The sequence below is a fragment of the Streptomyces sp. NPDC058620 genome (assembly GCF_042717135.1).
GTDB lineage: Bacteria > Actinomycetota > Actinomycetes > Streptomycetales > Streptomycetaceae > Streptomyces.
Map to the genome: position 1 here is coordinate 62436 of NZ_JBHXQO010000010.1, position 53158 is coordinate 115593.

At 70.4% G+C, this 53158-nt stretch carries 70 protein-coding genes and 1 pseudogene (2 of these 71 only partly in view); 18 read left to right on the forward strand and 53 right to left on the reverse strand.

What is annotated here, in order from left to right:
* The 32 genes from ACFWSK_RS13100 to ACFWSK_RS13255 form a co-directional block, all read right to left on the reverse strand.
* A protein-coding gene (locus ACFWSK_RS13100) for a hypothetical protein (RefSeq protein WP_383784209.1) crosses the window boundary here: on the reverse strand, positions 1-223 show its 5' portion. It extends 146 nt beyond the left edge of the window; 223 of the gene's 369 nt are visible here — the first part of the coding sequence; its start codon is at positions 221-223; its stop codon lies off the left edge, out of view.
* On the reverse strand, positions 224-670 hold the full coding sequence (locus ACFWSK_RS13105) for a hypothetical protein (protein ID WP_383784212.1): 447 nt from the start codon (positions 668-670) through the stop codon (positions 224-226).
* A 9-nt stretch (positions 671-679) separates the two neighbouring features.
* Positions 680-4048 carry a hypothetical protein gene (locus ACFWSK_RS13110; protein WP_383784215.1) on the reverse strand — a complete coding sequence of 1123 codons (3369 nt, stop codon included), beginning with the start codon at positions 4046-4048 and terminating at the stop codon, positions 680-682.
* Positions 4045-6987 carry a phage tail tape measure protein gene (locus ACFWSK_RS13115; protein WP_383784218.1) on the reverse strand — a complete coding sequence of 981 codons (2943 nt, stop codon included), beginning with the start codon at positions 6985-6987 and terminating at the stop codon, positions 4045-4047. The genes ACFWSK_RS13110 and ACFWSK_RS13115 overlap by 4 nt, the downstream gene beginning before the upstream one ends.
* Before the next feature lie 153 nt (positions 6988-7140).
* Positions 7141-7551 carry a hypothetical protein gene (locus ACFWSK_RS13120; protein ID WP_383784221.1) on the reverse strand — a complete coding sequence of 137 codons (411 nt, stop codon included), beginning with the start codon at positions 7549-7551 and terminating at the stop codon, positions 7141-7143.
* Entirely contained in the window at positions 7551-8069 is a 519-nt protein-coding gene (locus tag ACFWSK_RS13125; RefSeq protein ID WP_383784223.1) for a hypothetical protein, read from the reverse strand. Before ACFWSK_RS13125 ends, ACFWSK_RS13120 begins: the two co-directional genes overlap by 1 nt.
* The gene (locus ACFWSK_RS13130) at positions 8069-8479 is read right to left on the reverse strand and encodes a hypothetical protein (RefSeq protein WP_383784226.1); all 411 of its coding nucleotides are present in this window, start codon (positions 8477-8479) and stop codon (positions 8069-8071) included. The genes ACFWSK_RS13125 and ACFWSK_RS13130 overlap by 1 nt, the downstream gene beginning before the upstream one ends.
* A gap of 6 nt (positions 8480-8485) precedes the next feature.
* On the reverse strand, positions 8486-9223 hold the full coding sequence (locus ACFWSK_RS13135; RefSeq protein WP_383784228.1) for a hypothetical protein: 738 nt from the start codon (positions 9221-9223) through the stop codon (positions 8486-8488).
* Between the two features lie 2 nt (positions 9224-9225).
* On the reverse strand, positions 9226-9666 hold the full coding sequence (locus ACFWSK_RS13140; protein ID WP_383784231.1) for a hypothetical protein: 441 nt from the start codon (positions 9664-9666) through the stop codon (positions 9226-9228).
* 11 nt (positions 9667-9677) lie between these two features.
* Positions 9678-10274 (reverse strand): phage gp6-like head-tail connector protein, encoded by a 597-nt coding sequence (locus ACFWSK_RS13145; RefSeq protein WP_383784234.1) that lies wholly within the window; start codon positions 10272-10274, stop codon positions 9678-9680.
* A 4-nt stretch (positions 10275-10278) separates the two neighbouring features.
* Positions 10279-10563: a hypothetical protein gene (locus tag ACFWSK_RS13150; protein WP_383784236.1), complete on the reverse strand. Its 285-nt coding sequence runs from the start codon at positions 10561-10563 to the stop codon at positions 10279-10281.
* 11 nt (positions 10564-10574) lie between these two features.
* A complete protein-coding gene (locus tag ACFWSK_RS13155; RefSeq protein ID WP_383784239.1) occupies positions 10575-10961 on the reverse strand; it encodes a hypothetical protein in 387 nt (128 codons plus the stop codon).
* Positions 10962-11046: 85 nt separating this feature from the next.
* On the reverse strand, positions 11047-12468 hold the full coding sequence (locus ACFWSK_RS13160; protein ID WP_383784241.1) for a phage major capsid protein: 1422 nt from the start codon (positions 12466-12468) through the stop codon (positions 11047-11049).
* A gap of 142 nt (positions 12469-12610) precedes the next feature.
* Entirely contained in the window at positions 12611-13423 is an 813-nt protein-coding gene (locus ACFWSK_RS13165; protein ID WP_383784244.1) for an HK97 family phage prohead protease, read from the reverse strand.
* Positions 13420-14595 carry a phage portal protein gene (locus ACFWSK_RS13170; RefSeq protein WP_383784247.1) on the reverse strand — a complete coding sequence of 392 codons (1176 nt, stop codon included), beginning with the start codon at positions 14593-14595 and terminating at the stop codon, positions 13420-13422. Before ACFWSK_RS13170 ends, ACFWSK_RS13165 begins: the two co-directional genes overlap by 4 nt.
* On the reverse strand, positions 14592-14780 hold the full coding sequence (locus tag ACFWSK_RS13175) for a hypothetical protein (protein ID WP_383784250.1): 189 nt from the start codon (positions 14778-14780) through the stop codon (positions 14592-14594). The genes ACFWSK_RS13170 and ACFWSK_RS13175 overlap by 4 nt, the downstream gene beginning before the upstream one ends.
* A 24-nt stretch (positions 14781-14804) precedes the next feature.
* Positions 14805-16382, reverse strand: coding sequence for a terminase (locus tag ACFWSK_RS13180; RefSeq protein ID WP_383784251.1), 1578 nt, complete (start codon positions 16380-16382; stop codon positions 14805-14807).
* Entirely contained in the window at positions 16339-16917 is a 579-nt protein-coding gene (locus tag ACFWSK_RS13185) for a helix-turn-helix domain-containing protein (protein WP_383784253.1), read from the reverse strand. Before ACFWSK_RS13185 ends, ACFWSK_RS13180 begins: the two co-directional genes overlap by 44 nt.
* 149 nt (positions 16918-17066) lie before the next feature.
* Complete coding sequence (locus ACFWSK_RS13190) at positions 17067-17531, reverse strand: hypothetical protein (protein ID WP_383784256.1); 465 nt, start codon at positions 17529-17531, stop codon at positions 17067-17069.
* A gap of 15 nt (positions 17532-17546) precedes the next feature.
* A complete protein-coding gene (locus ACFWSK_RS13195; RefSeq protein WP_383784259.1) occupies positions 17547-17960 on the reverse strand; it encodes a DUF6221 family protein in 414 nt (137 codons plus the stop codon).
* Between the two features lie 18 nt (positions 17961-17978).
* A complete protein-coding gene (locus tag ACFWSK_RS13200) occupies positions 17979-18263 on the reverse strand; it encodes an HNH endonuclease (RefSeq protein ID WP_383784261.1) in 285 nt (94 codons plus the stop codon).
* 2 nt (positions 18264-18265) lie between these two features.
* Positions 18266-18565, reverse strand: coding sequence for a hypothetical protein (locus ACFWSK_RS13205; RefSeq protein WP_383784263.1), 300 nt, complete (start codon positions 18563-18565; stop codon positions 18266-18268).
* Positions 18566-18631: 66 nt separating this feature from the next.
* Entirely contained in the window at positions 18632-19051 is a 420-nt protein-coding gene (locus ACFWSK_RS13210; RefSeq protein ID WP_383784266.1) for a hypothetical protein, read from the reverse strand.
* 66 nt (positions 19052-19117) lie between these two features.
* Positions 19118-19999: a hypothetical protein gene (locus tag ACFWSK_RS13215; protein ID WP_383784269.1), complete on the reverse strand. Its 882-nt coding sequence runs from the start codon at positions 19997-19999 to the stop codon at positions 19118-19120.
* A 27-nt stretch (positions 20000-20026) separates the two neighbouring features.
* Positions 20027-20293, reverse strand: a complete 267-nt coding sequence (locus ACFWSK_RS13220; protein WP_383784270.1) for a MerR family transcriptional regulator — start codon at positions 20291-20293, stop codon at positions 20027-20029.
* A 217-nt stretch (positions 20294-20510) separates the two neighbouring features.
* The gene (locus ACFWSK_RS13225; RefSeq protein ID WP_383784273.1) at positions 20511-20876 is read right to left on the reverse strand and encodes a DUF6221 family protein; all 366 of its coding nucleotides are present in this window, start codon (positions 20874-20876) and stop codon (positions 20511-20513) included.
* A 119-nt stretch (positions 20877-20995) separates the two neighbouring features.
* Positions 20996-21763, reverse strand: coding sequence for a hypothetical protein (locus ACFWSK_RS13230; RefSeq protein ID WP_383784275.1), 768 nt, complete (start codon positions 21761-21763; stop codon positions 20996-20998).
* Between the two features lie 2 nt (positions 21764-21765).
* Positions 21766-22215: a hypothetical protein gene (locus ACFWSK_RS13235; protein ID WP_383784278.1), complete on the reverse strand. Its 450-nt coding sequence runs from the start codon at positions 22213-22215 to the stop codon at positions 21766-21768.
* 12 nt (positions 22216-22227) lie between these two features.
* Complete coding sequence (locus ACFWSK_RS13240; RefSeq protein ID WP_383784281.1) at positions 22228-22884, reverse strand: hypothetical protein; 657 nt, start codon at positions 22882-22884, stop codon at positions 22228-22230.
* Positions 22881-23933 carry a protein transporter Sec31 gene (locus ACFWSK_RS13245; protein ID WP_383784284.1) on the reverse strand — a complete coding sequence of 351 codons (1053 nt, stop codon included), beginning with the start codon at positions 23931-23933 and terminating at the stop codon, positions 22881-22883. The genes ACFWSK_RS13240 and ACFWSK_RS13245 overlap by 4 nt, the downstream gene beginning before the upstream one ends.
* 61 nt (positions 23934-23994) lie before the next feature.
* Complete coding sequence (locus ACFWSK_RS13250) at positions 23995-24477, reverse strand: hypothetical protein (RefSeq protein ID WP_383784287.1); 483 nt, start codon at positions 24475-24477, stop codon at positions 23995-23997.
* A complete protein-coding gene (locus tag ACFWSK_RS13255) occupies positions 24477-24836 on the reverse strand; it encodes a hypothetical protein (RefSeq protein WP_383784290.1) in 360 nt (119 codons plus the stop codon). Before ACFWSK_RS13255 ends, ACFWSK_RS13250 begins: the two co-directional genes overlap by 1 nt.
* A 143-nt stretch (positions 24837-24979) precedes the next feature.
* On the opposite strand from ACFWSK_RS13255, the gene ACFWSK_RS13260 reads away from it, so the two are divergent.
* Positions 24980-25237, forward strand: coding sequence for a hypothetical protein (locus ACFWSK_RS13260; RefSeq protein ID WP_383784292.1), 258 nt, complete (start codon positions 24980-24982; stop codon positions 25235-25237).
* 49 nt (positions 25238-25286) lie between these two features.
* On the opposite strand, the gene ACFWSK_RS13265 is transcribed toward ACFWSK_RS13260, so the two are convergent.
* The 19 genes from ACFWSK_RS13265 to ACFWSK_RS13355 form a co-directional block, all read right to left on the reverse strand.
* A complete protein-coding gene (locus ACFWSK_RS13265) occupies positions 25287-25433 on the reverse strand; it encodes a hypothetical protein (RefSeq protein ID WP_383784295.1) in 147 nt (48 codons plus the stop codon).
* 33 nt (positions 25434-25466) lie between these two features.
* On the reverse strand, positions 25467-26207 hold the full coding sequence (locus ACFWSK_RS13270; protein ID WP_383784296.1) for a hypothetical protein: 741 nt from the start codon (positions 26205-26207) through the stop codon (positions 25467-25469).
* 23 nt (positions 26208-26230) lie between these two features.
* Complete coding sequence (locus ACFWSK_RS13275; RefSeq protein ID WP_383784299.1) at positions 26231-26371, reverse strand: hypothetical protein; 141 nt, start codon at positions 26369-26371, stop codon at positions 26231-26233.
* A gap of 173 nt (positions 26372-26544) precedes the next feature.
* Positions 26545-26886, reverse strand: a complete 342-nt coding sequence (locus tag ACFWSK_RS13280; protein ID WP_383784301.1) for a hypothetical protein — start codon at positions 26884-26886, stop codon at positions 26545-26547.
* Positions 26883-27014 carry a hypothetical protein gene (locus ACFWSK_RS13285; RefSeq protein ID WP_383784304.1) on the reverse strand — a complete coding sequence of 44 codons (132 nt, stop codon included), beginning with the start codon at positions 27012-27014 and terminating at the stop codon, positions 26883-26885. Before ACFWSK_RS13285 ends, ACFWSK_RS13280 begins: the two co-directional genes overlap by 4 nt.
* Positions 27011-27331 (reverse strand): hypothetical protein, encoded by a 321-nt coding sequence (locus tag ACFWSK_RS13290; protein ID WP_383784307.1) that lies wholly within the window; start codon positions 27329-27331, stop codon positions 27011-27013. Before ACFWSK_RS13290 ends, ACFWSK_RS13285 begins: the two co-directional genes overlap by 4 nt.
* Positions 27328-27855, reverse strand: a complete 528-nt coding sequence (locus ACFWSK_RS13295; protein WP_383784310.1) for a histone-like nucleoid-structuring protein Lsr2 — start codon at positions 27853-27855, stop codon at positions 27328-27330. Before ACFWSK_RS13295 ends, ACFWSK_RS13290 begins: the two co-directional genes overlap by 4 nt.
* The gene (locus ACFWSK_RS13300; RefSeq protein ID WP_383784313.1) at positions 27852-28043 is read right to left on the reverse strand and encodes a hypothetical protein; all 192 of its coding nucleotides are present in this window, start codon (positions 28041-28043) and stop codon (positions 27852-27854) included. The genes ACFWSK_RS13295 and ACFWSK_RS13300 overlap by 4 nt, the downstream gene beginning before the upstream one ends.
* Positions 28040-28363: a hypothetical protein gene (locus ACFWSK_RS13305; RefSeq protein ID WP_383784315.1), complete on the reverse strand. Its 324-nt coding sequence runs from the start codon at positions 28361-28363 to the stop codon at positions 28040-28042. Before ACFWSK_RS13305 ends, ACFWSK_RS13300 begins: the two co-directional genes overlap by 4 nt.
* Entirely contained in the window at positions 28360-29904 is a 1545-nt protein-coding gene (locus ACFWSK_RS13310) for a hypothetical protein (protein WP_383784317.1), read from the reverse strand. Before ACFWSK_RS13310 ends, ACFWSK_RS13305 begins: the two co-directional genes overlap by 4 nt.
* 18 nt (positions 29905-29922) lie before the next feature.
* A complete protein-coding gene (locus ACFWSK_RS13315; protein WP_383784320.1) occupies positions 29923-30651 on the reverse strand; it encodes a hypothetical protein in 729 nt (242 codons plus the stop codon).
* Complete coding sequence (locus tag ACFWSK_RS13320) at positions 30644-31102, reverse strand: hypothetical protein (RefSeq protein ID WP_383784322.1); 459 nt, start codon at positions 31100-31102, stop codon at positions 30644-30646. Before ACFWSK_RS13320 ends, ACFWSK_RS13315 begins: the two co-directional genes overlap by 8 nt.
* The gene (locus ACFWSK_RS13325; RefSeq protein ID WP_383784325.1) at positions 31099-31278 is read right to left on the reverse strand and encodes a hypothetical protein; all 180 of its coding nucleotides are present in this window, start codon (positions 31276-31278) and stop codon (positions 31099-31101) included. Before ACFWSK_RS13325 ends, ACFWSK_RS13320 begins: the two co-directional genes overlap by 4 nt.
* 26 nt (positions 31279-31304) lie before the next feature.
* The gene (locus ACFWSK_RS13330) at positions 31305-31658 is read right to left on the reverse strand and encodes a hypothetical protein (protein WP_383784327.1); all 354 of its coding nucleotides are present in this window, start codon (positions 31656-31658) and stop codon (positions 31305-31307) included.
* The gene (locus ACFWSK_RS13335) at positions 31655-32269 is read right to left on the reverse strand and encodes a hypothetical protein (protein WP_383784330.1); all 615 of its coding nucleotides are present in this window, start codon (positions 32267-32269) and stop codon (positions 31655-31657) included. The genes ACFWSK_RS13330 and ACFWSK_RS13335 overlap by 4 nt, the downstream gene beginning before the upstream one ends.
* Positions 32266-32625 carry a phiSA1p31-related protein gene (locus tag ACFWSK_RS13340; RefSeq protein WP_383784333.1) on the reverse strand — a complete coding sequence of 120 codons (360 nt, stop codon included), beginning with the start codon at positions 32623-32625 and terminating at the stop codon, positions 32266-32268. The genes ACFWSK_RS13335 and ACFWSK_RS13340 overlap by 4 nt, the downstream gene beginning before the upstream one ends.
* Positions 32622-33155 carry a hypothetical protein gene (locus tag ACFWSK_RS13345; RefSeq protein WP_383784336.1) on the reverse strand — a complete coding sequence of 178 codons (534 nt, stop codon included), beginning with the start codon at positions 33153-33155 and terminating at the stop codon, positions 32622-32624. Before ACFWSK_RS13345 ends, ACFWSK_RS13340 begins: the two co-directional genes overlap by 4 nt.
* Before the next feature lie 93 nt (positions 33156-33248).
* A complete protein-coding gene (locus ACFWSK_RS13350; RefSeq protein ID WP_383784339.1) occupies positions 33249-33434 on the reverse strand; it encodes a hypothetical protein in 186 nt (61 codons plus the stop codon).
* On the reverse strand, positions 33431-33724 hold the full coding sequence (locus tag ACFWSK_RS13355; RefSeq protein WP_383784342.1) for a helix-turn-helix domain-containing protein: 294 nt from the start codon (positions 33722-33724) through the stop codon (positions 33431-33433). The genes ACFWSK_RS13350 and ACFWSK_RS13355 overlap by 4 nt, the downstream gene beginning before the upstream one ends.
* A gap of 265 nt (positions 33725-33989) precedes the next feature.
* Here ACFWSK_RS13355 and ACFWSK_RS13360 point away from each other — a divergent pair, with 265 nt between their 5' ends.
* Both ACFWSK_RS13360 and ACFWSK_RS13365 read left to right on the forward strand, forming a co-directional pair.
* Positions 33990-34391, forward strand: coding sequence for an XRE family transcriptional regulator (locus ACFWSK_RS13360; protein ID WP_383784344.1), 402 nt, complete (start codon positions 33990-33992; stop codon positions 34389-34391).
* Between the two features lie 503 nt (positions 34392-34894).
* Positions 34895-35026, forward strand: coding sequence for a hypothetical protein (locus tag ACFWSK_RS13365; RefSeq protein ID WP_383784347.1), 132 nt, complete (start codon positions 34895-34897; stop codon positions 35024-35026).
* On the opposite strand, the gene ACFWSK_RS13370 is transcribed toward ACFWSK_RS13365, so the two are convergent.
* Entirely contained in the window at positions 35023-36522 is a 1500-nt protein-coding gene (locus tag ACFWSK_RS13370) for a recombinase family protein (RefSeq protein ID WP_383784350.1), read from the reverse strand. The two genes, ACFWSK_RS13365 and ACFWSK_RS13370, sit on opposite strands and share 4 nt — an antisense overlap.
* Positions 36523-36549: 27 nt before the next feature.
* Here ACFWSK_RS13370 and ACFWSK_RS13375 point away from each other — a divergent pair.
* The 6 genes and pseudogenes from ACFWSK_RS13375 to ACFWSK_RS13400 form a co-directional block, all read left to right on the forward strand.
* Positions 36550-36891 (forward strand): annotated as a pseudogene (locus ACFWSK_RS13375) (ATPase, T2SS/T4P/T4SS family); the annotation flags it as partial.
* Between the two features lie 23 nt (positions 36892-36914).
* Positions 36915-37751 carry a type II secretion system F family protein gene (locus ACFWSK_RS13380; protein WP_383784530.1) on the forward strand — a complete coding sequence of 279 codons (837 nt, stop codon included), beginning with the start codon at positions 36915-36917 and terminating at the stop codon, positions 37749-37751.
* Entirely contained in the window at positions 37748-38539 is a 792-nt protein-coding gene (locus ACFWSK_RS13385; protein ID WP_383784352.1) for a type II secretion system F family protein, read from the forward strand. Before ACFWSK_RS13380 ends, ACFWSK_RS13385 begins: the two co-directional genes overlap by 4 nt.
* A gap of 76 nt (positions 38540-38615) precedes the next feature.
* A complete protein-coding gene (locus ACFWSK_RS13390; protein WP_383784355.1) occupies positions 38616-38852 on the forward strand; it encodes a DUF4244 domain-containing protein in 237 nt (78 codons plus the stop codon).
* Entirely contained in the window at positions 38839-39240 is a 402-nt protein-coding gene (locus ACFWSK_RS13395; RefSeq protein ID WP_383784358.1) for a TadE family type IV pilus minor pilin, read from the forward strand. Before ACFWSK_RS13390 ends, ACFWSK_RS13395 begins: the two co-directional genes overlap by 14 nt.
* The gene (locus ACFWSK_RS13400; protein ID WP_383784361.1) at positions 39237-39674 is read left to right on the forward strand and encodes an Rv3654c family TadE-like protein; all 438 of its coding nucleotides are present in this window, start codon (positions 39237-39239) and stop codon (positions 39672-39674) included. The genes ACFWSK_RS13395 and ACFWSK_RS13400 overlap by 4 nt, the downstream gene beginning before the upstream one ends.
* Positions 39675-39723: 49 nt before the next feature.
* On the opposite strand, the gene ACFWSK_RS13405 is transcribed toward ACFWSK_RS13400, so the two are convergent.
* Positions 39724-42198, reverse strand: a complete 2475-nt coding sequence (locus ACFWSK_RS13405; RefSeq protein ID WP_383784363.1) for a DEAD/DEAH box helicase — start codon at positions 42196-42198, stop codon at positions 39724-39726.
* Between the two features lie 78 nt (positions 42199-42276).
* Here ACFWSK_RS13405 and ACFWSK_RS13410 point away from each other — a divergent pair, with 78 nt between their 5' ends.
* From ACFWSK_RS13410 to topA, 9 genes are all read left to right on the forward strand, one after another.
* Positions 42277-42630 carry an STAS domain-containing protein gene (locus ACFWSK_RS13410; RefSeq protein WP_003967428.1) on the forward strand — a complete coding sequence of 118 codons (354 nt, stop codon included), beginning with the start codon at positions 42277-42279 and terminating at the stop codon, positions 42628-42630.
* Between the two features lie 204 nt (positions 42631-42834).
* Positions 42835-43302 carry an ATP-binding protein gene (locus ACFWSK_RS13415; RefSeq protein ID WP_383784365.1) on the forward strand — a complete coding sequence of 156 codons (468 nt, stop codon included), beginning with the start codon at positions 42835-42837 and terminating at the stop codon, positions 43300-43302.
* A 406-nt stretch (positions 43303-43708) separates the two neighbouring features.
* Positions 43709-46159 (forward strand): sodium-translocating pyrophosphatase, encoded by a 2451-nt coding sequence (locus ACFWSK_RS13420; RefSeq protein ID WP_383784368.1) that lies wholly within the window; start codon positions 43709-43711, stop codon positions 46157-46159.
* 294 nt (positions 46160-46453) lie between these two features.
* Positions 46454-47062, forward strand: a complete 609-nt coding sequence (locus tag ACFWSK_RS13425) for a small secreted protein (RefSeq protein ID WP_383784370.1) — start codon at positions 46454-46456, stop codon at positions 47060-47062.
* Between the two features lie 171 nt (positions 47063-47233).
* A complete protein-coding gene (locus ACFWSK_RS13430) occupies positions 47234-48739 on the forward strand; it encodes a methyltransferase (protein ID WP_383784373.1) in 1506 nt (501 codons plus the stop codon).
* Positions 48736-48918, forward strand: a complete 183-nt coding sequence (locus ACFWSK_RS13435; RefSeq protein WP_383784376.1) for an ATP-binding cassette domain-containing protein — start codon at positions 48736-48738, stop codon at positions 48916-48918. Before ACFWSK_RS13430 ends, ACFWSK_RS13435 begins: the two co-directional genes overlap by 4 nt.
* Positions 48919-49126: 208 nt before the next feature.
* Positions 49127-49849, forward strand: coding sequence for a hypothetical protein (locus tag ACFWSK_RS13440; protein ID WP_383784379.1), 723 nt, complete (start codon positions 49127-49129; stop codon positions 49847-49849).
* A 522-nt stretch (positions 49850-50371) separates the two neighbouring features.
* Complete coding sequence (locus tag ACFWSK_RS13445) at positions 50372-50569, forward strand: hypothetical protein (protein WP_383784382.1); 198 nt, start codon at positions 50372-50374, stop codon at positions 50567-50569.
* 292 nt (positions 50570-50861) lie between these two features.
* A protein-coding gene (gene topA, locus ACFWSK_RS13450) for a type I DNA topoisomerase (RefSeq protein WP_383784384.1) crosses the window boundary here: on the forward strand, positions 50862-53158 show its 5' portion. The gene runs 568 nt beyond the window's last position; only the first 2297 of its 2865 coding nucleotides appear in the window; the start codon lies at positions 50862-50864; its stop codon lies beyond the right edge, outside the window.

The window sequence follows — 53158 nt, forward strand, 5'->3', positions numbered from 1 at the left end:
GGGCCGCGTACCACTCGTCGGGCGTCACCTGCAGTGAGCTCACGCGCACCGCACCGACGGCGTGCGTGAGCTCCAGGTGGTCGGCGCGCTGGATCACCCCGGACACTCCAGACGGGGAGTGTGCCGCGTCGAAGATGACGCCCCAGCCGGAGCCGGGGTTGCGGACGGCGCAGGAGATCACCGCGAGTTGCGCGCCGTCGGCCGTCGTGAGGATGTGAGTCATTCAGACCACCTCATAGATCGTCACGGTGACCGAGCTGTAGATGTTGACCTGCTGGCCAACGGACGGCGATGCGACCAGCTTGATCGTGTGCGACCCGGCCGCCGGGAGGGTGCCCCGGTAGGTGTGCCCGACGCTGCTCCCGGTGCCGGCCGCGCTGCCCGCGTGGGAGTCGCGGAATACCGCGTACTCCGCTTCGAGCGTTCCGTCGACGTGGATGTTTCCCGAGCCGAGGGCGGTGCCTGATGTCCCGGTGACGCGGAAGTCGAACCAGGCGTCGACGACATACGTGGCGTTCGCGGCCTCGGTGGAAAACGTGACGGTGGCGCCAGGCACGTCCGCATTGGTCACGGACCCGGCCAGGATGCCCGTTGCGGGGGCCCGGTACGTGCGCGGCTGAATACGGCCAAGCTGCCCGGCCGTCACAATCCCGCCTGCGGGAATGGGCATACGTACCTCCTAGTGCGCGGCGCGCATCGGGTGAGTGAGAGACAGGGACGCACCAGCCGAATGGGCTTTGGAGATCCCGTTGACGGAGCGGACCACCGTGAATGTCTGCGGGTTCACCACGACGAAATCGGCGACGGCCGCGGTCGGGTTGGCCGACGTAAGGCCGGCGCCACCGAAGCAAAGAATCCCGACATCGCCGCTGGCGTTAGGCGTGGCGGCGGCCACCTGGTCCACGTCCCAGCTATCCGGCTCCCGGGCAGAGACCGGCCAAACCCGGCCGCGGATGCGCTGACCGTCGACCCGGGCGCGCAGGTAGAAGTTGGCGCCGGCCGTGTACGTCCAGGGGGTCGTGACCGTCCCGCCCGGCGTCCCGTCGTCGTTGGTGAAGATCCGCATCTGCACGGTTCCACTGGTCGTGAAGGACGCCCTGACTACGTAGAAGTCGGTGTCGCTGACCCAGCGCAGCATCGAGCAGAAATCGAACGATGCTCCGGTATGCACCTGTGCCATCGAGAATCGGACGAGCGTCTCGCAGTCGGCCAGGCTCTGGCCCGCACGTTGGATGCGCCACGTACCAGGGCTGGCCGGGAGCGAGACGGTGCCCGCGGTGCCGTTCACCTGGCGGTCGGACGCGGAGCCCCCCGTCGTGATCCATGTCTGCCCTGTGGTCGCGGTGCCCCAGCTGTTCGACACGGTGCGGGTGAACGTGTCCTCGACCTTGCCGGTGATCCCGGTGACGGTGACCTGTTCCCCTCCTGCCGTGACATCGACGGGAAACTCCGTGGGCTGCCCGCTAGTGGTGATCCACGCGGGCCCGTCGGTGACGGCGACCTGCCAGGTTGTGTCCGACGAGGTGACCGCGGCCGCCAGCTCGGAGCCGTCGGTGTCCGCACGACCCAGGATCGGGTCCTCGACCACACCCACTGTCCACGGGCCGGCCGGAACGCAGTTCATCGTGAGCGTCCACTCGAACTGGTCGAGGACTTCGGTGTACCCGCGCATGTGCTGATCGATGGTTCCTGGCGGGAGCCACGCCGGCGGATTGCTGATCGTGATTCGGTCGCCGATGTCCAGGTCGAGGACATCGTCGACGAGATGCGGGGCGGCGTGCAGCCACACCGTGATCGTCGGGTAGCGGTCCTCGTCCCACGTGCCCAGGTGCATCCGCCACTGGGCGATCCCGGGCGGCTGGTCGTCGTTGTACAGGGACAGGGTGAATGCCTCGTCGTAGAGGCCCACCCCATTCGGTGGGGGCTGGATGGACAGCGGCCCCGATTCCAGGACTGCCCGCCCTGAGCTGCCGCCCCTCCGGGTGACGGTGATGTCGTTGCGGGTGCGCTGGTCGTCGGGGGTCGGCTCCAGCGGCGGCGGCACTTCTCCCTCCGCCGTGTAGTCCAGGGCCAGGCCGACGGCCTGGTTGTAGAGGGACTGCCGGTCCCGGTACACCAGGCCGGTGCGGTCCGCGTGTTCGTACAGGATTCCGCCGTCGGTTTCCGCGGCCTCCTCGATCAGATCCAGGAGAGTGGCAGGGCGCTGCGGTCCCATGCGTTCAGTCGGGGTGGTGAAGTCCTCCCCGCGCCAGGACAAGTCGACTTGCGCCGCCTCCTCGGTGGCCAGCCGCCCTAGGCGCTCGATGGCAGTCTCGCCGAGGAAGCCGTCGTCAGCGCCCGCGAAGATTCCGCTGCCGGGCGGTGCGGTCAGGGCGGCAGACGTGGCGGGGATGTCGAACACGGCCAGGTGCCCGAGGGTCATGTCGGCTGTGCCGGACCCCCAGGACCCGGAGACCTCAGTGACCGCGCCCTGCACCCCAACGAATCCGGTACGGGCAATCCACAGGCCGCCGTCCAAAATGTTGCGCCAGGACACGTACAGGCGGCACGTGCCCCCGTCGTCAGCCGTGTAGATGGCCAGCCGGTTCCACGTGGTCGAGAAATCCGCCAGCGCCCCGGCGTCGGTGTATGTGAAGAAAGCGAGGACCGTACCGTCGGATCCCTGTGCCTCGATCCGGACTCCGGCGGTGCTCGCGTAGACGACGGCGGCTTTCATCACGGACCCGGCCACGGCGACGCGGACCATTTCGGTCTGTAGGGCGGGCATCGTCGGCAGCAGGTAGACGTACTCGACCTGCCAGCCGCTGGCTGTACTCCGAGGCACGGACCCGCGCATGGTCGCCGGGCTGCCCACCCTCGGGAGCGAGGCGGCGCCGCCGAGCGAGTCGTCCGCGCCGAACTCGAACCCGGTCACCGTCAGCGGCGCGACGCCGGGCAGGGGGGAGTATGCGGCCGTGGCCTCGGCGCCGTCCTCCATCGGCCAGTACGCGATGAGGTCCGGGTCGGACGGGATGCGCCTGCGCAGCGTGGAGTCCAGGGCTTTCTTGCCCTGGCCCATTCGCCGTGTGATGCCGGCCGCCTCGACCGAGACGTAGACGTCCTTCCCGGAGACGTCCCACCGGGACGGCCACGCACTGACCTCCCCATGAAACCGGTACTGCCGGTCAGAGATGTGCGCGTCCGCGCCGAGAGTCCAGATGCGGCCGGCGCTGTCCGTCCACCCGGTCGCGCCCTCGGCCAGGGCCCGGATGTCAGGCGATGCGACGACTGTGCCGCCGATACCGGAGCGGACCTCGGCTCGGTGTACGCGACCGAAGACCGGGGTGACTCCGGTCGCGGCGATGGGTGCGATCTCCAGGGGTGCGGTGCTGGCGAAGATGCTGGTCGCCGGGCCGGTCAGCGGGTCGCCGATCTGGGTCCACGGGCCGGCCATGGACTCGGCCCAGTAGAACGTCGCCCCGAAGCTGCCGCCTCCGGTGTTGACGTCCAGCGTGGCCCGCAGTGCGGCGCGCTTCGGGAGCGCGGGCAGCGGCTGCTGCGCGAACAGTGACGCGCTCCCGGTGGCTGACCAGTTGAGGATGAGGACGCCATCGAGGAGCCGCAGCAGGTACGAGCGCTGGTTGGTCGCAGAGATCCACTTGCCGAGCAGCGTCTGCGAGGCAGTCGAGTGCCAGTCCACAGTCGCCTCGACCCGGAGGTCGATGTCCCCAACGATGTCCAGCGCGGCTACGTCCGGCGTGCGGGCGTAGGACGTGGTGCTGCCGTCCAGAGACAGATACGACTCCGGGCCCTGCACGGACACCCTGAGCGGGGTGTTCCTCCCGATCAGCCCGTAGTACGGCGACATCGGGTTCCGCGGGCTGTACTTGCCATGCCGGTTGTTCATCGTGAGCGAGCACGTGGACGGCTCCAGGCCAGTCGCCTCGTCCGGCGCCCCTCGGGTGATGGTGATCGGGGCGCGGGTGTAGACGTCCGTGCTGGCGTCCGTCCACGTCCCGCCGATCTGCAGCTCTGACCTCACATCCAGAGGGGTCTGGGGGAACGTCACGCTGTTGCCTCCTTTCCGTAGCCGAACGCCTTCTGCACGCTGCCGCGTCCGTCCTTGCGGACGATGCCGCGGATGAACCGCTTGCCTTCCTCCGGGCCGACCAGCTCGATGCGCACGGTCTGCCCGCCGCCGCCCGCCATGAGGAGCGGTGCGGCTGGCCGGGACAGCATCGGTCCGCCGGCCCCGGGAGGTGGCGGCGGCTTCACGCTGTTGGCCATGGCCTTGTCCAGCGGGGCCTGGCCGTCGGCCATGCCCGTGATGATCCCGGCGGGGATCATCGCGCCGACCTCGTCCGCCATGAGCGTCGAGGGCGAGTGGATGCCGAGGGCCTTCTTGATGCTGGCGGCCATGCCCTTGGCCAGAGACGCCATCTGCTTCTCGATGGCCTTCTGCTGACTCTTCAACCCCTTGACCAGGCCGCGGGCTGCCTGGATGCCGGCCCCGTACATGGCGGTCCCGGCCGTTGCCCCGGCCTGCCCGGCCGCGCCGACCAGCGCCCCCTGGGTGGCGTTGATCTGGCTGATCTGACTCTTCGACGCCAGAGCCAGCGCCGTGGCCGCGCCGGAGCCCTGCTCGACCCCGGCCTGCGCGATCTGCGCGATCAGGTCCGACCTGACGCCCTTCTTGCGGAGGGTCGCCAACTGTGCGGCGAACTGGCGGGCCTGCTGCATCTTCTGCGTCAGGGTCGCCAGGATCGTCTGCGCGGTGACCGGACCACCGGTAGCGCCAGCGGTGATGTTCGCCGAGTCGAGGACGCCCTTCTTCACGTCCGCGGCCAGCTTGTCCCGCGCCTTCAGCTGGTCGGACAGGGCCTTGGTCGCCGTCTTCATCCGGGCGGCGACCCGCACCTCAGCGTTGGCGAGCGCCACCAGGCGCTTGGACCCGGCGCCGATCTTGTCGAGGGCGGCGGACCGCTTCTTACCCGGGGCCATGCTGTCTCGGACGATGTCCGCCAGCTTCTGCGCTGCGGACTTGACCTGCTTCGCCGAACCGGTGAGGCCGACGACCAGGCCGCGGGCAATCCAACGGCCCTGTGCGGTAGTGACCTTGGAGGGGCTCGCGATACCCAGAGCCTTGGCGATCGGCCCGGGGATCGCGTTCCGGGCGAACGACATGACCTTGGACTTGAGCCAGCCGCCCATGGCCTGGATGCCCTGCCACAGGCCCTCGACGACGTTGCGCCCCTTCTGGACCAGCAGCGAACCTAGGCTGCCGAGTGCATCCCGGATGCGTCCTGGCAGGCCACGCACGTACGCGACCAGGCCAACGACCTTCGTGGCGACACCGGTTTTGATCTTGTCCCAGTGCTGGAGGAACCACTTCACCAAGGGCAGGTTCGTGATGTAGCCGAGGATGGCCGCGCCGACTGCCTTGACCTTGGACCACACCCAGGTCCAGGCGGCACCCGTAGCCGACTTGATCTTGTCCCAGTTGGCGACGATGAGGACGACCAGGGCAATCACTGCGGCGATGATCCAGCCGATCGGGCCCATCGCGATCAACCACTGAGCAGCCATCACAGCCGCCCACGCCACTGCGCGGGCCGCCATCATGAGGAACTGGGCGGCCGCTGTCACGGCCGCCCGGACCACCGCGGCGATCCAGGTGCCGATCGAGACAAGAGCGCTGCCCATCCACGCGCCGGCCGTTGTCGCCGCGGATACGACAGCAGCCCCGGCGATGCGGGCGTAGGCCATCAGGCCGATGGCCGTCATCCGGGTCCAGTTGCCGATCACGGTCCAGCAGGACGCGGCGATCAGGGTGTGCGCCCCAGTCACGATGGAGGCGACCGTGGCATAGGTGAACATCGCCACCTTCGCGGTGACGACCACGGCCGCCAGCGTCACGAACCCGATCAGCACCGGCTTGGTCACCGCGGAGTTCTCCGACGCAAAGCTGATCAGCGCGCCGCTCGCCTCGCCGAGCTCCACCATCACGGTGCGCTTGAACTGCTCGAGCTGGGCTTTGGACGTCCCGCCCATGGAGCTCATGAGCCGGTCCATGGCGCCGTCGGTCTTGTCCATGCCGGCGGCCGCCGCTGCAGCGGCCGGATCCAGCGCGTAGAGGGCATCGCCCATGGTGTTGGCGGGATCTCCGAACAGGGCGGACGCTGCGTTGAGCCGGACCTGCTCGTTCGTGGTGCCCCGCAGGGCGTCCAACGTCATCGACAATGCCTCTTCGGCACTGCTCCCGCCCTGCCCGATCTTCTTCGCCATGGTGTCGGCGCTCAAACCGATGGACGTGTACGCGGCGTCGACCGCTGTACCGCCCTTGAGCGCTGTCTCTCCGAAGATGCCGATGGCGTCGGCCACCTGGTCGGCGTCGCGGGCACCGTTCTGCAGGCCCTGCGCGATGAGGCCAGTGGCGGTCTGCCCGTCCAGGCCGACCCGGCGAAACTGGGTGCTGTACTCGTTGAACGTCTCGAGCAGGTCACCGCTCTTGTCCGCGGCTGTGCCCAGGCCGATGGCCAGGATGTCCAGCGCCTCGTCCGCATCGTCGGCCAGACCGGTGCGGACCATCTGGCCGGCGGCCGCGGTCGCCATGGTCAGGTCCTGGTCGAACGTCTTGGCCAGGGCGAGCGTCTTGGACGTCAGGCCCTCAAGACCGCCCTCGGCCTGCGAGGTGTCGCCGATGTTGGCGTACACGCCCTTGACCGCGAGATTGACCTCGTCGATCGTCTCGCCCCACGCGTCTTTGTAGACGGACGCAGAGACCTGTGCGACCTCGGCGGCCTCGGCCGGGCCGAGCTGCAGCTGCGCGCTCAGCTTGGCCCCGGCGGCCTCCATGTCCAGGCCCTGCACGACGCTGGCGCCCAGGAGCGCGGCGAACCCAGCGCCGATGGTCGCGGCCGCAGTGTTGAACCGCTCGCCCATCGCGGAGACTTCGGCCGAGGCACGGTCCCGCGCCACGAGGTTGAACACCAGTGACGTGTCGCTCATGGCGGGCCCCGCTCTCTGTTCAGTTGGTGGCCTCGTCGGTGGCCTGCTTGTACGCGTCCAGCCAGGACAGCACTGTGTCGGTCTGCTCTACGGTCATCAGCTGCCATTCCCACGGCCTGATGTTGAGCAGGTGGGCCGCGTTGCCGAGCTGCGCTACTCGGCGATCGGCAGCCCCGCTTTTCCCTCAGTCGAGGTGTCGTCGTAGGCGGTCTCAATCGCGGCATCGATCTTGATGAGCGAGGCCGCGAGTTCGTCACCGTGCTGGGTGTCGACGATGTTCTTGCGGATCTCCTCCCACTCCTGGCGGGAGTAGTCCAGGGACAGTTCGTCCCAAGCGAAGTCCACGTCCTCGAACTTGGTCTTGGGGTGGTCGCGGCGAAGGAACGTGAACAGCAGTGCGCGCCGGCAGCGGGAGTTGCCCTGCAGTACGTCCTGGGTGAACGCGGAGAAGTTGCGTTCGGTGCGGCGCTCGATGTCCTCCCGCTCCACGCTCATCAACTTTTTGGGGTTGTAGTGCCAGCGGGTCGGCTCGCTCTGTCCATCGGGCTGGTAGACGAGATACATCAGGCGTTTCCTTGTCGTGCTCGGGACGCGAGGCGGGCTGCCATGTCTTCCATGGCGTCCAGGACAGCGCGTCGGTGCTGGTCTGCGTCGTTCTGAAATGCCTCGTCGAACCATTCGCGCTTACCCACCTGGGTGCGCCACGGTTCGCGACCGTAGGAGAGGGTGCGCCATCCGCCGCTCCTGCGGTTCGTGCGCTTCGGGGCGTTGGCGAAGTGGCGCAGGCCGGGTGTCTTGAACGCCTTGACCCTGGCGCCGGACCACCGGCCGCCCAACTTCACCTCGGGCCTGATCTTCTTGGCGATGGTGGACCGCAGGCCGGGCCCGGTGCCGGTGCCCGTTGAACCCATGGCCATGATCGAGGACTTCGCCTGCGCGGCGCCCGGCCGCAGGGCGTCGCGCATGTTCTTGGCCAGGTCCTTACGCAGCGCTTTACCGTCGGCCTCCTGGCGGATCGCGCGCACCAGGGCGTCGAGTCCCTCGTGCGTGACCTGGAGATCGAACGGCGGGCCGCCGGCCATCAGGCGACGGCGCGGACCACCGCGCCGGAGGTGGGGTAGCCGACCGAGACGGCCGCCTCGTCTCCCACACCGCCCTCGATGGGGTTCCAGCCGTTGACCAGGACGCTGCCGGTCCACTCCGGGTTGGACGCGGACTTCACCGCGTTGTCCAGACGGACCACGAACGGGACGACCGTGCCGAGCAGCGGCCACATGATGCTGTCGATCTTCGTTGCGGCGACGTCCTGCAGGAACTCGAGGGACAGTTCACCGGACTTGAGCCCGCCCAACACTTCCTTCCAGCCGAGACTGGCATAGGTCGTGACGTCCTTGTCCTCGACCTCCACCGTGACCTCCGCCTTGCGGGCGTACGCACTGAGGTCGTTACCGCCGAGGCTGACGTGAGCAGCCAGCAGAACCATCTTTGCCATGGTTGATCACCTGATTCCGAGAGAGACAGCGAACATGATGCTGGGCGTGGTACCGGTCACCGTCCAGGTGATCCGGTAATACGTGTCCGTGATGGCGAGGCCGTCGGTACGCAGCGCCTGCCCACCGGGCGCGGTGGCCGCGGCGAACGAGCCGCGGGTGACCGGTGTGGTGAAGCCAACGGCGTCGTCGGACTCGACGGTGACCGTGATGGAGGGCGCGGCGGTGCCCGCCACGGACAGGACGTGCAGGGCGGCGTAGAGCCGCTTACCGGCGGGGACGGCGCCGAGCTGCAGCGCGGTGCCGGACCCGGCGGCGGTGCGGGCGAGGCCGGGCGGGTGCGCGATCTGTCCGCGCACCAGCGGCCACGAACTCTTGACCGTCCCGGACCACGGGGCGATCTCGCCGACCTGGTCGCCGACCTTGTAGTCGGCGCGCATCCCCTGCACCAGATAGGCCAGGGCTCCGACCACCGAGTCGGTGGGGCACACGGTGTACGGGCCGACTCCGCCGAGGTTGGCCCAAGAGGAGTTGTCGACCTTGGACGGGTCGCCCGCTTCCCACTGGCCCTCGGCCGAAATCTCGGCCGAGCCGAGCCCGCCGAGGACCTCCTTCCAGCCGCCGGATCGGTAGTTGGTGGCGTCCTTGTCCTCGATCTCGCTCGTCAATTCGATCTTGTTGGAGGCGCCGGACAGGTCGGCGCCCGGTGCAAACAGGCGGGCGTCGAGCAGCACGAACTTGCCCACGGCTACCCCTCTCCGATGATCTTGATGATGAGTTCGGCGCCGATGTAGCTGGCGCCCTGGTGCTCGTACCAGCGGTAGCCCTGGACCCGCATCACGTGCAGGTCGTGTGCCAGCCCGCCCAGGGCGTAGTCGCCGGGCGCGCCGCGCGCGGCCTCGATGGCCGCTTTGAGGGAGCCGGGCCCGGAGCCGGACAGCATGGCGTCCAGGAGGCGCTGTGCGGCCTCGTCGTCGGCCAGGCCGACCAGGACCCGGCACGTCAGCTCGACCACGTCCAGGGCCCGGTTCATGGCCCGGTCGAACTCCACCGAATACTCGCCGCAGAAGAAGTGCGGCTCGGTCACCGCGTCCGGGGTGAACCCGGTGCACGTGAGCTTGGCGGACACCGGGAGCACGACCGTGCTCGCAGCCTCGGCGATCGCCCCCCGTACGGCGGACATCTGCATCGTTGCTCCTCCTATCCGAAGCCGTCGAGCACGTACTGCTCGATGAGATTCCAGACGTCCGGGTCGCGGCGGGACAGGCGCACCACGCCCCACTCGGCCGAGCCGGTCACGCCCTCCGGGCTGTCCTTGCGACGGAAGAGGCGGGCTGCCTGGATCAGCGCGGCCTGCTCGATGTCGTGCGGTACGGCAGGCCATCCGTATCGGGCGGTGACCCGTACCCGCGATGTGCCGCCGCCCCAGCTGCCGCCCAGCCGGACGAGACCGGTCACCGGCCGCTCGTCCAGGAGGGCGTTGTCCGGGGTCGTCTCGTAGCCGGTCACCGGGGACCAGGAGGCACCGGAGCCGGTCTCGACCACCAGGCCGTCCGTACTGCCGACGTCGTCGACGAGCAGGACCTCGCCGTCGTCCTCGCAGACCGTGCGCCCGCCCAGCCGGTACGTGCGGGTGACCGGTGTCGGGTCGAGCCAGAACCGGCGGCCGCACGTCTTGTCGATGCTGCGCGACGCCGAGGTCAGCGCTCGCTGTACGAGCGACAGCCGCGGGTCGTCGTCCTCGAGCTTGAGCATCAGGCGCAGCGTGGCCACGTCCGCGTAGTCCTGGGCGGCCACCGGGTTACCCGGCCTGGCGGCGCGCGGCAGCCGTCTTCTTGGCCGGCGGCTTCTCCTTCGTCTCCTGCTCCGGGGTGGCTGCGGGAGCGGGCGTCTCAGCCGCGGTCTGCTGCGCCGGGTCCGTGGCGGTGCGGCCGGTTGGCTCGCCCTCGCCCTGGTCCTCGTCGGTGTAGCCCAGGCGGTGCAGCTGGTCGTTGACCTGCTCGACCCGGTCGGGCTTCTTCTGCTGCTCGTACGAGGCGCGTTCGCGCAGCAGCGCGGCGATCATCGTCTGGTTAGCCGTGGCCATGGTGTGTCCTCTCAGAAGATCGTGACGTCAGCGGTGTTCGTCACCGCGGTGTTCGCCGAGTAGGTCAGGCGAAGGAAGCGCCACGGCGAGCCGGGGCGAATCAGCTTGTGCGTGGTGCCGGCCGTCGTGATGGCGAACGTGGCGACGGCCGGGGTTTCCGGGGTAGCCGGATCGGCGTATGCGGCGGGGAACCAGCTGGCCCCGTCCGCGCTGCCCTCGATCGCGTAGGTGCACGTCGGGGTGGCGGCCACGGTGGTGGTGATGGTGAGCAGCGCGGGCCGCTCTGTGGCGGCGCCCCGGTCCACGATGTGGGTGGAGGCGCCGTTGCCGGTCTGGCTGGCGGAGATCCGGGCGGAGTTGGGGAAGCGCTCGCCGCCCAGTGCCTGCAGAGTTGCCATGGTCGTCCTCTCCCAAGGAGCGGCCCACGGGGACAGGCCCGGCCGCTCCGGGATGAGAGCGGCTGGGCCTGTCGCGTGGGAAGGGTCAGAACGCCGGAGTGATCAGGCCGGTGCCGCCCACCTTCTGCATTCCGTTCGTGTAGCGCCCGAAGGTGTACGCGAAGTAGGAGTAGGCGACCAGGAGCACGCCGAGGGTGGCGGCCTTGGCCTGCTCGGCGCGGATGAACATCGGCGCGCCCTCGTCCTCCCAGAGGTGGCACTCCGCCGACGGGACCACGAACAGCTCGTCCTCGTTCGTGCCGGTCCCGAGGTTCGTTGCGATGTTGTTGTCCACGACGACCTCGAGTCCGCAGGGCAGAACGCCGCGCGGACCGGACGCGTACGAGGACTGGGAGTTGGCCGTGCCCGCGGCCTGGACCGGCACACCCGTCCAGTTGATCATCGGCCACGTCGAGGACATCTGGCTGGACAGCCAGTACCAGCGGCGGCTGCTCATCACCGCGTGGGACGGCCGGCCCATGGCGAGCAGCGCAGCCTCCACCCCGGATGCCGCTCCGAGGATCTTCGGGTACAGCTCCGCGCCGGTCGGGGTGGCGTCGGTGTAGGAGGTGGCCTGCGCGACAGCGGACAGGCCGTTGGTGGCCTGGTTGATCAGGGTGTTGTCGAGCACCGTGGCCACGCGGTTGAACAGGTCCTGCATCGTGACGTCCTCGATGCCGGTGCCTCGGTCGATCGCCTGCCGGGAGACGGTCTGCTGACCGGCCGCAGTCTGGACGGGGACGGTCAGGAGCGTGTCGTCCATGTTCGTCTCGGAGACCGGGTCGTTCTCTGCGGCCTGCAGGGCGGCGGACGAGGCGGTCGTGATCCGGCTGATGTTCACGGACATTCCGGAATCCGGCAGCGGGTGCCGGTTGCAGATGTCGGCGAACGGCCGGAGGTTCGCGGTGGCCGGGGCGTACATGTCGGTCAGGTACTGCGGCACGGTCAGGCCGCTGAAAGCGGACGTGCCGATGGCGCGCTGCAGGTACTCGGCCCGCTCCACGCGCTCCTCGGCCATGTGCCGGGACAGCCTGCTCGAGGCTTCCACGTCCTGGTAGAGGAACTGGCGGGAGACGTCCATGAGGAAGCTCTTGCCGTGCGGGTCCTGGTCCTTGCGGTAGGTCCGCTCCTCGTTGCCGACCCGGGCGACCTGGTCGTAGGAGGGGCGGCGGGCCTGCGTCGGCGTGGACTTCTTCGCTTCGGCCTGGCGCTCCATCTCCTCGGTCTTGATCTTGTTGGCGTTGGCGAGCTTGTTCTCGATGCCGGTTACGTCGCCCTTGGACTGGTCGCGGGCGGCGAACAGTTCGGCGACCCGCTCGTCCTCCTCGACCGTGAGGGAGGAACGGCCGTCCTGCTGGGCCTTGTCCAGGATGAGCTGGATCTCGGCGCCGCACTTCTTTCCGCGCTTGTGCGCGGCCTCGAGCTCGACCTCGATCGAGGCGATCAGGTCGTCGATGGTTCCAGGCATGGTGGTGCCCTTCCGGTAGATCGGTGGAGTGGTGGTGTGCGGCGCGACCAGGTGGCCCGGGCGATCTGCCGGGCATGACGAGGTCCCGCCTCCGGGCGATCTGCCGGAGCGCGTGCCGTCGGTGTGGATCGAGGGGTGTTGCTCAGTCCTGGTCGGCGTCGATCAGGAGCTGGGTGCGCAGAATGGTGATGGAGCGTCCCTGCGCGGCGGGTGCCGCGGGCGCCGGCGCGGGCGTCGGCGGCGGGGTGAAGGCCGGGAGCTTGGCGCCGAGGTCGGCGCGCGCGGTAAGGCGGGCGAGAGCCTCGCGTGCCATGAGCGGCGGCATGTTCGGGATCGACGCCAGGAAGTCCCCGGACCGGGCGCTCACGCTGGTGTGGGGGTTGGCTCCGTACGTGACGGGGCCGACATCGCCGCGGTCCAGGTCGAATGAGTTGATGCGGTACTCGGTGTAGTCCGGGGACCACTGACCAGACGTGATGCGGAACATGAACGACTGCTCTCGCACGTCGTCGTCCTCGAGGGCCTGGACGAGCAGCTGCACATCGGCGCGCTTGGGGTTGAGCCACGCGCGCTGGCCGAGGCCCGCGTCGTCGGCCCACAGCTGCAGCCGCTGGTTGCGGGTGCCGGCCATCGGCGTCCCGGCGTGGTTGAACCGGAACACCACCTCGGGGTCGGCGGCGAGCGTGGCGTCTGCAGCGCCGTGGCTGACGACCTCGGTGTACGGCCCGTAGAAGTCGTACATCTCGTAGCCCTGCTCGAACGCCGAGGCGTAGCCGGAGACCTCGTACCACTCCTGCTCCTCGCGCAGAACTTTCTTCGCGCGGAGCTGGGAGCGGAAGCGGATCTCGGGGGACTCGGGCCGGTCGCGGGGCAGGGCGGTCGCCGGGGCGTTGGTGTCTGCGGCGGCGGACCGCGCGGCGGCGGCCTGTGCGCGCAGGGCGGTCATCGTGCTCATGGGGTCGTCCCTCCGGGGGTCGCGGGTTGCGGGGTTGGCGTTGTGCCCTTGCCGAACAGCCGGTCGAACTCGGCCAGCTGGGAGTCGGTGAACGGCGGCCGGTCCTCGAGCTCGCGGGCCTCGGAGGGGGCGAGCTGCCGCGACTCGATCTGTGTGCGGAACATCGCGGCCCGGGCCTGCGGGTCCATGCGCAGCAGCGCATCCGAGTTCAGCTTCACGAACCGGGGCCGGGAGGTCAGCGACGACAGCGCGCCCTCGCGGCGGATGATCGCCGGGCCGAGGCTCATCACGAGAAACTGCAGGTTGCGCTGCACCATGTTGGCGTACGTGACGGAGCTTCCCGAAACCGCAGCGTCAATGAGGTCACCAGGGCAGTCGAAGAACCGGGCAATGTCACCGATGCCGTACCGCTTGGCCTCGATCCATTCCGACCCGGCCACCTCGGCCTGGATCATCTTGTATTCCCAGTCCTGCCCGGTCACGAAGAGATCTTGGTTCGCGGTCGCGGCCTTGAACCGGCGCTTCGTCTCCTCGGCTTTCTCTGGGCTGACTGTCTTGGCCGTGTTCTTCAAGTGGGCGCTGGGGACCGCGCCGTTGGAGAACCAGTCCAGGGCGAACTGCTGGATGGAGAGGTACTCGCCGATGGACCAGGCGGCGTGCGCCACCGGGGACAGGCCGACGTGCAGGCCGGACATCGTGTACTGCTTCTCGTGCCAGATGTTCACCGGGTCGTATTCGGTGCTCCCGATCCGGTACTTGGCCAGCTTCCCCTTGCGGACGATCACCGTGACCTCGGCGACAGGCACCAGCTCGATCCGGGACGGGAAGCCCAGCCCGTCCCGCGCGGTGATGATCCCGAAAGTGTTGCCCGACCGGTCCAGGTCGAATTGGGTGGAGTACATCCACTCGAGCATCTCGACGTTCTCGCCGCCTGGGGCGACCAACACCGGAGGCTTGGGCACCTCGACCTGAATGCCACCGACCTTGCGGTACACGTCAACCGGCATCGTCGACACGAGGTTGGCACGCAGCCGCAGGCACGCCCACACCGCCGAGTTCCGCAGCGCGGTATCCGGCGTCACGGTCGCCGAGCCCGCACGCTGCGCCTGCCTCGTAGGGATCAGCTGGTCAGCGGTCGGCGACGGCGCACCACGGCGAGAGAACAGACTCACGTGCCGTCACCCCGCTTACGTACAGCCGTACCCTGCCGGGCCGCCAGGGACGAGCCACCCAGGATGACGCCCCCGGCCGCAGCCAGCCCCGCCCACCCGATGAGCGGGTACATCCCCGCGGCCGCGCCGGCCCCGACGAGCACCAGGCCCAGCACGTCCAGCCACGTCGTCATCCACTCACGCACCGCGCTGCTCCTCTCTGTCATGTGTCAGCCGATCGAGTCGAGGACGTCGTAGTCGTCCAGGACCAGCGGCCCCTTGGTCAGCAGCGCCCAGCGGGCCCACGTCACCGCGGCGAACGCCGAGGCGTCGGTGAGGCTGTTGGTGCGGTCGATCGTCCACGCGTCCCCGATCCGGCGGGACCGCGCACCGTTGACCGATGCGGTCAGCGGGGTCTGGTCGAGGTGGCGGGCGGTGTTCTGGTTCATGGCGTCGGCGATCTGCCCGCACGCCTCGGAGGCGTCACCGGACCGCAGGATCACGAGGTGCCCGCGGTTCGGGTGGTCCTTGCCCTCCGGGACCTTGATGCCCGCGGTCTGCAGGTCGTCGATGAGCGAGGCGGCCGGGGAGCCTGACCCGGCGACCGCGACAACCAGCGGGTTCCACAGTTCGGCCAGGCGCGTGATCGCGGGTACGACCCAGGCGGTACCTGCCCGGCGGTCCAGGACCTCCAGGTGCACCAGGCCGTCGTCCCGTACGGAGGCCATCCCGATGGACGACCAGGCCCGGTCCTGCGACACGTCGATGGAGAACGCCATGTCCTCGCCCGGCCGCGACGCGGCATCGACCAGGCCGGGCCACATCTTCTTCGGCACGTTCGGGTCCACGGGCGGCGTGGCCTTGCGGGTTCTGTTGAGATACGCCCGGTCGAACGCGCCCGGGTCGGCGGCCATCTTCTCGAGCTCGGCGGCGATGATGTCCTCGCTCACCGTGTAGCCGAGTGCGGGCAGGCAGGCCCGCCACGTCGCCGGGTCCGCCCGGTCCATCTCCTCCGGGGCGAACCACTCGAAGTAGGCGGTACGCGGCCGTGCGCCGCTGGCCCACAGTGCCTCGATCAGGGCGCGGCCGGTTTTGCGCTTCCCGTTCAGCCACACCGACTTCTCCGTTCCGCCGGCGGACGCCCACCACAGCTGGGCCTTGAGCCGGGTCAGCATGGCCGGGCTGAACGCCTGCTCGAGCCGGTCGTCCTCGGCGGCGAACGCCTCGTCGATGACACCGAGGTCCAACGCCGGACCGTGCCCAGCCGATTCGGTGTTCGCGGTGATCCCCAGCCGGGACCGGGTCCGCTTCCAGATGATCGCCTCGCTGCCGTTGGCCTTGCGGGAGGTGATCCGGCGGCTGAGCGGCGACGTCTCGATCGTGGCGAGGAACTCGTCCTCCCACCGCTTCCGGGCCATGATCCGGTTCTGCGCGGCGTAGATGATGTTCTGCCGCTGACCGGCCGCCATGCGGTGCACCATCAGCCCGAGGATCTGCTGAGTTTTGCCCTGCTGCCTCGGCACCGACAGGCCGACCTCCCGGTGGGCGAACACCCCTGTGGCCGGGTCGATCTCGAGCGCGACGTCCAGGACGTACCGCTGCCACGGCATCGGCGGAAAGCCGAGCCTCTCCATCACTCGCCATGCGGCCGGGCCGAGGGACTCGAACTCCGGCCGTCGCGGCGTGCCCCACCTCGGAGGGCAGGTCAGCCCGTACAGGTCCAGGCACTGCTGGGCGAACTCCGGCGGAGCCTCCCACGTCTTCTCAGATCCCTCCGAGGTCACCGAGGTCGTCATCGTCGTCGTCATCCACGGCACGCCCCTTCACCAGCGCCTCCACCGTGGCCCGCAGCTCCCTCGCCAAGTTGGGGAGGATCTTGGCGTCGTTCGGCACGTACACCGAGGCGCCGCACTCCTCACAGGGGACAGGGTGGTGGCCGTCCATCTGGCGGGCCAGGCGGTGGGCCACCGCGGCGTGCGTCGGCTCCATGCCCAGCAGGTCGCCCAGGTTCTCGATGTCGTCGGTCAGGGCGAGCTCCACCGGGCCGGGCTCGTTGCGCCGTCGCCGCGACCGCGGGGTGGCGCTCTCGTCCGCCTCGGCTGCCGGCAGCAGCGCGGCGACGCTGATGCCGAACACCTCGGCCAGGGCGGCGAGGTCGTCGACGTCGATGCGGCGAGCGCCGGATTCGATCCGGCTCACGATCGGCTGGGACATCGGCCGGCCCGCCTGGGTGAGCCGCTCGGCGAGCTCGCGCTGCTCCCAGCCGCGGGCCTCACGCTCGACCGCGACCGCACGAGCGGCGTGCTCTCCGACCGCACCAGCCTGGAATGCCCGGGATGCCACGCTGCGCCCCCGTTCGCCCCCGCATCGCAAGAACCGCATATGCCCTGGTCAGCCCGGGGAGAGAAAAATAAAAGCTGGGCGCGGGGCTGGGAAGAGCCCGATTCCTAAAAAATCCAGGCCGTCTGGGCCGCTGACCTGCGGCGATGCGACTAGATCAGGTTGCCTTCGTGCTCCCTGCGGAGCTCGGCGAGGCTCGGGATGGCAGCTGCCAGCGTCCAGCCGGTGGCGAAGCCGCAGTTGCAGGAGACGAGGATGCGCCCAGTATCGCGGTGCTCGGCCCAACGGTCGCCTGTGGCCTCGTAGAGGGGCCCTACGCGGCTCTCAAGCTGTGTGCGGATGGTGAGCTGGTGCCCGGCGGCCCAGGGTCCGGGAGCTGCGGTCCGAGGCGTGATGAGCGGGGCCTCGCGCTCCTCAGTCGCTGCCTCCAACCCGTCATCGGCGAGATAGCGGCGTCCGTCTCTGCGCAGGAGAACGGTGTAGCGGATGATGGGGCGGCCTTCGCTGTCCACGCCTTCACTGGGTGTGCTGTCGAGGGGGACGTCGCTGGGGTCGATGCCGTTGGCCTGTAGCCATGCCGCTGTCGGTTCCCAAGCGGGGGTGCTGGGCTTCGGCAAGGTGTCCTCCTGCGATCAGGGACCCCACTCGGGCCGGTAGTCGGGGTGGTCGGTGTACGGCAGGGCAAGCAGGCAGAGCAGGTCGACGGCGAGCGTGGAGCCCGCCCTCCACTCATCGTTGATCTGCTCATCGGCGCCCGCCGCGTCGGGAAGGAATGTGTCCAGCAGCTGCCGCTTAGCTTCGACCTCGCGGAGGACGCGGGCCGGATCATGGCGCGCGATGTGGCGGCCTACCCCGTCGGCGTCAGCGTTCTCCGGGGTGACGACCACAACGCCGTCGTCGAGATAGTCCGCCACGATGTACTGCTCGTAGCGAGCCTGGGGCGGGCGCGCTGTCCAGACGTCTGACAGCTCGTCCCACATGGCCGCGCGGGCCACCTGCTCGTCTTCGGCCAGTCGGTCGCGGAGGAACTGCACCAGGTCGTCCATGGGGGCATCTTCCAGGGGTCAGGGTCCGGCGTACCAGTCGCGTGAGGTGATGAGGCGGGGCGGGTTGGTGTTCGCGCCCTTCTCGCCGTTGCAGTTGCGGCCGCAGGTGGGGCAGCGGGTGATGCCGTGGGCTGGTGCCCAGTTGTCTTGGTCCTCTGGGTCGGCGCCGGCCATGACGGGGGTGACGTGGTCGACGACGTTGGCGTCGGGGTGGCCGCAGATGTGGCAGACGTCGTTGGCGGCGAGGAATGCCGCGCGCGCCTTGCGGTAGCTGTAGGCGGTGAGGTCGTCGCGGCCAGCCATCGTCAGTCAGCGCTCGCGTCCTGGTCCTGGCGGGTGACCTTGAGGCCCTCGTTCATGACCATGGTCTGTGCTGCGTCCTTGGTCAGGTCGTCGATGAGATCGGGATGGACACCTCCTGCGATCAGCTCGGCCCGGTAGGCGATCAGCTTCTGAGCGGTGGTCAGCTTCTGTGGGATGGCCATCAGCGGGTCCTTGTCGTGAGCTACGAGGCGGTCGGGTTGGCGGCAGATGTTCCAGTCGCAGACGGTGTCAGCTTCTGTGTGCCAGCACTGCACTGGGGGGTCGTCGTTGAGGTTGTCCATGGGAGCCTCCTGTGCGCACACCAGAGGCCCGGCCGGTGTCCGGTCGGGCCTCGTGTGGGTGTCGGGTCAGAAGTCGGGGCAGAGGTGCTTGTGTGCCGCCGCGTTGATCTTCTCGGCAGTCTTCAGCGTGCGCCCCTCGGGGTGCGTTGGGCTGGTGAAGCGCTGCCGGGCCAGGTCGGCCTGCTTGGCCTTGTCCTTGGGCCAGTTGTGGATGGTCTGGCACTGGGTGCGGCCTCGGCTCGCGGCTTTGTCTGCCTTGCCGTGTGCGATGTCGCGGTCGATGGTGTTGAGCTCGGCGACGAACGCGGCTTCCTGTTCGGGAGTCGTGGCCGGGATGCCGGCGGCGGCGAGGACGCTGGCTCGCTGCTCGGCGGTGAGCGACGGCGGCGCGCTGGGCTTGGCCTCGGTGGGGCTCTCTCCGCTGCAGGCCGTGAGCGTGGCGAGCAGGCCGGCCGCGATGAGCGCGACGGTGGCGGTGGTGCGCATGGTCCCCCCTGGGACGTGGTGACGAGGGGGCCATCATGCGGCCGCCGCGGGGGCGGTGTCTGGTGTTCAGCCCATGCGCTTGAGGTGCAGCCACGAGGCGGCCTTGAGGATCGTGGCGGTGGCGTTGGAGACGGCCTGGGCCCATTGGACCGTGACCACGCCATCGGCCCCGGCGATGAGGCCACCTGCTGGCTTGACGATCACCCCGGCTGCGGTGACGCCCATGGACGACGGGGCGCCGAAGTCCAGCCGTGTGAGACGCACCGAGCCGGTGCCGTCCGTTGTTCCCAACGTGGTCGCGGTGGGCGTCCAGCCGCCGATGGAACCAGGCGGGGCGGTGATGGTGAGCATGAGGTCACCGGCGGGGTCGCCGGTGGCGAGGAGGCAGCCCTCGAGGCTATAGGCGCCGCCTGCGGTGACGGTGAAGGTGAGGTGGTCGTCCGTCTGGACGACCGCAGAGGCGGTCACGGCCTCGTCGGCGAGTTTGTACGCGGTGCGGGTGACACCGACGGCGTCTCCGGTGGGGACAGTGCCGGGCGGTCCCTGGATGCCCTGCAGTCCCTGCTCGCCGCGCGGCCCGGGTACGAGGACGTAGTCGCCGGTGTAGGGCTCGACTGGTGCGAGGGCGGCCAGCTTGACAGTCTCACCGAGGGCGGTGGTGAGGCGTACGGGGTACGAGCGGGCGTCCGCGTCGTCGGGGCACTCGTACACGGTGTGCGTGTAGTCGGTGGGGTCGTACCCGGCTGCGTCGGCCGCGAGGACAGTCAGGGTCAGCACCCCGTCGACCCATCGGGCCGTCGCGTCACCTTGCGCGATGTGGCCGAGCTCCGGGTTCGTGACGAGGGCTGGGGCGGGCCGGACGACGATGCGGCCGCGCATCGGGCCCCCGTCGGGGTGCGTGCGGTCGTCGGTGATCGTGATCGTGGAGACACCTTCGGGCAGGGCCACAGGGGCCACCTCCGATCAGGGGGAGTGTCAGGCGCGCGACGAGCTGGGCCCGGGCTGGGTGATGCCCACGAGGCGCAAGGCGCGGGCCCGCGTGGCGACTTCGGCGCGGGCAACGTCGGCCAGGCGGTACGTGGCGCTGCCGCTCTCGGTGAGGCCGTGGGCCGTGAGGTGGCCGCGGCTGGCCCACTGGCGGATCGTGGCGGGCTTGATGTGAGCTGCGCCTGCGGTGAGGGCCTGGCGGGCCCGGTCGGCGTGGCGGGCGGCTTCTGCGGTGGTGAGGTTGTCGAGGTCCATGTGCCTCCGTCCGGGAACGCGAAAAGCCCCGGCCGACTGGCAGGGGCTTGATGGGCACAGGTGTGCTGCTGGCAAGAGTGTGACGCTGATCCGCGATCTTGTCCAGCCAGACGCGGTGCGCCCCGCCCCGACGCGTGTCGGGGCGGGGCGCTCGGGTCCGGGCGGCAGCACATCGCCTGGACGTGTCAGACGGTACGGCGCAGCACTGACAGCGGGCCTACGGGCGCCATGTCTGCTTGTACTTCGGGTGGTCGGCGTACGGCAGGGCGAGGGCGGCCAGGACGGATGCGGCGCAGGGGTCGATGCCGTCCGTGCTGTCGTGGAGCCATTCCGCGCAAGCGCCCACGGCCTGCCGCTTGGCGTCGATGTCGCGGAGGACGCGGGCCGGATCATGCTGTGCGGCGTGCTCGGCGTTCTCCCTGGCCGTAGGTGTACCGGAGCAGTCGACAACCTCCCAGTAATCTGCCGACGCAAGGCAGCCGACCCTTTTAGGCGTCTGCTCCCATGGGCCGGGCGTTGCCGCCCGCGCGATCCGCTCGACCTCGTCGTACCGGTCGCGGAGGAACTGCACCAGGTCGTCCATGCGCTCCATCATCCCTTCTGCGGCGTCGGCTTGTCCGTCTCGGCGGCCCGCTGCTGCTTGGACTGCTGGTTCTTCTTGGCGAGTTCGCCGATGCTGATGGACTTCTTGAGTCCCATGGGTCAGGTCCTCTCGGTGTGGAGCACGTTGTGGCGTACGGGGTTGTCGGGGTCGTCGGTGATCACATATGTGGGGGTGTTGGCGGCGTTGTTGTTGTTGCTCTGACCTGCGACAACAACGCCAACAACGCCGGGGCCGAGAGGGGGCGGGGGGAGGGGTGGGAAGTCATCCCGGTGGACCCCCTCGCGGCCGCCCTTGGGTGGCACCCGTACGCCATCCCGTACGCGGACCCCGTGGCGGGCCATGAGGGCGCGCACGTCGCGGGTCTCCCAGGCGGCCGGCGGGAGGCCGCCCACGGGGCTCCCTGACCACCGGGTGCGGAGGGTCAGGAGGTGCACCCCGGAGCCCTCTCCGGTGTCGGCATGGGCGAGCAGCTGGGCGAGGCTGCCGAGCTCCAGGAGCTCGGAGGGATGCGGTGGTTCCTCGGTGGGCTGCTCCGGGTCTCCGCCCTCGGCGGCGAGCTGCTCCGGCTCCTGGTCGTCCTCGTCGGTCAAGGATGCGGCGTAGCCGAGTGCGAGCGCGGTGAGCGCCCAGGCGGCGGTGCACGTGGTGGCGATGGCCGTGGTCCAGGGCAGGCCCTTGGCGACGGCGGCGGCGAGCAGCAGGCCGACCCAGCGGAGCAGGGCTGATCCCTCCGTGGGCTGCTCCCCCGCTGTTACCTCCGGGGTCTTGGGGGCGTGCTTTACGGCGCAGAGCCAGTCGACGGTCCGGTGGTTCAGGCGGGACGATCCGGCCCACAGGGCGGTCCAGAACCCGATCCAGTGCTTCATGGTCAGCCGCCGATCATCATGAAGAAGGCTGCGGCGAGCTGGCCGGGGACGGCCCATACGGAACCGTCACCGGCGGTGGGCCAGGTGAAGGCGGCGATCACGGAAACGACGGCCGCCCGTACCGGGTTGAGCGGGGCGGTCAGCATGATGATGAGCAGCAGGAGGGATGCGGCGCCGATGCCGATCTCTCCGAACGGGCCGTCCCCGGTGCCGACGCCCAGGCCCGTCCAGCCCTGGCGTACGACCTCGTCGGCGTTGGCCCAGATCTTCCCGGCCGCGGTGTACGCGGTGCCCGCGAGGAAGGCGACGGTTCCGGCCTTGCCGGTGGTGAGCTTGATCCGGCCCTTGCCGATGACACCGAAGATGAGCAGCGCGGTAAGGCAGACGGCGACGCCGCCGCTGCCGAGGAAGCCCAGGGCGGCGCCGCCGCTGTTGGGTGCTGCGAGATACATGACGGTGGACTCCTAGACGATGCCGGGCGCGTTGAGCGCCAGGGCGAGAGCGGCGGAGCAGACGGGGATGCGGGCGGCCCAGACCATGACGGGGCGCAGCGCGGGCGGGACGTACGGCAGGCCGGGCAGGTACGAGGCGACGATGTAGGTGACGAGGCCAAGGGCGACGCCGGCGCCGGGGGCGGCGGTGCCTGCGTCGGCGATGAGCTCCCGCATCTGCGCGACGAGGCCGAGGAACCATCCGACGGCCGCGGCGCCACCGTGGTAGGCGAGCCAGAGGCGGCGGCGGTGCAGCCGCTCCTGCGCCCGCTGGTCGGCCGGGTTGAGGACCGTCCAGGGCAACGCGGCGGCCGCGGGCTGGTTCACGGTGACGTGGATGCCGGGCGCGGCCGCGATGGTGTCCTGCGGATCCGGGGCGGGCTCCTGGTCGTGGTGACCGAATGGGCGGGGCGCCCTCTGCCACCACGGCAGGTCCTTGTCCGGCTGCCCCTCGGGTCCGTCGTCCTCGGGCTCGTCCTCGTCGTCGGTGGTGTCCGGCGGGGTCGGCTCGGGGATGACGTGGACCTGGACGAGCGGGGGCTGTGGCTGCTGCTCGGCCGGGGGGCCGTCGATGGTACGGCGCAGCCAGCGCCGTACACGCTGCTCCTCGTCGACCGGGTCGGCGCTCACGCGCTCTTCTCCAGCTCGCGGTTGAGGGTGCGGACGATCGTGGAGCGCGGTGTGGCCGGGTGGAGCTTCTGCGCGTAGGACAGGACCTTGTCCCTGTCCTGGACACCGGAGGACAGGGCTGTCCTGATGCTGTCCGTGACGGTCTGCCCGGCCGGGGCGATGGTGGGCAGCGGGCCCTTTGACCTGCTGTCTCGCGTGTCCTGCCCGTTGTCCTCGTTGTCCAGGACAGCCAGGACCGTTTCGGGGTCGTAGTCCAGGCCGATGGTGTCGAGGTGGTCCAGGACGTCATCGTGGGACAGGTCCGGGACAGTCGCTCTGATCGCCCGGACAGCGGACAGGACAGTCGGGGACAGCTGTCCCGGTGTGTCCTGCAGCTGGGTGGCCGGAGCGGGGAGCTCGGCGAACACGGCGGCCTGGCCCTCTACCCTGGCGAGGGTCCGCAGCTGCGCGCCGAGGGCCAGGCGGGCGGCGATCTCGCCCTCTTCCTGGATCAGCCATTGCCTGGTCCGGGCGGACAGCGGCCGCGCCTGGTGCTTCATGACGACGGACCACATCTTCTTCGCCATGGCGGAGATGGCTGCGCCCGCGATGCCGACGTACAGGGAGTCCTCGAGTGCGCCGTGCGTGGCGACGGCCGCCATGTCCAGGATCAGCGCCCATGTCCCGGCCTTGCGGGGGCCGGCGGCGCGGTCGGCGTTGTACCGGGCGAGCCACTCCATGGCCATGCAGGTGACCCACGCGGTGACGAATGCCCCGGCGGCGAGGTACGCGATGGGTGCGGTGACAGCGCGGGCGAGAAGGTCGCCGATGCTCGCCACTGACCAGATGACGGCGACGGCGATAAGGCCGGCGGCCGCGATCGTGACGGCGGTGGTGACGATGTGGTCCCAGTCGGTCGGCGGGACGGGGACCAGGACGTCGTAGTCCTCCTCGACCATTTTCGTTTTGCCGTTGACGGTGTGCGGAACGAGGCGCTGACGGGTCTCGGTGCGGTAGTCGACGCCGGGGAGCAGCTGCTGCTGTGCCTGGTCGGTCTGGTCTGTGGTCACGCTGCTCCTCCAGGAGCGGTGGGCGCCCGGGCCAGGTGTGTGGCCCGGGCGCATGGGGTGGTCAGCTGTGGCGTGCGCGGGCGGCGGCCTGGCGGGCCATCGCGTCGCGGGCGGCGGTACCGGAGGCGGAGGCGTAGTCGGCCTGGCACGCCGCGACGGTGGCGGGCTTGGCGACGAGGAGGCTCGGCGTGACGGTGACGCGCTGCGCCGCCGTCTCGCTGTCCTCGGCGTCCTCGGTGGGCTCGGCCGTGTCGTTGTCGTCCTCGGCCGACTCGTACGTGGTGTACGTGACGGGGGTTCGGGCGATGAGGCGGGCGAGGTACTCCGTGTCGAACGCTGCGTTGTCCGGCGTGCTGAGGACGGCCGCCACGCTGCGGCGGACATGGTCGGCGCGCTCCTCGAGGAGCCGCTGGTACGCGGCCTGGTCGCCGACGGTGGCCGGGGGCGGGACGTCCAGGGCGTTGGCCACGACCTGCAGGAGCGCCAGGAGCTGATCGCGCTCTGCGGTGACGTCGGCGAGCGTCTGGCTGGTCGTGTCGCTCATCAGATGCCCCTCGTCGTGGCGTCGGCTGCCTTGAGGAGGCGCATCCCGTACTCGGCGCGGGTGATGGGGTCGGGGGTGGCCGGCCAGTCGACGCGCGGCATGTGGCGGAGCAGGTGGCCCACGGCGGCGGCGGTGCGGATGGTTCCGAACCCGTGGACGTCGGAGGCTGCGCGGCCGGCGTACGAGAGGCGGGTGACCTCCCGCATGGGCAGCGTCGGCTCGATCGCGCAGAGCGCCGTACCGATGGCCTTCAGCAGGTTGCGGGTGGGGTTGTCCATGGCGTTACGGGCGCACTGCAGCGCCTCGTCCATGTCGGGGGCCGAGGCGTAGGCCACGGTGCCGCGGATACGATCGCGCATAAGTCGTCTCCTCCTGGTGGATCAGGTGGGATGGCTGGCCCCGACCGGAGTTAGTGGCTCTGGTCGGGGCCGCGTTGTCTTGGTGAGTACGACCGTAGCGAGAAGTGTGGACAATGTCCACACTTCTCCGAGAGGATGTCCCCATGCCCGAGCAGCCCGAGGGCCCAGAGCCGGAGAAGAGGACCATGACCATTCCGAGACTGGCCGAGCGTGTCGGCCGCAGTCGGTCCCTGATCCACCGGCTGGCCAGCACACCTACCGAGGGATGGCCGGCGCCCGTGTTCAGACCGGGCAGCACCCGACCGGAGTACGACGTCGCCTGGTTCGACGAGTATTGGGAGCGTCGGCAGGCAGGCATGACCCAGGGCCGCCGCACCGACCTGCAGAACCCAGAAGCCTGACCACACAGCTGCGCCCCGCCCTGTCACTCCTGGGCGGGGCGCAGCTGCGTCAGTTGGCGCGGGGCGCCAGGAGTACGGCCGCGGCGAGGTAGACGAACCCGGCCGGGCTGAGTTCGGCGAGGAGTAACAGGCCAAGGGCCGTACAGACCCCGGTTCCTACGGCGCGGAGGAGGAACGAAAGCGTGGGCATGGGCATGGTCGGGTCTCCGTTGAAGGGGGTGGGGCACGGTCAGGCTGCGGTTTGCTGAGCGGCCTGTGCGCTCATCAGGAGGGCGATGCGGGCGAGGGCGGGCATCACCGCGTCGCGATGCTCGGTGTACTGCTCGGGGGTGAGGCGGACGTCGCAGACCTGACACGAGATGTGCAACTCGTCCTCGCGCTCGACCAGCGCGAACGCCTGGCAGCCAGGGCAGGGAGCATCCCGTGCGGTGCGGCGCGGCGTGGTGTGCGTGACCCGCTGGATACGGCTCAGGAGCTCCTCGAGCTGGCCGTACATCTCCTCGGCCCATGGCCGGGTCACGGCGTACGGCAGGTACGCCTGCAGCCATGAGCACCAGGCCGGAATGCCCGTGCCGGTCCGGGGCCAGGCGTCCTCGCACCGGTCGATCCGGATGGTGCCGTGAGCATCGTGGTGCACGGCCGGGATCTCGGAGGCCAGATAGCGCGACCACCCTGCGAGGAGCGCCACGATCGGGATGCCGCCGGTCTGGTCGCCGTGCGGGTCCTGGATGTGCGCGGCGTGGCCGGGGCCCAGGAGGTCCAGGACGCGGATGTCGAGGGGGAGCGGGGAGTGCGCGCGGCCGCTCCCGCCGCGCTGTGCCGGACCGGTCGTCGGTTGTAGGCAGACCTCGAGCAGGGCGGCCTGCTTGGGCAGTGCGCGCAGCCACGTGCAGGCGCGGTACTCGCAGCCGTCGCACAGGTAGCGCTCCTCGGCCGTGACGTGGTGGCAGATACGGCAGGTGTTGTCCATGGGCGTGCTCCGGTGCCGGGGTGTCAGATGGAGGGTGAGTCGCTCGTAGGCGCCAGCACGCACCGCGAGGGCGTGGCGGTCAGCCAGCCCGTGGCCGGCATGTCGCAGTTGACGGCGGCCGCGTGACGGTCGGCGTACATGAACTGCTGCTGCACTCGGACCATGTCCCGGTCGCAGAGCAGGGAGAAGTGCGCCCGGGGTGCGAGGGCCCAGGCGACGTGCCATGTAGCCGGCGCACCGCAGGGAGGCGAACTGTCGGTAGGGCAGGCGTCGCATCGGAGGGCACCGGTGCGACTCCTGGACGGGTGCAAGTGCGGGAAGGGCTGGGCGCGGTCGCTCATGTCTGCGTCTCCCCGGTGGGCTGCTGCTCAGCGGGGAGTTCGCCGTGGCAGTAGCCGACGATGCCGCCCTTCATGTAGCGGCCGGGCAGGTGGGCGGCTGTGTTACCGCAGTGCTCGCAGCCCTTGTTCGGCTGCGAGGGCTCGGCTGGCGCCTGTTCGTCCCACTCGATACGGGCGCCGCCGTACCCGGCCTGCAGGAGCTCGATGGTGCGTGCGCCGCTGCACAGTCCCCACTCCGGGTCGTCCAGAACGATCGCGCGTCCGTTGGGGAACACGGCGCCGTCCATGACCTGGCCGTGGCGCAAGTGCAGCCGGAAGCCGCGGGCGAACGCGGTCACGGGCCCACGACCGTGATGCAGGCGCCACTCAGGCACAGGCTCTGGCCCTCGGTGGCGTAGTGGACGTGCTCGCCCTGGTCGTGCAGGGTCTCGGCGGCGGACCTGGCCCGGGCGGATTCGTCGTTCACAGCTGCTCCCTGTTGCAGTGGGCGGGGTTATGGAGGTCACCACTGGTGAGCCAGCCGCGCTCGCAGCACCAGCTGGCCCACGGCTCGAGGCCGGTGGCCATGTCGGCGAGCGCACGGCGCCGGGCCTGGTCGTGGGCGGCCTGCAGCTGCTCGGCTGCGCGCCGCACCCAGGAGCACGCCTCGGCGCAGGCTCCGGCGAGGAGCAGGCAGACCAGCGACCCGGACCACATGTCGGCCTGGGCGTACAGCAGGGCCAGGCCGCCGAATGTGATGGCGGCCAGGCCGAGGGCGGCGTAGCGCAGCCGGGCGGAGATCACTGGGTGCCGCCAGCCTGTGCCTCACGCCATGCCTGGACGATTGCGGCAGGGATGGTCCCGCGGGCGGGGACGTCCAGCCCGCGGCCGCGCGCCCAGGACCGGACCTCGCCCTGGTTGTAGTCGGTGTTCGGCGCCTTCCGCTTCTTCGGCAGGAGCGCCGCCTTACGGGCGCGGATCGCGTCCAGTTGCTCCTGCAGGCGCTGCTCCTCGGCGTCGGCCTGGGCGATCTCCTCGGCCGAGGAGTGCAGCGCACGGAGCTCCAGCAGCAGCGCCCGGGCCTGCTCGCCCTTACGGGCCACCGTCCTGGTCGGGTGCTGCTCGGCCCAGGCGATGACCTTGCCGATCGGGACCGGAGGCGCGCCGGTGGACAGGGCCGGCGGTGTGATGCGCGGGCCGGGGATCGGTGAGGGCTGCTGCTGCATGGCCTGCCTCTTTCGTGCGGTGTGCGGGATCAGGGGCGCCGGGTGGCGCGGTACGTCGGGGAGCTCCTCGTCCAGGAGCCGGTGAAGGGCGGCGATGGTCATGGCGGGGGCCACGGGTGCTTGGCCCGGTCGCCGAGGCGCCATCCCTCCAGGCCCTCGAGGAGCTCCTGAACGTGGTCGGCCGCGTCCGCGTCCGGGCGGGTGCCGCGAGCACCGCCGTAGGTGCCGTCCGGGAACTCCTCGCGGGCGGCCGTGACTCGCGCGAGAGTCTCGGCGTCCTCGCGGATCACGGCTGCCGCCCCTGCCAGGGGACCGGCCGCACTCCGGTGGTGCTGCGCTGCGCCGTACGGCTGCTGCGCCTGGGCGGCGGGGAGGGGCAGGTGGCGTGGTGCGGCATTGCCTGCCACTCGCCCGGCCTCGGTGCCGGGTGGTCCTTGGTCAGGCTCCGTACGTACAGCAGCCCGTCCGGCCCCTGCATCACGGCGAGATTGCCCTCGGCGGTGGGCTCGGCGTCGACCGGCTGGCGCTTCCCGTTGGCGGTCGTGAGGGCCCAGCAGATCTGGGCGTAACAGCGCTTGCAGTTGGCGAGGTGGTGACTGGCGGGCTTCATGCTGGGTTCCCTCCCGGGTCGACGGATGCAAGGTGGGGCAGGGCCAGGGCGTGGCCGTACAGGTAGATGGCGTGGGCCTGGCCGTGCTCGGCGATGGCCTGGCGGATCAGGTCGTGGGTCGCGGCCGTGCGGAGCTCCTGCAGCTGCTCGCGGCCGAGCGCCGGGAGCTCCTCGCCAACGGCGGCCGGGATCGGCCACGACACGCTCACCGCCGCGGCCGCCACCGGCTCGGGCGCCGGCCGCACGGGCTGCTCCTCGGTCACCGGCTCCGGCTGCTGCGCCCAGGTGGTGGTGCCCAGGCAGACCTGGCAGGGCTCGCCGGAGTGCCAGAGGGTCCCGGACTCGCAGGCGGGCAGACCGCAGCCGCGGCGGACCAGGGCGGCGCCCAGGATCCAGCGGCCAGGGTCGCGGGGCGGCTCGGTTGAGGCGTAGCGGGCGGTGAGCCGTGCGGTGATGCGCTCCATGCCGGTGCCCTGGGCGAGCTGGCGGCCGATCTCGGCGTCGATGCGCCGCAAGACCCACCGGCTGCTGATTCCAGGGAGCAGGTGGCGTACGGGCTCGAGGACGGCCCAGGTCCGGCGGGTCAGGTCCCCACCGGCCTGTAGATCCTGCCGCCCGCTGGTGTTGCTGCGCTTTTGGTCGTGACCGGCAGGGCGGGAAGTCGGCCCAGCCGAGTTATCCACAGGGGTTGTGGACTTACTACCTGCAGGGCGCCTACGGCGGATCCCACCACCCACCCGCGTCTTCGTCACCGGTCGGTCAGTCCTGTGGTCTTCCCTAGACGTGAGGGATCCGTCGTGATCGTCCGGACCGGATCCGTCATGGATGTCAGGGGCGACGTCCTCGGGCTGGACCGCGTGCAGCGGGCGGCGGTGGGCCTCGTAGGCGTGACGGCCCTGCAGGCCCTCGCGGCGGTGCACGGTGATCCAGCCGGTGGCGTCCAGTTCATCGAGGAGCCGGGCGGCCTGGCGCTCGCCGAGGTGCTCTCCAGCCTTCTGGCCGGTGTGGTGGTAGAGCATCGCGCCGAGGTCTCCCACGGCCAGCGGCTGGTTGCGTACGGCCGCGTAGGCGATCAGGGCGAAGAGGCGCAGCAGGCGCGGCGGGAGAGCATCGGCGGCCCGTACGGGGATCCACACGTACCCCTCGTCCGGCTCGGCCTCGCGGACCGTGCGGTGCGCGGACTGCCCGCGGCCGCCCGGCAGGGTGCGGCGGGTGGTGAGAACCTCGACCAGGCCGTGGATCTCGTCCGGTGTCGCGAGGTCGCGCAGACCGCGCTCTACTTCGGACTTGGACAGACCGAGGTACTCGGCGATGACGTTGACCTTGGCGGTGCAGCCTTCGGTGCGCATGGCGAGCGCTGCGACCTTGATGTAGACGCTCAGGGCCGAATCTCGGTACTGAGCGCCTACAACGATGCGCAGAGGGACACGAACGCGAAGACCACCGCTGTCGCGCGGCCGTGCGCCGGCGGCCGCGCGGTGCGGCTCCGGGTACGGCGCAGCAGCAGCGGGGGCTGCTGCGTACGCGACGGCGGTGGTCAACGGGACTCCAGGGCTGGGTCAGTTGGCGGGCTGGGCGGTCTGCTGTGCGGCGGCCCGGGCGGCCGCGAGCTCGCTCTCCCGGGCGCGGCGCGGCGCCAGGAGCACGAAGTTGAGGGCGCGCTGAGCCAGGAGGCCGTAGGCGAACGCGCTGTCAGCCAGGCCCATGGCGACGCCGATGGCGTCGTGCATCTCCCCGGCCTCGTGGTCGCTGACGTAGTCCCGACCCGCCAGATCCTCGGCGTGCTCCGCAGCGCCCATGCGGGCGTACCACCGGTCGTACGCGGCCGTGAGCTCCCCGGTCCCGGCGTAGCGGGCCAGGCCGGTGATGCTCAGCTGGTGGCGCGTCGGGGCGCCGTCCTCGTCGGTGTTGAACTCGACCAGGGCCGGTGTCTCGCCGCCCTGGACCGACCCGATCGCCCAGGCCGCGCCGGACGCGAAGAGGTGGGCCGCCTCGTCGTACCGGTGACGCAGCTCGGTTTCCGCCCGGCTGTACAGGTCGGAGAGGCCGAACACGGCATCGTCGTGGGGGGACGTGCGACGCGTGCGGTAGTAGTCGGCATCGGCGCGGCCGTGCAGTCCTCGCAGGGCGATCCGGCCCTCGTGAAGCTTGCGGCGGTCGACGTCCACCGTCTGCACTGCGACCTGGGCGGTGCGGTGGGCGATCTGATATTCGCGGGCCGTCTCGTACAGGGCGTACACGCTGTCGAACAGCGACTCGGTCCAGTGCTGCTGAGGCTTGTCACGCATGGGTGGTGGTCCGATCGGTCGCGGGGCTGGTGGTCTTCTTGATGAGGCGGGCCATGACGGAGTTGGGGATGGCGAGGAGGAAGTCCGCGTGCTCGTACCGGTCGGCGGGCCGGGTTTGGCTGAGCAGGCGGCGCTCGCGCAGCACGGTCAGACCGACCGACACCTGGCCGACGTACAGGCCCGTGTTGTGGACGAGGCCGATCAGCCGCGGCTGCCGCGCGATGTGCCCGGCCGCGTCCGCGTGAGTGGCGAGCGCCATCGCGACCAAACGGGCGTTGGGCGGCATCGAGGAGGACAGGACCGCCTGCTCCCACAGAGACCTGTACGAGCGGCCGGCCACCGTCGGGGCCGGGGCGATCAGCTGCTGGTCGGCCACCGAGGCGGGGGCCGGGGCCGCCGGGGCGGTGGCACGGCGCGGCATGAGCGCGGGAGTCGGGCGGGGGCTCGTCATGACTGCTCCTGTTCTGCGGGCGGGTCGGTGGTGATCTGGTGGATGTAGGCGCCGGGGGGCCAGCCGGGCCCGGGCGGGGACTCCGGCCGGCCCGCGTGCGCGGAGGGGGTGTGTCGGTCGCACTTCCAGCCGGTCACGTACCGGCGTGCGTAGACGAGGCCGTGCCGTGTGCCCATGTCGCTGCAGGGGCGGACCGAGCCGCTCATGCAGCGGTGACGAGAAAACGGCACTCGGCGCAGACCAGGCCGTCGGACGTCACCAGGTGCTCGGTCTCCATCTGCCGACAGACGGCGCTCTCGCACGGCATCAACAGGGAGCTGTCGAGCGGGGCGCCCCGGACCCAGCGGACGGCGGCGACCGCGAGCACGAACACGGTCACCGCCCAGCACAGAACGCCGGTAGAAGCTGCGGCGATCAGGGCGATCTGGAGCATGGGTTTCCTCCGGGTTGGACGGGCGGTGATCAGGCGGTCGGCGATCCAGCCGATGACGAAGCAGAGGGCGTTGGCCAGACCTGCCAGGACGACGGCGAGCAGCAGTAACTGCTCGCCGGTCACTCGTCCGCGTCCGGGTCGTACGCCGTCGCGATCTCCAGGGGGGTCACCGTGTAGCCGGTGGAAACGTGGCGACCGTCGACCTGCACGTCCAGCTCGAGACCGGGGAGTTCCGTGTCCTCCTCGTCGACGCACCACTCGAAGAGCACGGCCACGCTGGCCGGGTACTCGCGGGAGACGAGGGCCTCGCAATGCTGCTGCGCAGCTGCGGCCGTGGTGTAGAGGCCGGCCACGATGGAGTCGTGCTCGACCCGGTAGGCGATCGCCGGACCCGCGCCGTGGACGTCGATGTCGGCGAGGCGGCACAGCGCTGCCACCCAGTCCGCAATCTCGGTCGGGTCTCCGTCGCAGACGACGAGCTCGCCGAGCTCATCCAGGCCGTCAAGGAGTTGGCGGGCCGTGGGCTGCTCGCGCAGGGTCAGGGCAAGCCCGGTCAGAAGGGCGGTCGCGGTCGGAGTGAACTCCGCCTCGGCGGTGGCCGAGGTGTCCTTCTCCGGGGACTGCAGCAGGTTGGCCGACTCGAGGGCCATGGCGAGCGCAGCCGGGATGAAGCGGCCCCGCTGCTGCGCAGCCAGCAGCACCGTGGCTGCGGCGTTCACGCGCTTGGCGTTCATGCCGACCGCCCGCGCAGGCGCTGCAGGATCACGGCGAAGGTGCCGGGCGTCGGGGCCAACTGCGCGAGCTCGGCCGGGCCGTGGCAGGCGGTGATCGCGGAGCGGAGCTCGGCCGAGGTGGCCGGGCGCGGCGCCGGGATCAGCGGCCCGTAGGTCGAGTAGACGAGCGACAGGACCATGGGGATGTCCTGTTCGCGCTGCATGAGCGGCTCGTCGGCCGACGTCCCGTCGTGCTGGACCACCGGCTCCCAGCCGCCGGTCCAGTCCCAGCGGGCGCCGTAGACGTCGATCCACGTACGGGTCAGATCGAACTCGACGCCGTCGAGCTCCCATGTGGTCTGGGGTGCGGTCGTCATGCCGCCACCTGCTCGGGTGCGACGTCGACCAGCGTGTACGCCTCGAACTGGACGCCGTTCACCGTGCCCGCGGCGCCGACGCGGATGAAGGGCGACTCGTCGCCGTTGCGGCCCTCGGTCACCGTGCCGCCGAAGTGCGCGGCGAACTCGCGTACGGCCTCGGGGGACTGGTAGAAGACCCAGCAGATCAGAGGGCCCTCGTGCCACTCCGCCAGCCGGATAGTCGTGTGGATCGGAAGGGAAGGGGTCGTGCTCATCATCTGTTCGCTGACAGCCAGGGCGGCCATGTAGGCGTCGCGGCGGGCCAGGTCGTTGACGATGCGGGCGCGGGACGCCTCGGCGCGGCAAGTCGGTTCATCGATGCCGGCGAACTCCCGGAGGTCCGGGTTCTGCTCGAGAACCCTCCACCGGTGGGTGTCGGTGTACGTCATCGGCGGCCGCGTGAGGAGCAGCGTCCAGGGGCGTTCGCCCTCCGGCTGCGTCGCGGCAGCGAGCGCTGCGGTGATCCGGGAGTGGGTAAGGTGCTTCACGGTGCCCTCGGTTCGGGTTGAGTTGAGGTGTGCCGGTTGAGGGGCTGTCGCGGACCAGGCCCGGTCCGAGGCGGCCCCGGTTTCGTTCGCGGGTCAGGCGGCCAGCGGTACGGGCGTGCCCGGTGTGGTCTGGCTGACGAGGCCGCGGTGCAGGACGGCGAGCGAGCCGATTTCCTCGGCGGTCAGCTGGCACGTGGGGCACCGCACGGGGTTCAGCTCGTGGTCGCACAGCTCCGACATGCCGGCCTCGAATGCCTCGGCGGCGCTCCGGCAGATCACGGCGCGGCCGCGATGTGCGGGGGCAGTACGTCGTCTGCCGGAACTGAGCGGCCAATGGGGGCCCAGAGGACGGGGTGATCTACGCCGATCGTGTTGGCAATGGCGTAAGCAACGTCCGCAGGCTGAGTCTTGACTGCACCAGACAGCAGATGATCGACGGTGCCGTGGGGGATGCCCACCGCCGCGGCCAGTGCCCGTCCGCTGATACCTGCCCCGGTCCCCGTGCGCTCCATGAGCATCCGCAGGCGCTCGGGGTTGACCAGGCGAAATCGTGGTCGTACAGGTTCCATGCGCGCACCTTTGGGCGGACTGCCTAAAAACTTGGACACCCCTAGAGAATCACTAGTTGGGCAACCTGTCCAGCTTTTTGGGCAGCGTGGCGTAGCTGGATTAGGTCAACCTTTGCCGGGTCGGTGGCGCTACGCGCCCAAAGACCTGGACACTATGACCAGGGGGGCGTGACCTCCCGTGTCCTGAGCTGCGAGGATTTGGCATATGCGCCGCGCGTCGCTTGGGCACCCGGCAGCCCCACGCACCCCGGAGAAGAGGACGGTCATGGCTGACGAAACAGCCGCCCGGACAGACCTTGCAGACCTTGCGCGTACCCGCATGGATGAACTGCAGCTCAGCTATCGACGGGCCTCGGTGCTCGCGGTAGATCCGGAGGACCCCGAGAGCGGGTCTCTTTGGACTCGCGGCACGCTCGAGAACCTGGCAAATCGAAGAGTCATCAAGGCCCCGGGTCCGGCGGCACTCCGAGCGCTGGCGGCCGCCCTTCAGCTACCGCTGCGCATCGTGCAGGACGCGGCCGCCGGTCAGTTCATGGACATCGACACGCTGTGGGACGAGGACGAGGAGACGCGCCTGATGGTGCGGCACTATCAGTCCCTCACGCCCGAGGACCGCGAAAAGCTCCGCGCTATCGCCGAAGCGTGGGGGCGCCCCAACCAAGGCTGACTATCGTAACTTTTAGCTACTCTGATGTAACTGCTGGTCCGAAAGTGATCGGCGATGCATGATGGGCACCTGCCTGGCGGCGGAACGTGTAGCTCCGGTCTTTTCCCATTGATTCGAACTGACGTGCGTATCTCAGGGTGCCGGGGTGCTGTAGGGGAGGGTGACGTCGTATGAGCAAAGCTCGCAGTGCTGTTGGGGTGTCGGGAGCCGCCCAGATCCATTTCCAGATCGTCCCCGTGGATCAGCTCCCACCTGGAAAGAGCTGCGCCCTGGCGGAGACGGAAGGACGAATCGTCGCTAGCCTCGGCGCCGGCCACGCCAGCAGTGCACTCTGCGAAGAGCTCACGTTCCTCCATCGAGTCGTGACCGAGCAGGGCCGGTGGATCCAGACGCCACCCACAACCACCGATCGAATCGAACAGCCGGTTGAAGGGCGATGCCTGGCCCGCGTGTCCTGGGAACGAGTTGGCGCCAGCATCCTCCCCCACGTCCTCGTTGCTCCCGTGGAGCGCAAAGGCGTACTCATCTGGCTCCTGCACGAGGACCATGCGTCTGCCCAGCTCTGCTCCGAGATGACCGCGTACGCGGAACGCATCGCCGGGGACGGGCTCTGGCGCCAGCGGTGGCCTTCCTAGGCTCCCTGCTTCCCTGCTCCCGTCGGCCGATCCGTCCGAGCCCGGACCACGCGTACCGCGTCGGTGTCGAAACCGGGGCCGCGCAGAGTCGTCGGGAGCAGGACCACGCCGTAAAGCGCCCGCACGGTGGCTGAGCGGACGTCTACGGGCGTCGCCTCCCACTGCGCCGGGGTGATGCCAGCCATCCGGCCGAGCAAGCGGTGCGTGGCCGACGAGGCGAGCTGGTCCCGAGCCGCCCGGATCTTGGTGTCGAACGAGGCCAGCGCCGTGAACGCCAGGGCCGCATCCACATCAGGATTGTTGGCGAGGTCCTCGAGCTGGCGGCGTACCGCCGCCCGCCGCTGCTCCAGGGCGGCGATCTCCTGTGCGAGCCCCGGGTCCTCGGCCGTCGCGGTGAGCTCCGCGACGAACCGCGGGTCGTTCAACAGTGCCACTGCCTGACCGCTCACATACGCGTCCACGTGTTCCACGCTCCGCCCCACCTTGCGGCACGTGTGGCAGTGGTAGATCCGCGCGGTCTTGCGGTTACGGCCGCCAGTGGGCTTGGCGCGCACGTAGCCGCCACAGAAGCAGCACTGGGCACCGCCGACACCGGACAGCAGGTATCGGCGCTCCCTGCCCGCATAGGGGGACGCCTCGGCACTGGCGCGGTAGTACAGGCGGACGCTCTCCCACGTCTCGCGGGGCAGGATCCCGTCCCAGGCCGCCTCGTACAGCTCGCCCTCGTGCTCGATGAGGCCGACCACTCGGGGCGACAGCAGCAGGTTCCGGAGCGACTTCTCCGTCCATGGGTTGCCCTCGGTGGTGGTGCAGAAAGTGTTCATCCACCGAATGACACCGGACTGACCCTGCCCGGCCAGGAGGCGGTCCGCCGCGTCCGCCAGGATGCGGGCCTCCTCGGGGACATGCTGCGTCATGTCGTACCGCGGGACCTGGACCTCGTTGCCGTCACGGTCAACCTTCGTGCGGGTCCCGATCTGCACGCCGAACCCGAACGCCCTCCGGCCTCCGTTCTGCGTCAGACCACGTTCCCTGCGGCTGGTCAGTGCGCGTCGAACACGGCGCGACGTGTTGTCGGACTCCCGGCATGCCTGAGCAGCTTCGATGCGCAGGATGAACCGGTCATCAGGGGAGTCCAGGTCACGGGTCCCGGACGGGCTGGCGATTCTCATCCCCCGGCTGTCGGAGATCCCGATCAACTTCTCGAGGTCGTACGGCTGCCTGATCAGCCGGTCGCCGTGGTAGACCAGCAGCCCATCGATCTCGCGGTTGTCGACACAGCGCAACATGCGGTCCCACTGCGGCCGTGAGCGGTTCCTTTGCCAGGCCGAACGGCTGTTGTCCGGGAAGATGTGCGCCTCGCTGATCTGCCAGCCAAGGCGCTCAGCAAGGGCCCGGCAGTCGGCCTCCTGGCGCTCGACCTTCTCGAGCGACCCGTCCGGGGCGTACGACAAGCGGCAGTAGATCCCGGCTCGTTGCGGCGGCTTCAGCATCATGGTGGGAGTGTAGGTGTCCTGCGGATAGTTAGGGAGTTGCTGGCAGCGCTCAACACCGGGCACGAGGGCGGGTGCGGCACGGTGCACGCCAACGCCGCCGAACACGTCCCGGCCCGTCTCGAAGCCCTGGGGACGGCTGCGGGCCTCGACCGGACGGCCTTGCACAGCCAGTTGGCGGCCGCGCTGTCGGTGGTGGTCCATCTGGTGCGGGACCGGAGCGGGCAGCGGAGGCTCGCCGAGGTGCACGTCCTGGAACGGGACGCGGCGGGGCTGGTGGTGACGGTGCCCGCGCTGCGCTGGGGCGCCGACGGATTCGTACGGGAGCGGGGCTGGGAGCGGCTGAGCTCGTTGATCGGAGGTGCGCTGTGACAGGCGTGGGGTCGGGGTACGCGATGTGTGCGACGGCGGTGTGCGCCGGGCTTGCGGCCTGGACGGCCGTGCAGCGCGATCCGGCGCCGCGTCGGGCGCGCGTGCTGTTCGTGGACGCGGCGCCGCAGCCGAATCGGCTGGGCGCGTACTGCTCGGCGATGCCTCTGTTCTTCCGTGGGCGGCGCGAGTGGCTGTGTGCCCCGGCGGCGGTCTTGCTCGCTGTGCTGGGCGATTCGGTGCTGCCGTTGGTCGCGGGGGCCGTGGCGGTGCCGTTGGTGCGCCGGTGGCTGCGGGTGCGGTCCCGGCAGCGGGAGCGGGAGCGCGCGGCGGATGGGGTGATGGCGCTGTGCGGTGCGGTGGTGGGGGAGCTTCGGGCGGGGCGTGAGCCGGGGCAGGCGTTGCTGGTGGCTGCTCGTGACTCGGCAGAGGCGCTGGGCGGGGCAGAGGCCGCTGTGCTGGCGGCCGCGCGCTTCGGCGGAGACGTGCCGGGTGCGCTGCGGCGGGCGGCGGATGTGCCGGGGCGTGAAGGGCTCGCCGGAGTGGCGGCGTGCTGGCGGGTCGCGGTGGACGGCGGGGCGGGGCTCGCGGCCGGACTCGACCGGCTGGAGGGCGCGTTACGGGCGGACAGGCGCCGGCGGGAGGAGTTGCGGGCCCAGTTGGCGGGCGCCTGGTCGACGGTCGTGGTGCTGGCGCTGCTGCCGGTGGCGGGGCTGGGGCTGGGTGCCGCACTGGGAGCAGACCCCTTGCGGGTGCTGCTGCACAGTCCGGCCGGGCTGGCCTGTCTGGCGGCTGGAGGGCTGCTGGAGACGGCGGGCCTGGTGTGGGCCCGGCGGATTGTCAGGGCGGGTGAGGCAGGGTGAGCGGGGCAGCAGGGGGCGTCGTCCACAGCCTGGGGGTGGTCGGGGCGGCGGTGTGCACGGTCGCGTACGTGGCCCTCGCCATCGTCGGGCGGCGGCGGGAGCGCGCGGTGCTCAGACGCGGGGCGCTGCTGCTGGCGGTCGGGGCGGGGAAGCGGCGGCGGTGGCGGCCGGGAATCGATGCCGGTGTGCGGAAGTGTGCGGGGCCGGCGGGGGCAGCAGCGGTCGGCTGGGTGCTGGTCGGCGGGCTGCCGGGCTGTGGGGCTGCGGCGGCCGCGGCGTACGGGACATGGCGCTGGCAGCGATCCCGGAAGGCGCGTGATGCGGGCGCTGGGGATGTGGACGCGGCTGCGGCGGGGCAGCTTCCGCTCGTAGCCGACCTCTTGGCGGCCTGTCTTTCTGCCGGGGCCGGTCCCAGGGAGGCGGCGGAGGCGGTGGGCGAGTCCATGGGCGGCCCGGTCGGTGACCGGCTGGCCAGGGCGGCGGCGGAGATCCGACTCGGCGGGGAACCGGCCGACGCGTGGGGGCGGTTCGCGGAAATACCGGGTGCGGGCCCGCTGGCCCGCTGCCTGGACCGGGCCGGTTCGACCGGCGCGCCGGCGGCCGAACCGGTCGCCCGGCTGGCGCAAGCCATGCGCGCCGAACGGTCGAGTGCGGCCGTGGCTCGCGCCCAGCGCGCCGGCGTGCTGATCACCGCACCGGTCGGGCTGTGCTTTCTGCCCGCCTTCCTGGCGATCGGGGTGGCGCCCGTGGTGGTCGGGCTGGCGACCGGACTGCTGACCGCCGGCTGACACGAGAGCGGCGAGGGTTCGAGTGCGGTCACCCGTCGCCGAACAGAAAATCGACAAATCTATTTCGGGGGTTGAAATGAGCGGGAATGTCTTGGAGCGGGCGCTGGGTTCGGTGCGCCGGGTGTGGGCTGGTGGACGGGGGCGGCTGGTCAGGTTCGGCCGGTCGGACCGTGGGATGACGACGTCCGAGTACGCCGTGGGCACCATCGCGGCGTGCGGATTCGCCGCGGTGCTCTACAAGGTCGTGACGAGCGGACCCGTGCTTTCGGCGATGCAGTCGCTGATCAAGGACGCGCTCGATGCGAAGTTCTGAGACCAGGAAGGAGAGCCGGGCGCGTCCTCCTGACCATCCCGGCCGGGACCGGGGTGCCGTGACGGCGGAGGCGGCGATGGTCATTCCCGCCCTTGTCGCCTTCGCGCTGATCCTCGTCTGGGCCCTGGTGGCCGCGGCCGCCCAGATCCGGTGTGTGGACGCGGCACGGGCGGGGGCGCGGGCAGCGGCCCGTTCGGAGCCGGCCTCGGCGGTGCTGGACGCGGCGCGGTCGGCGGCGCCCGGGGAGGCGCGGGTCGACGTGGAGCGGTCCGGGGAGCTGTGGCGGGTCCGCGTGGAGGCACCGGCACCCGGACCGGGCCCACTGGCGCTCACGCTGAGCGCCGAGGCGGCCGCGCTGGCCGAGGACGTGGTGGGGGTGGAGCCGTGAGGGGGCCGTGGCGGAGGCGGGGGCCGAGGACCGGGATCGGGGCGGGTGATCGCGGGCTGGCGACCGTGTGGGTGGCGATGACCACGGCCACCCTGTGTGCGGTGTTTGCGGTGGTGCTCGCCCTGGGGCAGGCCGTGGCGGCCCGGCACCGGGCCGGCGGCGCGGCGGACCTGGCGGCCCTCGCGGCGGCCGACCGCGCTCTTCAGGGCCCGGCAGCCGCGTGTGAGGCGGCCGGGCGGGTGGCCAGGGCACAGGAGGCGGAGGTGGTGCGGTGCGCCGTGCAGGGGGAGATCGCCGACGTGACGGCCCGCGCCCGCTTCGGCCCGTACGAACCGGCGGTCAGGTCCCGTGCGGGTCCCCCGGGCGGGGTGCGGCCCGGGAACGCGGGGGAGCCCCCGGCTGCTGCGCGGCTTCCGACGCGAGGAGGCCCGTAGCCCGGCAGCGCCGCCGGACCGGGGCGGACGCGGGGGAGGCGTCGCCCACTTACGCCTTCTGTGGGGCTTCCGGGTCCGGGGGAGCGGTGCGCAGGAGTTCGGTGAGGAGGCGTACGGCGCCTCGTTTGTGCAGGGGCTCGTTCCCGTTGCCGCACTTGGGGGACTGGATGCACGACGGACAGCCCGCGTCGCACTCGCAGGACGCGATGGCCTCGCGGGTCGCCGTCAGCCACGTCCGGGCCGTGTGGAAGGCCCGCTCGGCGAAGCCGGCGCCACCCGGGTGACCGTCGTAGACGAACACGGTGGGCAGCAATGTGTCCGGGTGGAGGGGTACGGAGACCCCGCCGATGTCCCAGCGGTCGCAGGTGGCGAAGAGCGGGAGCATCCCGATGGACGCGTGTTCGGCGGCGTGCAGCGCGCCGCCGAGGATCTCCGGATTGATCCGGGCGGCATCGAGCTGGTCCTCGGTGACCGTCCACCACACGGCGCGCGTTCGCAGGGTGCGGGGTGGGAGGTCGAGCTTGGTCTCGCCCATCACCTCCCCGGTCATCACCCTGCGGCGAAGGAAGGAGACGACCTGGTTGGTGACCTCGACGGAGCCGTAGCAGAGCCGCCCGTCACCCCACGGGATCTCGGTGTCGGTCTCCAGCACGGAGATGGCGGTGGTGTCGCGGGCGGTGGTCGAGTACGGCGGGCTCGCCTCCTCGACGAGGGCCACCGAGTCCTCCAGGTCCAGCTTCCGCACCAGGTAGGTGCGGCCCTGGTGGAGGTGGACGGCGCCCTCGTGGACGGCGGTGTGCGCGGCCGACTCGTCGACGGTGCCGAGCAGACGCCCGGTGCCCTCCTCGACGATCTGGACCGGACGGCCGCCCTCGCCCCGGATGTCCGTGAGGTCGGCTGCCCGCTCCCGGCGGGTCCAGTGCCAGCCCGACGGCCGCCTGCGCAGCAGTTTCGCGGCCTCCAGCTGAGGCAGCAGCTCGGGCACCGCCGGGCCGAACAGCGCGATGTCGGACTCGGTGAGGGGCAGCTCGGCGGCTGCCGCGCACAGGTGGGGGGCGAGGACGTACGGGTTGTCCGGGTCCAGGACGGTCGACTCCACGGGCTGCTGGAACAGCGCCTCGGGGTGGTGGACCAGATACGTGTCCAGGGGGTCGTCCCGGGCGACCAGGACGGCGAGCGCCCCCTGGCCCGAGCGTCCGGCACGGCCCGCCTGCTGCCACAGGGAGGCCCGGGTGCCCGGGTAACCGGCGATGACGACGGCGTCCAGGCCCGAGACGTCGATGCCCAGTTCCAGGGCGGTGGTGGCGGCGAGGCCGAGGAGCTCGCCGGAGTGCAGGGCCCGTTCCAGGGCGCGGCGCTCCTCCGGGAGGTATCCACCGCGATAGGCGGCGACGCGCTTGGGCAGCGAGGCGTCCACCTCGGCCAGGCGTTCTTTGGCGATCACGGAGATGAGCTCGGCGCCGCGCCGGGAGCGTACGAAGGCGACCGAGCGGACGCCCTGAAGGGTCAGGTCGGTGAGGAGGTCGGCCGTCTCCGCCGTGGCCGTACGACGTACCGGGGCGCCCTTCTCGCCGTGGAGTTCGGTCAGCGGGGGTTCCCAGAGGGCGAAGACCAGTTCGCCCCGGGGCGAGGCGTCGTCGGCGACCTCCTTGACGGGGAGGCCGGTCAGGCGGCCTGCCGCGACCGAGGGGTCCGCCGCGGTGGCGGAGGCGAGGAGGAAGACCGGGTCGGAGCCGTAGCGGGCGCACAGGCGGCGCAGGCGCCGCAGCACCTGGGCGACGTGGGAGCCGAAGACGCCCCGGTAGGTGTGGCACTCGTCGATGACGACGAAGCGCAGGGCGCGCAGGAACGAGGACCAGCGGGGATGGGAGGGCAGGATTCCGCGGTGCAGCATGTCGGGGTTGGTCAGGACGTAGTTGGCGTACTGACGTACCCATTCGCGTTCCTCGACAGGGGTGTCCCCGTCGTACACCGCGGGCCGGACCGCGGGGCCCAGGGGCGCCGCGAGTTCCTTCACGGACCGCCGCTGGTCGGCGGCGAGGGCCTTGGTGGGGGCGAGATACAGGGCGGTCGCCCCGCGCCCGTTCGGGGCCTCCGAGCCGTCGAGGAGGGCGCTGAGCACCGGCGCGAGGTAGGCGAGCGACTTGCCGGACGCGGTGCCGGTGGCGATCACGACGGATTCGCCGTCCAGGGCGTACTCGGCGGCGGCGGCCTGATGCGCCCACGGATGGGCGATTCCGGCGCGCTGAATCGCCGCGACAATTTCTGGGCGGATGCGATCCGGCCAGATGGCATGGGTTCCCGCTCGCGGGGGCAAGTGCTCCGTATGAGTGATGCGCGCGGACCGGCTCGCCCCTGCGGCGAGCCGGTCGAGGACCATGGAGGGAGAGGGGCGGGAGCCCCCGCTCTCGGGCGGTCGACTGGGGCGGTGATTCTTGGCCATCGGCACCGAGTGTGTCACTGGCGTGGCGGACAATGGTCCCAAGGCGTCGTGCATGGCTGCTGGTAAGTGATTGAATGCCATCGCGGCTGGCGATCCGTCCCCTGGCTCCGTCGGGGAGACCGAGGGGCGACCGCTCGATAGCAAGGTGCTGGAGGATCCGTGGACCTGTCCTTGTCGACTCGCAATGTGTCCGGCCCTGGTGGCGACCGTACGGTCGTCGAGGTCGGTGGCGAGATTGATGTGTATACCGCGCCCAAGCTGCGCGAGCAGTTGGTCGAGTTGGTGAATGACGGCAGCTACCACCTGGTTGTCGACATGGAAGGCGTCGACTTCCTCGACTCCACCGGTCTCGGCGTGCTCGTGGGTGGCTTGAAGCGTGTCCGGGCCCATGAGGGCTCGTTGCGCCTGGTCTGTAACCAGGAGCGCATTCTCAAGATCTTCCGGATCACAGGTCTGACCAAGGTGTTTCCCATTCACACCACGGTCGACGAGGCTGTCGCTGCCACCGACTGACGTCGGAGCGGGCCGGCCTCATCTGGCCGGCCGGCAGGCAGTGAACAGCCCGGCACGCGGCAGCAGGCAGGCCGCGTCGAGCAGGTGGTCGGCCTTTGGCCGGCTGCCGGCTTTGTCGGCTCTTCCGGAGGTTCGAGAGCAGGGGTACCGGGCGACACGCCCGGGGCCTCTGAGAAGCACGCCCATACGTTCGAGGGGGATCACATGGCCACCGTTGAACTCCGCTTCAGCGCTCAGCCCGAACATGTCAGGACGGCACGCCTTGTGGCAGCCGCCGTGGCGCGCCGGGCACGGGTCGACGAGGCGTTGCTCGACGAGGTCAGACTCGCCGTGGGCGAGGCGTGCAGCCGTGCGGTCGGACTGCACCGCAGTCATGGCATCACCGCCCCGGTGACGGTCGTGCTGATCGAGGAGGAGAAGGCTTTCTCCATCGAGGTCGCCGACGAGGTCCCCGGCCCCGGCAGTGAGGCCCGTGCCACGGCCGGATCGTCCGACGCCGCGCCCGGCGGGCCGATCGGCTCGATGGATTCCGAGACCGACGGTGAGGGCGAGGACGAGATGGGCCTCGCGGTCATCAGCGGTCTGGTCGACGACATGGAAGTCAGGTCGGGCGCGAACGGCGGAGTGATCCGCATGACCTGGCCGACGAAGTCCGCGGCGACGGTCGCCTGAACCACCGCACCGGCTCCCTCGGGGGCGCGACGTGACCGCACCTGTGGGTACGCGTGATCGAAACGTCGGATGCGCATGATCGAACCTGAATATGCCGTTCCGGCTTCCCGTGCTCGCGGGAGCGCGTGTTCGAACCCGATTACCGAGCCGTTCCGGTTCGATTTACCTTCCGGGTGTGCGTGATCCATTTTTTGGGCCCTGCTGAGCAGGGCCCTTTCCGTTTCCGCTTGATCAGCGATCTCCCGGCAATGCTTCTGCCCCGTTACTGCATTCGGGCGGAAACAAGGGTGAGATCATTTGTCGATTGAGGGACTAAGGTCAATTCCATTACGCACCCACTGTTTTGATCAGGTTCTGCTCCCTACAATCCGTCCACGTCTTGAGCGCTGAGCGTCAAGGAGGACGTATGGCGGGGTTCTTCAACACACCACTGGCAGAACTGACGCAGTTTTCCGCACCTTCCGATCGTCCCACCTCACTCGCGGCCGCGGTTCTCACCGACGACAACCGGCTGATCATCATCGTTGTCGCGGTCGTCGCCGTCGCCGCACTGGTCGTGGCCCAGCTGCTGGTACGCCAGGTCCTGGCGGCCGGCGAGGGCACCGAGCGCATGAAGGAAATCGCGGCAGCCGTCCAGGAGGGCGCGAATGCGTATCTGGCGCGGCAACTGCGTACCGTCGGCATCTTCGCCGTCGTCGTGTTCTTCCTGCTTCTGCTGTTGCCGGCCGACAACTGGTCGCAGCGCGCGGGACGCTCGTTGTTCTTCCTGGTGGGTGCGCTTTTCTCGGCGGCCACCGGATACATCGGCATGCGCCTCGCCGTACGCAGCAATGTGCGGGTCGCCGCAGCCGCGCGTGAGGCGACTCCGGAAGAGGGCGAACCGGAAAAGGATCTCACCGCCGTTTCGCACAAAGCGATGAAGATCGCTTTCCGTACGGGGGGCGTGGTCGGCATGATCACGGTGGGCCTCGGCCTGCTCGGTGCCTCCAGCGTCGTCCTCGTGTACGCCGCCGACGCGCCCAAGGTTCTGGAGGGGTTCGGCCTGGGCGCCGCGCTGATCGCCATGTTCATGAGGGTCGGCGGCGGCATCTTCACCAAGGCGGCCGATGTGGGCGCCGACCTCGTCGGCAAGGTGGAACAGGGCATCCCGGAGGACGATCCGCGCAACGCCGCCACCATCGCCGACAACGTGGGCGACAACGTCGGGGACTGCGCGGGCATGGCGGCCGACCTGTTCGAGTCGTATGCCGTGACGCTCGTCGCCGCACTCATCCTCGGCTCGGCCGCCTTCGGGAACTCCGGACTGGCCTTCCCCCTGATCGTGCCGGCGATCGGCGTGGTCACCGCGATGATCGGCATCTTCGCGGTCGCCCCGCGGCGCGCCGACCGCAGCGGGATGACCGCGATCAACCGCGGGTTCTTCATCTCCGCGGTGATCTCGCTCGTCCTGGTGGCGGTGGCGGTCTTCGTCTACCTCCCGTCCTCGTACGCCGAACTGGACGGCGTCACCGACAGCACCATCGCCTCGAACAGCGGCGATCCCCGGATCTTCGCCCTGGTCGCGGTCGCCATCGGCATCGTGCTCGCCGCGCTGATCCAGCAGCTCACCGGCTACTTCACCGAAACCAGCCGCCGCCCGGTCAGGGACATCGGAAAGTCCTCGCTGACCGGTCCGGCGACCGTGGTGCTCGCCGGAATCTCCATCGGGCTGGAGTCCGCCGTCTACACCGCGCTGCTGATCGGCCTCGGCGTCTACGGGGCGTTCCTGCTCGGCGGTACGTCGGTGATGCTGGCGCTCTTCGCGGTGGCGCTCGCCGGTACCGGCCTGCTCACCACCGTCGGTGTCATCGTCGCCATGGACACCTTCGGACCGGTTTCCGACAACGCGCAGGGCATCGCCGAGATGTCGGGCGACGTCCAGGGCGCCGGCGCCCAGGTGCTCACCGACCTGGACGCCGTCGGCAACACCACCAAGGCGATCACCAAGGGCATCGCCATCGCCACCGCCGTCCTGGCGGCGGCGGCACTCTTCGGTTCGTACCGTGACGCGATCGCCACGGCGGTCGAGGACGTGGGGGCCGGAGCGGGTGAGCTGGGGCTGAGCCTGGACATCTCGCAGCCCAACAACCTGGTCGGGCTGATCCTCGGAGCGGCGGTCGTCTTCCTCTTCTCCGGTCTGGCCATCAACGCGGTGTCCCGGTCCGCCGGGGCCGTGGTCTACGAGGTGCGGCGGCAGTTCCGCGAGCACCCCGGGATCATGGACTACACCGAGAAGCCGGAGTACGGGCGCGTCGTCGACATCTGCACCAAGGACGCGTTGCGCGAACTGGCCACGCCCGGACTGCTCGCCGTGCTGGCGCCGATCGCGGTCGGCTTCAGTCTCGGTGTGGGGGCGCTCGGCTCGTATCTCGCGGGCGCGATCGCGACCGGGACGCTCATGGCCGTCTTCCTCGCCAACTCCGGTGGCGCGTGGGACAACGCCAAGAAGCTCGTCGAGGACGGTCATTACGGGGGCAAGGGAAGCGACGCCCATGCCGCGACCGTCATCGGGGACACGGTCGGGGATCCGTTCAAGGACACGGCCGGACCGGCGATCAACCCGCTCCTCAAGGTGATGAACCTGGTGGCGCTGCTCATCGCTCCGGCGGTCGTGCAGTTCAGTTACGGGGAGGACGCGAGCGCCGGTGTGCGGGCGGTGGTGGCGGGGTTCGCCATCGTGGTCATCGTCGGGGCGGTGTACGTGTCCAAGCGGCGCGGGATCGCCATGGGTGACGAAGACGGTCCCGGGGCCGGAGGGGGCGACGGGGGCGACGGCGGCCGTCCCGCCAAGTCACCCGATCCGGCAGCCATTTCCTGATCAGGAGAGGTCGGCCTCGTGTTACCCGGAAGGGCATCGGAGGCCGTAGTGCGAGTACAAGCGGCGGGCGGGCGCACCCTTCTGAGGGAACGTCCGCCCGCCGTGCTGCGCGGCGCTTCATCCGAAACGGTGAGTTTCCGCACGTGTGATCGGGCGTTTGGGTGAGTTGTATCTCCCTCATTTCCCTTGGTGCAAATGGCTGCAAAAGACCGTAGATCCGACGCCCGGCGCCAGAATGTCGCCCACTTGGCGTGTAAGTTCCGGGGCCGAGAGCCTTGGAAGGGACCCAATCCGGTGAACAAGAAGCTTGCAGCCGCACTGTCCGGCGGTGCGGTACTCGTACTGACGCTGTCGGGCTGCAGCGACGACAGCGACGACAAGGTCAACGACTGGGCCAAGGAGGTCTGCGACCAGGTCCAGCCCCAGCTGCAGAAGATCGCGGACGCCAACGCCGACATCCAGCGGCAGACCGCGGACAACAGCAAGCCGGCCGACGTCCAGGCGACCGACTCGGCCGCCTTCCAGCAGATCTCGCAGGCGTACAAGGCGCTGGGCACAGCCGTGGACTCGGCGGGCCCGCCGCCCGTCGAGGACGGCGAAACCACGCAGAAGGAGGCCGTGAAGGAGCTCAACGCCTCCTCCGCCGCCTACGCCGAGCTGAAGACGAAGGTCGACGCCCTCAACACGAAGGACCAGGCGAAGTTCGCCGACGGCCTCAAGGACATCGCCGACGAGCTGAACCAGATCAGCACCAGTGGCGACCAGGCGCTGAAGAAGCTTCAGTCCGGTGAGGTCGGCACCGCGATGGCCAAGCAGAAGGGCTGCCAGAAGCCGACGGCCTCCTCCTCGCCGTCCGCCGCGCCCCCGGCGTCGCCGTCCGCCTCGGCGAGCAAGAAGGCGTAACCACCACGGCGAGCGAAATGGCGTAACCACCACAGCGAGCCCGGCGGCTCCCGGCCCTCCCGGTCGCGGGAGAGCCGCGGAGGAGCCGGTGGACCGCCCGTCAGCGGCCCGGTCGCCCTCAATGGGTGCCGGGCCGCTGCCGTTGTCGGTGGGAGCGGACACAATGGGCGGGTGAGTACGACCAGCCTTCCCGCATCCGACCGTATCCCCGCGCTCCGCGAGGCCCTGCTCTCCGCCGCCTTCACCGCGGACGGGCTTCTCGACCGGCTCGGCGCGTCCGCCTACGCCGCGCTCGCCCGCAGCGAAACGGTCCCCGCACTGCGGGCGACCAGAGGTGAATCGCCGCTCGACACGCTGGTGCGGCTCTTCCTCCTCCAGCGCTCCGTCCCGTACGAGCAGGCTCGCGCCGCGCTCCCTGTGGAGGAGTGCGTCGAGGACGGCTGGCTGAGACGTGACGGCGACGAGGTACGGGCGACCGTCGACGTCCGGCCCTACGGCGGGCCGGAGGGCGAGGACTGGTTCATCGTGTCCGACCTGGGCTGTGCGGTCGGCGGGGCCGGCGGCATCGGTTCGCACGAGGAAGGCGTCGTTCTCGGCGTCGGAGGGGCGTCGACCACGCTCGCCGGCATCACCGTCCGTGAGCCGGTGAGTTCCGCTCTGGACGTCGGCACCGGTTCGGGCATCCAGGCGCTGCATGCCTCCCAGCACGCCACCCGCGTCACGGCCACGGACCTCAACCCGCGGGCCCTGGCCTTCACCCGGCTCACCCTCGCCCTGTCCGGCGCCGCCCCGGCCGATCTCCGCGAGGGGTCCCTCTTCGAACCGGTCTCCGGCGAGACGTTCGACCTGATCGTCTCCAACCCGCCGTTCGTGATCTCTCCGGGCGCCAGGCTGACGTACCGCGACGGCGGAATGGGCGGCGACGACCTGTGCCGGACCCTGGTGCAGCAGGCGGGCGACCGGCTGAACGAGGGCGGTTACGCCCAGTTCCTCGCCAACTGGCAGCACGTCGAGGGCGAGGAGTGGCAGGACCGGCTGCGCACCTGGGTGCCGAGCGGCTGCGACGCCTGGATCGTGCAGCGGGAGGTGCAGGACATCACGCAGTACGCGGAGCTGTGGCTGCGTGACAGTGGCGACCACCGCTCGGACCCCGCCGAGTACACCGCGCGCTACGAGGCATGGCTCGACGAGTTCGAGGCCCTCGGCACGAAGGCGGTCGGATTCGGCTGGATCACGCTGAGGAAGACCGGTGCGGCCGAGCCGTCCATCGTGATCGAGGAATGGCCGCACCCGGTGGAGCAGCCGCTCGGCCCCGCGGTCGAGGCGCACTTCGCCCGCCAGGACTACCTCCGTCACCAGGACGACGCGGCGCTGCTGGCCGCCCGCTTCACGCTCGCCGCCGAGGTCGTGCAGGAGCAGGTCGGTCTGCCGGGCGCGGAGGACCCCGAGCACGTGGTGCTGCGCCAGCACCGCGGGATGCGCCGCGCCACGAAGGTCGACGCCGTCGGCGCCGGGTTCGCCGGCGTGTGCGACGGATCGCTTCCCGCCGGCCGCATCCTCGACGCCATCGCCCAGCTGATGTCCGAGGACCCGGTCCTGTTGCGCGACCGCACTCCGCAGGCGATCCGGCTGCTGGTGGAGGAGGGTTTCCTGGAGCCGGTCGGGGAAGGCGCATGAGCGCCACGGGGGGCTACTCGCGCGGCATGCGTCAGCGCCTCCACATCGCCCGCGGCCTGCTGCACAAGCCCGATGTCCTCTTCCTCGACGAGCCGTCCATCGGCGTCGACCCGGTGGCGGCCCGCGATCTGCGCCGTACGTCGAGGAGCTGCGGACGGGCGGCACCACAACCCTGCTGACCACCCGCTGCATGGCCGAGCCCGATGAGTTGTGCGACCGGATCGCGGTGATGGCGGGCGGCATGATCCGGGCGCTCGGCACCCCCGACCGGCTCAAGTCCCGGGTCCAGGTCCGCGATGTCCTGGAGATCGAGGCGTACGGGGCCGCCGACGAACACCTCGACCGCATCCGGCCCCTGCCCGGGGTGCGGGGTGCGGGGTGCGGGGTGTGGCGGCGGAGGAGCGCGGCGGCGGGCAGGCCGTCACCGTGCACACGGAGCGGGGCGCAGGGCTGCACGCCCGGGTCCTGGCGGCGCTCGACGGCATCCGGGGCGGACGGGTCGTCACCCGCGAACCGACCCTGGAGGACGCCTACATCGCGATCGTCGAGGAGGCGAACGGGGCGCGGCCGGAAGCCGGCTCCCCCGGCGCACAGGATCTGATGGGCATCTGGTCCTCGGTGCTGTTCGGATCGGGCGGCGCCGTGCAGAACCAGCGACGGCTCGGCACCCGGGAGACGCTGGTCGCCTCCCCGGCCCCGCTCTTCCTCGTCCTGCTGCCGATCACCCTGGCCACGGCCGTCATCGGGACCTACGCCATGGGTGCGACGGTCCTCTGGGGCGCGGTGCTCGTCGGCGTACCGCTGGACTTCGCGCACCTCCTGCTCTTCCTCGTCGCTGTGCCCGTACGCGTGCTGTCGCTCGGCATGATGGGGCTGCTTCTGGCCGCCACCTTCGTCCTGCTGCGCGACGCGAACGCGCTCGCCAACCCGCTGGACGCGCGGCACGACTTGTCGTCCTCGGCGGTGCCATCTCCTGCCGCGCCCTGTGCAACTGGACGACGCCGCCCATGTTCATCGGCACGCTCCTGGTCGGGCCGCTGCTGCAACTGCTTTTCTTCGTCTTCCCGGGGCGGCAGCCGGGGATGGCGGACGTCCGCTCGCCGTTGCTAACGAGCGCCGTTACGGCACCCCCGGCGCGGCCCTGCTCAGCCCCCGCCACCGGGCTCCGCTCTGGTTCGGCCGCGCCCTGCCCTACGTACTCAACGGGCTTCTCATCAGCACCTTCACCCTCACCGTCGCGTCCCTCCTGCTGGGTCTGCGGATTCCGCTCGGGCCGTCCCGGGGCTCGCGGCGGTGCTGCTCGCCGCCTCCGCCGGATGCTCCGCGTCCGGCCTGGCCCCGGGGGCGCTCGGCTCCGCTTCCGCGATGTCTTCCTGGTCTCCAATGTGGCCGGTTCCGTGCTGCTCCTGCTGACCGGCGAACGTGTCCCGCACTGAGCTGCCCGCGTGGATGCGCGGCAGCCGGCGCCGCGCGACCTTCGACGTGATGTGAGAAGGGGCCGGGGGAGTGCTGTTCACCCGGGGTTCGTGTCGGCGACGCCCCGGCGTGGCAGCCTCCCCCTGCCGGGCAGCAGGCCGTCCCGGCCACACCCGGGACGCATCACGACGACGAGTGGGTTTGAGGGGTACGGACATGGAGAACGTCACCGCGGTCTTCGCCGGTACGGCATTCGCACTGTTCGGCGCCGCGCTCCTGATCTGGACAGGGGCGCGCACCCTCCACCGCGCGCCGGTGGCTCACGGTGTGAGCCCCGTCGCCTCCACCGCGCTCGCCACGCTCTTCGGCGCGACGTTCCTCGTCGTCGGCGTCTGGTGCTTCACCCGCGTCTGATTCCCTTCCCCAGCAGGGCCTGACCCCGGGCGGGGCGCCTCCGGCGGGCTCCGGCCAGCCACCTCGTCGACGCCTCGGAATGCGCAGGCAGGAGGCGTGCGCACTGCGGTCCGAGCGGTCCGGGCGGCAGGAATGGCGGAAGTCGGGTTACCGTTCGAGTGGCCGTTGCGGGCTTTTGCCGTTTGACACGGGGGCGGGTTGTACCGTCACACTCCGCAGCGACAGCACCGCGGGCAGCGTCGTTGCGCTGCCCCGGATGCCCACTGAGTGCCGACCGGAGAGAAGAGCGAAGTTGTCCCCGACCAGCGAGACCGCACAGGGCGGCCGCCGACTCGTCATCGTCGAGTCGCCTGCCAAGGCGAAGACGATCAAGGGCTATCTCGGCCCCGGATACGTCGTCGAGGCGAGCGTCGGGCACATCCGCGACCTCCCGAACGGCGCCGCCGAGGTGCCGGACGAGTACACCGGTGAGGTACGCCGTCTCGGCGTGGACGTCGAGAACGACTTCCAGCCGATCTACGTCGTCAACGCCGACAAGAAGGCCCAGGTCAGGAAGCTCAAGCAGCTGCTGGCCGAGTCCGACGAACTCTTCCTCGCCACCGATGAGGACCGCGAGGGCGAAGCCATCGCGTGGCACCTCCAGGAAGTCCTGAAGCCCAAGGTCCCGGTCCACCGGATGGTCTTCCACGAGATCACCAAGGACGCGATCCGGGCCGCCGTCGCCAACCCGCGCGAGCTCAACCAGCGCATGGTCGACGCCCAGGAGACCCGCCGTATCCTCGACCGCCTCTACGGCTACGAGGTGTCCCCGGTCCTCTGGAAGAAGGTCATGCCCCGCCTGTCGGCGGGCCGTGTCCAGTCCGTCGCGACCCGCCTCGTCGTCGAGCGGGAGCGCGAGCGCATCGCCTTCCGTTCCGCCGAGTACTGGGACCTGACCGGCACCTTCGCCACCGGCCGTACCGGTGACGCCTCCGATCCCTCGACGCTCACCGCCCGCCTCAGCGCGGTCGACGGGCGCCGCATCGCCCAGGGCCGTGACTTCGGTCCGGACGGGCAGCTCAAGTCCGCCTCCGGCCAGACGCTGCACCTGGACGAGACGAACGCCCGCGCCCTGGCCGCGGCGCTCGCCGACTCCACGTTCGCGGTCCGGTCCGTCGAGTCGAAGCCGTACCGCCGCTCGCCGTACGCCCCGTTCCGTACGACCACCCTCCAGCAGGAGGCCAGCCGCAAGCTGGGCTTCGGGGCCAAGGCCACGATGCAGGTCGCGCAGAAGCTGTACGAGAACGGCTTCATCACCTATATGCGTACGGACTCCACGACCCTCTCGGACACCGCGATCACCGCGGCCCGGGCGCAGGTCACGCAGCTGTACGGAGCGAACTACCTGCCGGACAAGCCGCGCACCTACGCCGGCAAGGTCAAGAACGCGCAGGAGGCGCACGAGGCGATCCGCCCCTCGGGCGACCGCTTCCGCACCCCTGCCGAGACCGGCCTAACCGGCGACCAGTTCCGGCTGTACGAGCTCATCTGGAAGCGGACCGTCGCCTCCCAGATGAAGGACGCCGTCGGTAACTCGGTCACCGTCAAGATCGGCGGCCGGGCGAGCGACGGCCGGGACGCCGAGTTCTCGGCCTCCGGCAAGACGATCACCTTCCACGGCTTCATGAAGGCGTACGTCGAAGGCGCCGACGACCCGAACGCGGAGCTCGACGACCGCGAGCGGCGCCTGCCGCAGGTCGCGGAGGGTGACGCGCTGTCCGCCGACGAGGTCACGGTCGACGGTCACGCCACCAAGCCGCCCGCCCGCTACACCGAGGCCTCGCTGGTCAAGGAGCTCGAAGAGCGCGAGATCGGCCGCCCGTCGACGTACGCCTCGATCATCGGGACCATCCTGGACCGCGGCTACGTCTTCAAGAAGGGCACGGCGCTCGTCCCGTCGTTCCTCTCCTTCGCCGTGGTCAACCTGCTGGAGAAGCACTTCGGCCGGCTGGTCGACTACGACTTCACGGCCCGCATGGAGGACGACCTCGACCGCATCGCGCGGGGCGAGGCCCAGTCCGTGCCGTGGCTGAAGCGTTTCTACTTCGGTGCGAGCGCGGGCACGGACGGCGCCGGTGCGGCCTCCGACGCGGGCAACGGCGACGGCGACCACCTCGGCGGTCTGAAGGAACTCGTCACCGACCTCGGTGCGATCGACGCCCGGGAGATCTCCTCGTTCCCCGTGGGCAACGGGATCGTGCTGCGCGTCGGGCGCTACGGCCCCTACATCGAGCGCGGCGAGAAGGACTCCGAGGGGCACCAGCGCGCCGACGTGCCCGAGGAGATGGCCCCCGACGAGCTGTCCGTGGAGTACGCGGAGGAGCTGCTGGCGAAGCCGAGCGGCGACTTCGAGCTCGGTGCGGACCCGGTGAGCGGGAACCAGATCATCGCGAAGGACGGGCGCTACGGCCCGTACGTCACCGAGGTGCTGCCCGAGGGCACGCCCAAGACCGGCAAGAACGCGGTGAAGCCGCGGACCGCCTCGCTCTTCAAGTCGATGTCGCCGGACACGGTGACGCTGGCCGACGCGCTCAAGCTGATGTCGCTGCC

Coding starts and splice junctions, on each gene's coding strand:
- ACFWSK_RS13105 (WP_383784212.1), bottom strand. CDS start 670: ATGCCCATTCCCGCAGGCGGGATTGTGACGGCCGGGCAGCTTGGCCGT.
- ACFWSK_RS13115 (WP_383784218.1), bottom strand. CDS start 6,987: ATGAGCGACACGTCACTGGTGTTCAACCTCGTGGCGCGGGACCGTGCC.
- ACFWSK_RS13120 (WP_383784221.1), bottom strand. CDS start 7,551: ATGTATCTCGTCTACCAGCCCGATGGACAGAGCGAGCCGACCCGCTGG.
- ACFWSK_RS13125 (WP_383784223.1), bottom strand. CDS start 8,069: ATGGCCGGCGGCCCGCCGTTCGATCTCCAGGTCACGCACGAGGGACTC.
- ACFWSK_RS13130 (WP_383784226.1), bottom strand. CDS start 8,479: ATGGCAAAGATGGTTCTGCTGGCTGCTCACGTCAGCCTCGGCGGTAAC.
- ACFWSK_RS13140 (WP_383784231.1), bottom strand. CDS start 9,666: ATGCAGATGTCCGCCGTACGGGGGGCGATCGCCGAGGCTGCGAGCACG.
- ACFWSK_RS13150 (WP_383784236.1), bottom strand. CDS start 10,563: ATGGCCACGGCTAACCAGACGATGATCGCCGCGCTGCTGCGCGAACGC.
- ACFWSK_RS13155 (WP_383784239.1), bottom strand. CDS start 10,961: ATGGCAACTCTGCAGGCACTGGGCGGCGAGCGCTTCCCCAACTCCGCC.
- ACFWSK_RS13160 (WP_383784241.1), bottom strand. CDS start 12,468: ATGCCTGGAACCATCGACGACCTGATCGCCTCGATCGAGGTCGAGCTC.
- ACFWSK_RS13165 (WP_383784244.1), bottom strand. CDS start 13,423: ATGAGCACGATGACCGCCCTGCGCGCACAGGCCGCCGCCGCGCGGTCC.
- ACFWSK_RS13180 (WP_383784251.1), bottom strand. CDS start 16,382: ATGACGACGACGATGACGACCTCGGTGACCTCGGAGGGATCTGAGAAG.
- ACFWSK_RS13195 (WP_383784259.1), bottom strand. CDS start 17,960: ATGGACGACCTGGTGCAGTTCCTCCGCGACCGACTGGCCGAAGACGAG.
- ACFWSK_RS13200 (WP_383784261.1), bottom strand. CDS start 18,263: ATGGCTGGCCGCGACGACCTCACCGCCTACAGCTACCGCAAGGCGCGC.
- ACFWSK_RS13205 (WP_383784263.1), bottom strand. CDS start 18,565: ATGGACAACCTCAACGACGACCCCCCAGTGCAGTGCTGGCACACAGAA.
- ACFWSK_RS13210 (WP_383784266.1), bottom strand. CDS start 19,051: ATGCGCACCACCGCCACCGTCGCGCTCATCGCGGCCGGCCTGCTCGCC.
- ACFWSK_RS13220 (WP_383784270.1), bottom strand. CDS start 20,293: ATGGACCTCGACAACCTCACCACCGCAGAAGCCGCCCGCCACGCCGAC.
- ACFWSK_RS13225 (WP_383784273.1), bottom strand. CDS start 20,876: ATGGACGACCTGGTGCAGTTCCTCCGCGACCGGTACGACGAGGTCGAG.
- ACFWSK_RS13230 (WP_383784275.1), bottom strand. CDS start 21,763: ATGAAGCACTGGATCGGGTTCTGGACCGCCCTGTGGGCCGGATCGTCC.
- ACFWSK_RS13235 (WP_383784278.1), bottom strand. CDS start 22,215: ATGTATCTCGCAGCACCCAACAGCGGCGGCGCCGCCCTGGGCTTCCTC.
- ACFWSK_RS13250 (WP_383784287.1), bottom strand. CDS start 24,477: ATGAGCGACACGACCAGCCAGACGCTCGCCGACGTCACCGCAGAGCGC.
- ACFWSK_RS13255 (WP_383784290.1), bottom strand. CDS start 24,836: ATGCGCGATCGTATCCGCGGCACCGTGGCCTACGCCTCGGCCCCCGAC.
- ACFWSK_RS13260 (WP_383784292.1), top strand. CDS start 24,980: ATGCCCGAGCAGCCCGAGGGCCCAGAGCCGGAGAAGAGGACCATGACC.
- ACFWSK_RS13265 (WP_383784295.1), bottom strand. CDS start 25,433: ATGCCCATGCCCACGCTTTCGTTCCTCCTCCGCGCCGTAGGAACCGGG.
- ACFWSK_RS13270 (WP_383784296.1), bottom strand. CDS start 26,207: ATGGACAACACCTGCCGTATCTGCCACCACGTCACGGCCGAGGAGCGC.
- ACFWSK_RS13275 (WP_383784299.1), bottom strand. CDS start 26,371: ATGGTCCGAGTGCAGCAGCAGTTCATGTACGCCGACCGTCACGCGGCC.
- ACFWSK_RS13295 (WP_383784310.1), bottom strand. CDS start 27,855: ATGACCATCGCCGCCCTTCACCGGCTCCTGGACGAGGAGCTCCCCGAC.
- ACFWSK_RS13305 (WP_383784315.1), bottom strand. CDS start 28,363: ATGAAGCCCGCCAGTCACCACCTCGCCAACTGCAAGCGCTGTTACGCC.
- ACFWSK_RS13315 (WP_383784320.1), bottom strand. CDS start 30,651: ATGCGTGACAAGCCTCAGCAGCACTGGACCGAGTCGCTGTTCGACAGC.
- ACFWSK_RS13320 (WP_383784322.1), bottom strand. CDS start 31,102: ATGACGAGCCCCCGCCCGACTCCCGCGCTCATGCCGCGCCGTGCCACC.
- ACFWSK_RS13325 (WP_383784325.1), bottom strand. CDS start 31,278: ATGGGCACACGGCACGGCCTCGTCTACGCACGCCGGTACGTGACCGGC.
- ACFWSK_RS13335 (WP_383784330.1), bottom strand. CDS start 32,269: ATGAACGCCAAGCGCGTGAACGCCGCAGCCACGGTGCTGCTGGCTGCG.
- ACFWSK_RS13340 (WP_383784333.1), bottom strand. CDS start 32,625: ATGACGACCGCACCCCAGACCACATGGGAGCTCGACGGCGTCGAGTTC.
- ACFWSK_RS13355 (WP_383784342.1), bottom strand. CDS start 33,724: ATGGAACCTGTACGACCACGATTTCGCCTGGTCAACCCCGAGCGCCTG.
- ACFWSK_RS13360 (WP_383784344.1), top strand. CDS start 33,990: ATGGCTGACGAAACAGCCGCCCGGACAGACCTTGCAGACCTTGCGCGT.
- ACFWSK_RS13370 (WP_383784350.1), bottom strand. CDS start 36,522: ATGATGCTGAAGCCGCCGCAACGAGCCGGGATCTACTGCCGCTTGTCG.
- ACFWSK_RS13380 (WP_383784530.1), top strand. CDS start 36,915: ATGTGTGCGACGGCGGTGTGCGCCGGGCTTGCGGCCTGGACGGCCGTG.
- ACFWSK_RS13390 (WP_383784355.1), top strand. CDS start 38,616: ATGAGCGGGAATGTCTTGGAGCGGGCGCTGGGTTCGGTGCGCCGGGTG.
- ACFWSK_RS13395 (WP_383784358.1), top strand. CDS start 38,839: ATGCGAAGTTCTGAGACCAGGAAGGAGAGCCGGGCGCGTCCTCCTGAC.
- ACFWSK_RS13405 (WP_383784363.1), bottom strand. CDS start 42,198: ATGGCATTCAATCACTTACCAGCAGCCATGCACGACGCCTTGGGACCA.
- ACFWSK_RS13415 (WP_383784365.1), top strand. CDS start 42,835: ATGGCCACCGTTGAACTCCGCTTCAGCGCTCAGCCCGAACATGTCAGG.
- ACFWSK_RS13420 (WP_383784368.1), top strand. CDS start 43,709: ATGGCGGGGTTCTTCAACACACCACTGGCAGAACTGACGCAGTTTTCC.
- ACFWSK_RS13435 (WP_383784376.1), top strand. CDS start 48,736: ATGAGCGCCACGGGGGGCTACTCGCGCGGCATGCGTCAGCGCCTCCAC.
- ACFWSK_RS13445 (WP_383784382.1), top strand. CDS start 50,372: ATGGAGAACGTCACCGCGGTCTTCGCCGGTACGGCATTCGCACTGTTC.